Raw genomic sequence first — 56854 nt, 5'->3', positions numbered from 1 at the left:
ACAGCGGTGTCCCGAACAGCGCGACGAGCAGAGAGACGCCCGCCGCGACGAGGACCGCGATCATGCGGCGCCCCCCCGCGCCTCGCCGGACGCGCCGGCAGGGTCGGACGGGTCGGACGGGTCGGACGCGCCCGCCGCGGCGAGCTCGTCGCCGAGGCGCCACAGGCCGGACCCGTTGGAGGCCTTCACGAGCACGACGTCCCCTTCCCGCAGCTCCTCGCGCAGCAGCGCGGCGGCCGCCGCGACGTCGGGCACGAAGCGCGTCTCGTCGCCCCAGGAACCCTCCTGGGTCGCGCCGTCGTGGATGCCGCCGGCACCCTCGCCGACCACGACGAGCAGCTTGATGTTCAATCGCACCACGAGCCGGCCGATGTCGTCGTGCGCGACGCGCGAGTCGTCGCCGAGCTCGAGCATCTCGCCGAGCACCGCGACCGACCGCCGGTCCCGCCCCGCGACGACCGCGAGGGCCTTGAGCGCGGCGCGCATCGAGTCGGGGTTCGCGTTGTACGAGTCGTCGATGACCGTCACGCCGTCCGCGCGGTCGGTCACCTGCATCCGGTGCGGGCTCAGGGCGCGCGCGTCCGACAGCCGGGCCGCGACGTCCGGCAGCGCGACCCCGAGGCGCAGCGCCGCGGTGGCGGCGGCGAGCGCGTTCGTCACGTGGTGCTCGCCGACGAGGCCCAGCGTCACGGCGGCCTCCGCGGCGCCGACGTCGCCGCTCGCGCGGGTGCGCAGGGTGAAGGCGGCACGTCCGGTGCGGTCGATGCGCAGGTTCTCGGCACGCACGTCCGCCGACGGGATCGTCCCGAACGTCAGGACCTCGCCGGGCGCCACGCCCGCCATCGCGGCGACGCGCAGGTCGTCGGCGTTGAGCACCGCGGTCCCGCCCGGGGCGAGGCCCGTGACGATCTCCGACTTCGCGCGCGCGACGGCCTCGATCCCGCCGAACTCGCCGAGGTGCGCGCTGCCGACCGTGAGGACGACCGAGACGTCCGGCGGCGCGATGCGCGTGAGGTAGGTGAGGTGCCCGACGCCGCTCGCGCCCATCTCGAGGACGAGGAAGCGCGTCGACGCGTCCGCCTCGAGCACGGTCAGGGGCAGCCCGATCTCGTTGTTGAACGACCCCTGCGGGACGACGGTCGGCCCCTCCGCCCGCAGGAGCTGACCCAGCAGGTCCTTGGTCGTCGTCTTGCCGACCGAGCCCGTCACGCCGACGACCCGCAGGTCGCCGCGCTCTCGCAGCGTCGCGAGCACGTGCCGGGCGAGCTCGCCGAGCGCAGCCTGCACGTCATCGACGACGACGCAGGGCTCGTCCAGCTCGCGCGCGGCGAGGACGAGTGCCGCGCCGTCCGCGACGGCGCGCGGTGCGAAGTCGTGCCCGTCGACGTGCTCGCCGGGCAGCGCGACGAACAGCGCGCCCGGCTCGACCTTCCGGGAGTCGACGACGACGGGGCCCGCCACCCGCACGTCGGGGTCGGCGGACAGGCGTCCACCGGTCGCTGCGGCCACCTCGGCCGCAGTGAGCTCGATCATGCGTGGTGCTCCTTCGGGTCGTGCGTCGTCGCGTGAGGTTCGGTGGCCGGCCCGGAGGGGGTACCGGTCGGCGGACCGGGCAGGTGTGGGCGGGACGGGTCCGGTGGCACCGCCTCCCGCTGCGCGAGCGCCGCGCGCGCCTCGACGCGGTCGTCGAGCGGGTGGTCGACGCCGGCGATCTCCTGCCACACCTCGTGGCCACGGCCCGCGACGAGGACGGTGTCCTGCGGACCGGCGGCGGCGACCGCCTCACGGATCGCGCGCGCCCGCGGCGCGACCTCGCGCACGACGACGTCGCGCGGCTCCGGCGCGGCCCGCAGTGCGTCGCGTGCGGCCAGGGCTCCGGGGAGGACCTCGCCACGGATCGCGGCGGGGTCCTCGCCGTGCGGGTCGTCGTCGGTCACGACGACCACGTCGGCGCCGTCGACGGCGACCGTCCCCATGGTCGGCCGCTTGCCGCGGTCGCGGTCGCCCGTCGCGCCGAACACGACGACGAGGCGGCCGGGCGTCGTGGGGCGCAACGCGTCGAGCGCGAGCGCGAGCGCGTCGGGGTTGTGCGCGAAGTCGACGACCACGCGGGGCTCGTGCGGCGCCGTCGAGACGAGCTCCATGCGCCCCGGCACGGCGGGAGCCAGGCCGCCCGCGGCGGCGAGGGCCTCCTCGACATCGCGCGCGTCCGTGCCGGCCTCGAGGACCATCGCGAGCGCCAGCGCGGCGTTCGCCACGTTGAAACCGCCCGGGAGGCCGGTCGACGTCCGGACGGCCCGCCCGTCGCGGTGCCGCAGCGTGAACGACGTGCCGCCGGCTGCGACCGCGTCGACGTCGGAGACGGTCCAGTCGACCGGCGCGCCGGCCGGTCCGGCGTCGGGACCCGGACCGGCGACGCGCAGCGTCGCGACGGGCACCCGCGCGGCGTCGACCATCCGCTCGCCCCACGCGTCGTCCACGACCACGACGCCGCGCCGCGCGTGCTCCGGCGTGAAGAGCAGCGACTTGGCCTCGAAGTACTCCTGGAGGTCGCCGTGGAAGTCGAGGTGGTCCTGGCTGAGGTTCGTGAACCCGACCACGTCGAACACGAGGCCGTCGACGCGGTGCAGCGCGAGCGCGTGCGACGAGACCTCCATCGCGAGCGTGCTCACCTCGTCCTCGCGCATCGCCGCGAGGAGCGCCTGGAGGTCCGCGGCCTCGGGCGTCGTCAGGCGGCTCGGCAGGACCCGGTCGCCCGAGCGCATCTCGACCGTGCCGATGAGCCCGCCCTTCCAGCCGAGCGCGCGCAGCGCGTGGTCCAGGAGGTACGTCGTCGTCGTCTTGCCGTTGGTCCCCGTGACGCCGAACGTCGTGAGCCGCTCCGCGGGGTTGCCGTACACCCAGGCGGCGAGCGGGCCGAGCATCGATCGTGGGTCCTCGGCGACGAGGACGGGGACGCCGGTCGCGGCGTCGGCGAGGAGGAGGGCGCCCTGCTCGTCCGTGAGGACCGCGCGCGCACCACGCTCGACGGCGGCGGCGGCGAACCCGGCACCGTGGGCACGGGCACCCGGGAGCGCGACGAAGAGGTCGCCGTCGGCGACGGCCCGGTCGTCCGAGGCGACCGACCAGATCTCGACCGCCGCGGCGTCGTCGGCACCCCTCGCGCCGCCGCGGACCGCGAGCCCGAACCGGACGGCCGCGTCCCCGACGGTGCGGTGCGCGGACGCGGCGGGACGAATGCGGTCGATCGGGGATGTCACGTGTAGAACCTACCGTGCCGGGGTGCGACTCCTGGCCCTGCGGAGGCGCCCGCTCCCCGCTTCACGGGACCTTCACGGCGGGACGGACGACGTCCGTGACCTTCGCCACGACGCTCACCACGTGGTCGGCAGCGGCACGTACGGCTCGGTGCTCGGCCCGACCCCCTGGTGCTCGAGCGTGAAGCCCATGATCTGCGAGAACACCGGCGCAGCGACCACGCCACCGTAGATCGACGTGCGCGGGTTCTTGAGGAACACCGCGACCGTGTACCGGGGGTCGTCGGCCGGCGCCACACCGATGAAGGACGCCATGATCCCGGACAGCTGCCCGTCGGCGCCGGCGGCCTCGGCCGTCCCCGTCTTGCCCGCGACGCGGTAGCCGGGCACCGCGGCGGCGGACCCCGTGCCGTCCTCCACCACGGTCTCCATCATCTGCAGGACGGTGTCGGCGGTCTCCTGCGAGACCACGCGCGCGGGCGGCGCCGTCTCGGCGGGCGTGAAGGTCCCGTCCGCCGACGTCGTGCCCGCCACGACGCGGGGCGTCCCCCGCAGCCCGCCGTTCGCGACCGTGGAGAACACGCTCGTCGCCTGGACGGCGTTGACCGAGACGCTCTGCCCGAACAGCACGGCGTACGCCGTGCGCGGGTCCCACGCGTCGGCCGGGTGCAGGATGCCCGCGGACTCGCCAGGAAGGCCGAGGCCGGTGTACTGGCCGAAGCCGAACTCGTGCAGGTAGTCGTAGCGCACCTGCTGGGGGATGCGCTCCCCGACCTGGACGGTGCCGGTGTTCGACGACTCCGCGAGGACCCCGGCGAGCGTGAGTCGCTGGACCGGGTGGTCGTGCGAGTCCTTGAACGTCTGGCCGTCGGGGGTCGTGTAGCGGTCGGGCACCTCGAACTGGGTCCCCGCGTCGGCGTACCCGCCCTCGAGCGCCGCGGCCATCGTGACGACCTTGCCGGTCGAGCCGGGGTCGAAGATGTTCGACACGGCGCGGCTCGGGCGCGCCACGGCGTCGGTCGTGCGGTCGTTGGGGTTGACCGTCCCGGACTCGGCCAGCGCGAGGAGCTCGCTCGTGCGGACGTCCTGCACGACCGCGATGCCGAAGTCGGCGCCCGACTCGCGCACGGCGCGGTCCACCGCGTCCTGCGCCTTCCACTGCACGTCGTGCTCGATCGTCAGGCGCAGGTTCTCGCCCGGCACCGCCGGCTCCGTCTCGCACTGGCCGGTCGGGATGAGCTGTCCGCCGAGACCGGCCTCGCACTCCCGGGACCCCGGGGTCCCGGCGAGGAGGTCGTCGTACGCGGCCTCGACCCCGCCCTGGCCGACCTGCTCGGCGTCCACGAACCCGACGAGGTTCCCGGCGACCGTCCCCGCCGGGTAGGACCGTTCGCTCGTCGCGTCCGCGCGGATGAAGGCCGACAGTCGGAGCTCGGCGATCTCGCGCTGCACCTCCGGCGTGACCTCCTTCGCGAGGACGACGTAGCCCTCGCCGTTGAGGCGGGCCGCGAGCTCGGGCGCGGACTCGCCGAGGGCGGGGGCGAGCAGCTTCGCGATCCCGACGGCGCCGCCCTCGGTGAGTGCCGTGCCGTCCGCGAGCTTTCGGCTGCCCGGGGTGAACGACTGGATCGCGGTGCGGTCCGCGCCGATCGTGTACCGGTCGACCGACGTCGCGAGCACGACGCCGTCCGCGTCGGTGACGTCGCCGCGGTGCGCGATCATCGTCGAGCTGCGCAGCCGGTCGTCGCGCGCGGCGGCCGCGAGCGCCGGCCCCTGGATCACCTGCACGTTGACGAGCTGGCCGACGAACAGCAGCACGACGAGCGTCGCGACCCCCATGAGCCAGCGCTGGCGGTTCTCGGGGCGACCGGGCTCGCGGGGCGGACGGGTCGGGCGGACCGGACGACGAGGACCCGACCCGCTCGACCGCGGAGCGCGGGGCGCCACGGACGCCGCCCGCGCCGTCGTCGCCCGCTGCGTGGCCGACCGCGGCGTGGCCGGCGTCGCGGCGGACGGCCGACCGCTGGCCGAGCGACCGGTGGCCGGTGTCGCCGTGCCGGCCGACCGAGCCGTGGCCGAGCGCGGGGCGGTCGACCGGGCTGTCGTCGAGCGGGCAGGCGTCGAGCGGGCAGGCGTCGTGCGGGCAGCGGACGACCGCGCGCCGGACGAGCGGTCCGCGGGTGCGCCGGAGCGCACGGCGCGGTCGCGCCCTCCCGCCCGCGCCGTCACTGCCCGGCCCCCTCCTCCGTACCGCCGATGACCGTGCCGTCGGCCAGCCGGACCATGCTCGGGCTCGGCGCCTCCACCATGCCGAGCGCGAGCGCGCGCTCGGGCAGCGACGCCTTGGCGTCCCAGACGTCCGCCTGCAACCGCTGCGCGTCCTGCCGCACCTGGCCCACCTCCCGCCGCAGCTCCGACATCTCGTAGGAGTTCTGCGCCATCGTCGTGTTCACCAGGAGAGCACACAGGAGCGCCAGTCCCAGGAGCGACATGCACAGGACGAGGAACGGGACGCGCGAGCGCGCCTGCAGCGGCGCTCGCACCAGCTCGAGACGGGAACGCGCGCCGCGCTCGGTCGCCCCGCCGGGCAGCGCCCTGAGATCGGGGCGCGCGGGCCTGGCCTGCGGTCGTGCGGTGCGCGGGAGCGGGCGGGCGGCCGCGCTCGACCTCGATGCGCTCATCGGTTCCTCTCCCCTGGTCGGTCCGGTCGTCGGTCCGGTCGTCGGTCCGGTCGGTGCGTGCTGGGCCGCGGTCGGCGGTGGTCGGGCGTCGGTCGCGTGCGCTCGGCGGCGCGGAGCCGCACCGAGGCCGAGCGCGGGTTCGACTCCCGCTCGTCGGTCGGGGCCTCCTCCGCACCACGGGTCAGGAGGCGCAGGTACGGCTGGGCCTCGTCGGGGACGACGGGAAGGCCCGGTGGGACGTCGACCGTCGAGCCCGCGGCGAGCACCCGCTTGACGATGCGGTCCTCGAGCGAGTGGTACGACTCCACGACGATCCGCCCACCCACGGCGAGCGCGTCGACCGCCGCGGGGACGGCGCGCGCGAGGACCTCGAGCTCACCGTTCACCTCGATGCGCAGCGCCTGGAACGTGCGCTTGGCCGGGTTGCCGCCGGTGGTCCGCGTCGCGGCCGGGATCGACGCCCGCACCAGGTCGACGAGGTCGCCGCTGCGCGTCCACGGCTCCTGCTCACGACGACGCACGATCGCGCGCGCCACCCGCTGCGCGAACCGTTCCTCGCCGTACTCGCGCAGGATGCGCGTGAGCTCGCGCTCGTCGTACGTGTTGAGCACGTCGGCGGCCGTCCGGCCGGTGGTCGGGTCCATGCGCATGTCCAGCGGCGCGTCCTGTGCGTAGGAGAAGCCCCGCTCGCTCTCGTCGATCTGCAGCGACGAGACCCCGAGGTCCATGAGCACGCCCTGGACGGGCACGCCCACGACGTCGGCGACCACGTCATCGATCTCGTCGTACACCGCGTGCACGGCGCGGAACCGGTCGCCGAACCGTGCGAGCCGTCGCGACGCCCGGGCGATCGCCTCCGGGTCGCGGTCGATGCCGACGACGCGCGCCGCCGGGAGCTGCTCGAGGACCGCCTCCGTGTGCCCGCCCATGCCGAGCGTGCAGTCCACGAGGACCGCACCCGGCTCCTGCAGGGCCGGCGCGAGCAGGTCGACACAGCGCTGGAGGAGGACGGGGACGTGGCGCTCGGCCGCGTCGTCGGGCGTGGTGCTCATCGTGTCCTCCTTCCCTCTCGGTGTCTCGTGCGTCCGGTGCCTCGTGCGTCTGTCTCGTGCGTCGTCGTGCTGTGCTGCTGGTCGGCGGCCGCCTCGGGGCCGGGACCGTCCGGTCAGGTCTCCCTCCGCGTCCTTTCTGGCGCCGGGGAAGTGCGCCAGACCGGGCGGGAGGAGACCTCACCGGACGGGTACCCGAGCCCGTCCTAGAAGCGCAGGTCCGGGAACACCTCCTCCGCGGTGTCGGCGTACGCCGACTCCTGCTCCGCGAGGTACGTCTCCCAGGCCGCCGCGTCCCAGATCTCGACGCGGGTCCCCGCACCGATCACGGCGACGTCGCGGTCGAGCCCCGCGTACGTCCGCAGCGGCGCCGGGATCGAGATCCGGCCCTGCTTGTCGGGGATCTCGTCGCTCGCCCCCGACAGGAAGACCCGCAGGTAGTCCCGAGCCTGCTTGCTCGTCACGGGCGCCTGCCGGACCTGGTCGTACATGCGGCGGAACTCGTCCATCGGCAGCAGGAACAGGCAGCGCTCCTGACCGCGCGTCATGACGAGCCCCGACGCGAGCCGGGGCCTGAACTTCGCGGGGAGGATGAGCCTCCCCTTGTCGTCCAGACGAGGGGTGAAGGTCCCCAGGAGCAGGCTCGAGGAACCGCCGAGCACGTCGTCCACGAAGCCGGACATGCACCTGGCACCTCCCCTCCTGCTCCCAGTTCCTCCACGGTACTCCACTTCGCTCCACCGCTCTCGGGGAAACCGCGGGAATTCACCCCTCTTCGCAGGATCTCCGCAGGTCAGAGGGGCAGGGCAACGTGGAGGGGAGTTCTCCCCACGGGCGTGGCGCCACGGCCCGACGCGCCACGAGCAGGACCGGTGCGGCGCGCGACGCAACGGTCCTCGTCCTCCGCTCGGAGCAGTGGTCGTCGTCAACTAGGCTCGTCCCACCTGCGGACTCCCTCTCCGCGGCCGCGCCACCACCGACGACGGAGGTCACCGTGCTCCCCGACATCGCCCCTGTCGCGTCGCCCGACGAGCACGAGGACCCGGCGACGACGCCGGCGGGTCTCGACGAGCTGGTCGAGACGACGTCCCGCATGCGATCCGGCATCGAGTCCGTCGTCACGGGCAGACCCGACCTCGTCAACGTGACGGTCGCGGTCCTCCTGGCCCAGGGCCACCTGCTCCTCGAGGACGTGCCGGGCGTCGGCAAGACCACGCTCGCGAAGGCGCTCGCCCGCACGATCGACTGCCAGGTCGGCCGCATCCAGTTCACGCCCGACCTCCTGCCGAGCGACCTCACGGGCGTCAACATCTACCGTGCGGCAGACCACCGGTTCGAGTTCCGGCGCGGTCCGGTGTTCGCCAACATCGTCATCGGGGACGAGATCAACCGGGCGTCGCCCAAGACGCAGTCGGCCCTCCTGGAGTGCATGGAGGAAGGACAGACCACCGTCGACGGCACGACCCACGCGCTGCCGCGACCGTTCCTGGTCGTCGCCACCCAGAACCCGGTCGAGATGGAGGGCACGTACCCCCTCCCCGAGGCGCAGCGCGACCGCTTCATGGCCCGTCTCACGGTCGGCTACCCCGACCTCGACGCCGAGATCCTGATGCTCGAGCGCCAGGAGGCGGAGGACCCCTTCGCCCACCTGCGCCCCGTGACGACCGGGGACGCGATCCTGCGGTTCGCCGGCGTCGTCCGCTCGGTCTACGCCGCCCCCGCGGTGAAGCGCTACGTGCTCGACCTCGTGACGGCGACGCGCCAGCACCCCGGGCTGCGGCTCGGCGCCTCGCCGCGCGCGTCGCTGCAGCTGCTGCGGGCGGCCAAGGCCCTCGCCGCCATGTCCGGACGGGACCACGTCCTGCCCGACGACGTCCAGTACCTCGCCGTCCCGGTCCTCGCCCACCGGCTCGTCATCACCACGGAGACGCGGCTCGCCGGCCTGGACGCCCCGGCCGTCGTGTCCGCCATCCAGGCGCAGACGCCGGTCCCGGCGCGCGAGCCGTCCGAGCGGCAGCCCGAGCGGCGCTGACGTGCGCGGCCTCTCCTCCCTGCCCCGGTTGCGCAGGTTCGGCCGCACCCTCGCCCGGGCGCGCCTCACCCGACGCGGCACGGCGCTCCTCGTCGCCGGTGCCGTGCTCGTCGCCGCCGGCGTCACGCTGGGCCTGCCCGACGTCGTCGGGCTGGGTGCCGCCGCGATGCTCGCCGTCGGCGCCGCGTGGGCCTGGATGACCGCCCGTCGCATCGACCGCGGTCGGCGCGCCCTGGGCGTCGCCCGGCGCGTCCAGCCCAACCCGGCCGTCGCCGGCCAGGTCACGACGGCGCGCCTGACCGTCTCGGCGGCGCGCCGGTCGGTGACCACCGCCGGCATGCTCGCGCGGCTGCGCATCAGCGAGCAGGCCGCGCACGAGCTCTGCGACCAGGGATCCTTGCGCGCCCAGGTCGCGACGCGCGCCGACCACATCGCCGTGCGGTACCGCCTGCGACCGCTGCGCCGCGGGCGCTGGTCGCTCGGACCGCTCCTCACCACGCGGGTCGACACCTTCGGGCTCGTCAGCGCGACGCAGGAGCTCGGCGAGCCGACCTCGGTCGCGGTGTGGCCGCGCACCGTCGACCTGCCGGTCCGGGGCACGCGCGCCTTCGGCGAGCAGGAGCGCTCGACGTCCGGCGCGCGGCTCGCGTCGAGCGACGACTCCGTGCTGCGCGACTACGTCACGGGCGACGACCCCCGCCGCGTCCACTGGGCGAGCGCGGCCCGTCACGGCCAGCTCATGGTCCGCGCGGACGAGAGCGCGAGCCTGCCCCCGGTCACGGTGCTCTTCGACCGCGGTCTCCTGCCGCACCCCGACCTCGGGCGCAGCGGCGGCCACGCGCTCGCCGACGGCGAGTGGTCCGTCGAGTGCGCCGCCTCCGTGGGCGTGTCGCTGCTCCACGCGGGGCACCCGGTCCGCCTCGTCGCGACCTCGCTTGCGCCCGTCGTCGACACCTCCGGCTTCACGGCCAACCGCTCCGGCGAGGGACCGGCGGACCTGCTCGACGCGACCGTCGACCTGCACGGCCACCACGGGCTGTCCGACACCGACCGCGCGGCGGCGGCGACCGCCGAGGCGCTGCGCACGGCACGACGCCCGGGCGAGATCACCGTCGCCGTGCTCGGGCCGCTCGGTCCCGTCGCGCGCCACACGGTCGCGTCGATCGCCGGCGACGCCCTGCACTGGGCCTTCGTGGTGCGCCCGCGGACGTGGTCGTCCCAGCGCACGGAGGCCCAGGACACCGTGGACGCACTGCGCGCGACCGGCTGGCACGTCGCCCTCGTCGACGCCGGGACGCCGCTCGAGAACGCCTGGACGCTGCTCATGGACGGGGTCCGATGACCGACCGCACCTCCTCCCGACCTCGCGCGACGGCCCCTGCCGGGCTCGGCGCGCGCGTCCTCGCCACGACCCTGTGCGTCGCCGTCGCCGTCGCCGCGTCGACGTACGCCCTCGGGACCGTGATCGGACCGGGCGACTGGACGCGCACGGCCGTCCGGACGCTCGCCGTCCTCGCGCTCGTCACCGGGCTCTCCCGGTACGCCCTCGAACGGTCACGGTCGGTGCAGGGCGAGGTGTTGGCTCCCCCCGCGGCGCTCCTCCCCTCGCTCGCAGGCCTCGTCGTCGGCGTCTGGGCGCTCCTCGGTCTCTACGGCGGACCCACCGACCGCTTCTCGGTCCTCATCGGGCTGTCGAACGTCGAGCGTCTGCTCACCCGGCTCCAGACCGGGCGCGAGCTCACGCTCGCCGAGGTCGCCCCGATCGACCCGAGCCTGCCCATCGAGCTGCTCGCCGTCGGTGGCGCCGTCGTCGTGTTCCTCGTCGCCGACCTCATGGCCGGTGGGCTGCGGCTCGGAGCGGGGGTCGGGCTCCCGCTCCTGGCGCTGTGGATCCCGGGTCTGGTCATCGCCGGCGACGTGCCCCCCGTCGCGTTCGTCCTCACGGTCGCCGCCCTGGTGCTCCTGCTCGCCGTGGACAACCCGCACCGCGGGCTGCGCCGCCCCGGTCCCGGCGAGAACCATGCACGACAGCGCGCCCTCGGCGGCACGCGTGCCGCGACGGCGGTGGCCACGGCCCTCGCGGTCGCCGTCGTCGGCCTCGGCGTCGGGGCCGCGAGCGCGACCCTGCCCGAGGTCGCGTCCTCGTCGTGGACCCGCCTCTTCTCGTCGACGGGCGAGACCGTCCGGCTCTCCGACGACCTCGACATGCGCCGCGACCTGGCGGAGCGCTCGGACGAGGTCGTCCTCGAGTACCGCACGGACGGTGAGGAGGTCGGCCCCCTGCGCGTCTTCACCCTCACCGGCTTCGACGGCACGAACTGGCGCCGCGGCGCCGATCGCGACGGCACGCCGATCGAGGGACCGGACCAGCTGCTCTGGCCGCAGGACACGGGGGACGGCGAGCCCAGAGAGGTGGAGGTCACGCTCGAGTCGCTCCGGGACACCAAGCTGCCCGTCCCGACGGAGCCGCGCACCCTCGACGTGGACGGCGACTGGGCGTACGACCCCGTGCGGGACGAGGTGCTCGGGACCCGGGCGACGAGCGCAGGCTCGAGCTACGGGCTGACCGTCTACCCCCGCGCGCTCGACGCGGACACCCTCCGCTCGGCGGGCGGCGCCGACCCGGACGACCCCAACTACCTCGACGTCCCCGCGTCGTCCCACGAGCAGGACATCCGCGACCTCGCCGCCGAGGTCGTCCAGGGTGCACCGACGCGGTACGACCAGGCCCTCGCCCTCCAGACGTACTTCCGCGACGCGTCGACCTTCACGTACTCGACGCAGGTGCCGCCCGGCGACTCGGGCGACGCGGTGTGGGACTTCCTCCAGCAGCGCACGGGATACTGCGTGCAGTTCGCCACGGCGATGACGATGATGGCGCGCACGCTCGGCATCCCCGCGCGGCTCGGGGTCGGCTTCCTCCCGGGCCAGCGCACCGACGACACGACGTTCCAGGTGACGGGTCGTGACTCGCACGCCTGGCCCGAGCTCTACTTCCCGGGCCAGGGCTGGGTGCGGTTCGAACCCACGCCCGCGCAGCAGACGGGCCCCGCACCGTCGTGGGCGACGCCCGTGGGCAGCTCGGCGGTCCCCGGCGTGACGGACCCCAGCGACGCACTGACCCCCGGCGTCGCGCCCGGGCCCGAGGTCCCGGCGACCCCCGCACCCACGGTCGGCGGCGGGACGGGCGGGACCGACGGGGCGGTCGACGGCTCGGGGGCGTCGTGGGTCGTCGTCGCTGCTGCGCTTCTCGCCGTCGCCCTCGCCGCAGGGGCGCTCTGGCTCGTCGCCCGGCGGCGGACCCGCCCGGACGGCGACCTGGACGCCGAGCGTGCCTGGGTCGCGCTGACCACGCGACTCGACGGGCTCGGCGTCTCGTGGCCCGGGTCCACGACGCCGCGCAACGTCCCGACGACCGTCGCTGCCGTCGTGCGCGAACGGTCAGGCTCCGACCTCTCGGAGGCCGGTGTGGAGGCGCTCGTCGCGCTGGTCACGGCGCTCGAGACGGAGCGCTACGCCCGCGGCGGAGGAGCGACGGAGCCCGCCCGCCTGGCGGAGCTGGTGGAGACGGCCGCGACCGAGGTCGAGCGGTCGCTCAGCGACCGCCGTGCTCGCGACGGCGGTCCCAGCGCTCTTCGAGTCGGCTGAGGAAAGACTTCCGCGGGGCCGGCGCCGGGTTCGCCGGGCGGACGCGGCCGTCGGCGTCGACGGTGCCGACCGGGCCACCCTTGGCAGGGCGCGGTGCCTGGAAGACGAGGACGACGCCCGCGAACATCAGCACGAAGCCCACCACGCCCAACCAGGTCTGCGACGTCGCGGCGCCGAGGACCAGCAGCAGCAGCCCTCCGACGACGCCGACGCCGACGAGGACGTATCTCAGCGCCGAACGGCGACGGGGCGACTGCAGCGTGTTGGCCAGGCGCGGGTCGTCCGTCGTGAGGGCGCGCTCCATCTGCTCCAATACCCGCTGCTCGTACTCAGACAGAGGCATGGGCACCCCGTTTCTCCGCGGTGGTCGAGTGACACCCTCAGGATAGATCGACATCAGCGGGGGTGGTAGTCGAGCGGGGTCCCCGGGGGCCCATCGCGATGGATCTCACCCCGAAACGGCCCCGCACGGCGTCCACGGCCTCCTCCGCACGCCGTCGCGTGGTCCCGTGCTCGTCGACCGCCTCCTCCAGGGTGGGCTGGGCGACAGATCCCTGCCGGCGCTCCAGGCCCTCCGCACGGACTCCCACGAGGCGCACGGCGAGCCCGTGCAGGTCGACCCCGGCGACGAGCTCGCGGGCGACGAGGTAGATCTCCCGCGCGACGTCCGTGGGCGTCACGAGCGTGCGCGACCTGGTCACCGTCCGGAAGTCGCTCGTGCGCACCTTCACGCTGACGGTCCGGGCCACGTGCCCCTGCTGCCGCAGTCGTGCTGCACACCGGTCCGAGAGCTCGAGCACGCGGTCCTGCACGGCCCCGAGGTCGCGCAGGTCGTGCTCGAACGTCGTCTCGGCGCCGACCGAGCGCTCGGACCGCTCCGGCTGCACGGGCCGCGGGTCACGACCCCACGCGAGGTCGTGCAGGTGCGCCCCGGCGACCTTGCCGACCGCGGCCTGCAGCACCGGGACGTCGGTGTCCGCGAGCTCGGCGACGGTACGGATCCCCCACTGGGCCAGTGCGTGCTCGGTGCGCTCCCCCACGCCCCACAGCGCACCCACGGGCAGCGTGCGCAGGAAGGGGACCGTGGAGGCCGCCGGGACGAGGAGCATCCCGTCGGGCTTGGCGTGCGTCGAGGCGAGCTTTGCGACGAACTTCGTGGTCGCGATGCCGACCGAGCACGTGATGCCGTGCGCGGCCCGGACCCGGTCGCGCAGCGCGGCGCCGATCACGGTGGGCGGCCCGAGCCGCCGGCGGGCGCCGCTCACGTCCAGGAAGGCCTCGTCGACGCTCACCTGCTCGACGAGCGCCGTGACCTCGCCGAGGATCGCCATGACCGAGCGCGAGACGTCGTGGTAGCGGCCGTGGTCGGGCGGGACGACGATCGCCTGCGGGCACGCACGCCGCGCAGCGGTCATGGGCATCGCGGCGTGCACCCCGAAGGCGCGTGCCTCGTACGTCGCGGCGAGGACGACGCCGCGCTCGGCGCCGCCGACGATCACGGGACGGCCGCGCAGCTCAGGACGCCGTGCGAGCTCGACGGAGGCGAAGAACGCGTCCATGTCGACGTGCAGGATGGCGCAGCCGTCCTCGTCGTCGCCCCAGTCCCGACGCACCGTGGCGCGCGGGCCGCGGCTCACCGCCGCCCCCGGCTCATCGTGGGCCCGACGTCATGACGCGACCGTCCGTACGCCCGGAAGACGCACGAACCCCGCCTCGGGGTCGACGAGCATCGCGACCTCGTCGCGGAAGTCCTCGGCGCACGCCAGGAGCTCGTCGGCGCGGCGCGCGTCCACCACGTCGGACCTCCCGGCGTCGACGGCGGCGCGCACGCGGGCCCCGCCGGCGAAGTACACGGACCACGAGGCGAGGCCGGGCTCGGCGTCGGAGAGCTGGTCCCACACGGGACGGGCGCGACCTCGACGCACCGGCCGACCACGGAGCGCGACGACCGCGGCCGCAGCCCGCAGCGCGCCCAGGTGCGCGTGCACGAACCGCTCGGCCGGGTCCGTCGCGACCGCCGCGGAGACGAGCTCGGCGTCCGCGCGTGCGAGCATCCGCCCGACCTCGCCCGGGACGGGTGCCGGAGCGGTCCCTCTCGTGTCCTTCGTCATCGCGCACCTCCCGTACCACTATCGAACACCTGTTCGACTGCTGTCAACGCGGCCGGGGCCGCCAGGCCGACCGGCACGTCGGCCGGGGGCCGTACGGTGGGCCCATGGCACGTCGCGCACGCCGGTCCTCCCGCACCGATCCAGCGTCCCCCCAGCCACCCACACCGCGCGGCCGGCGTCGCGGGGCCGTCGCGTCGCACGGGCGTGACCTGCCGGAAGGCCCGGTCGCGACGACGACGGGGACCGCCCGGCTCGAGCGCGACCGCGACCACGACGCAGCCGTGACCCTGTACGTCAACGACGTGCCGAGCTCCCACGTCGACCTCGACGACCCCGGGTTCCTCGCGTTCGAGTACATGCAGCAGATGGCCGCGGTGATCGAGCACGCACCGCCGGGCCCCCTGCGGGTGCTGCACCTCGGGGCCGCCGGTTGCACCCTGGCGCGCTGGGTCGAGCACACCCGACCCGGCTCGACCCAGGTGGGCGTCGACCTCGACGCGCGGCTCCTCGAGCTCGTGCGCGAATGGTTCGACCTGCCCCGATCGCCGCGCCTGCGCCTGCGCGCCGACGACGCGGGCCACGCGTTGACGACCTTCGCCGACGGGGCGTTCGACGTCGTCGTCCGTGACGTGTTCGCCGGGGACGCGACGCCCGAGCACCTCGTGACCGCCGGCACGGCGCGCGAGGTGCGCCGCGTCCTGCGCCCGGGAGGCGTGTACCTGGCGAACTGCGCGGACCGCCCGCCGCTCACCACCGCGCGTCGCGAGCTCGCGACGCTCGCGACGGTCGCGGCGGCCGACGACTCGATCGGGCCGGCGGACGATGCTCCGCCCGGCGACGCGACGCGGCACCCTGCGAGCGACCGGCACGGGGACCGGCTGGCCGCGATCGCGGAGCCCGGTCAGCTCAAGGGCCGACGCTACGGGAATCTCGTGCTCGTGGCGGTGCGCCCGGGGCCGACGTCGATCGACCTCGGGTCAGCGGGCCTGTCGCGGGCGGCACGGGCCCTCCCGCTCCCCGCTCGCGTCCTCGTCGGCGCCGAGCTCGAGGCGTTCGTGGGCGCGGCCCGCCCGTTCGACGACCCGCCGCGGACCATCCCGATCCCCGACGTCGTGCTCTCCTGACGCACAGGAGCCGCGCCCCGGCGTGGGGCGCGGCTCCTGTGCGAGGACCGCTCGGTGGCCTGGGCCGCCGGCGCGGCCGTCAGAGCGGGCGGACGTTCTCCGCCTGCGGGCCCTTCGGGCCCTGGGTGATCTCGAACTCGACCCGCTGCGCCTCGTCGAGCGAGCGGTACCCCTGCGTCTCGATCGCCGAGTAGTGCACGAAGACGTCGGCACCCCCGCCGTCCTGCGCGATGAAACCGAAGCCCTTCTCGGCGTTGAACCACTTCACAGAACCCTGCGCCATGCTGTTCCTCTGACCTTCTGTCCGTCCGGGACATCAGCGAGCGGACCCTTCGTCCACCCCGTGCGCCGCAGCCCGAGCTCCACGTCCTTCGCCGACGGGCCAGCCCCGAGGGCCGGCACGACGTCCGTCCGGGCCGCCCGATCATGCGGCGACCCGTGCGGCCGGCACCGGGTCGTGCGCCAGCTCGTCACTGCAACGGGTGACAGTCTGGCACGGACGGTGTGGGATGTGCCACGCAGAAACGCGACGCCTCGTGCTGATTTGTCAGGACAAATGTCGGGACAGAGCGGTGCGCGGTCAGTCCCCCTGCTGCGCGAGGAAGCGCTCGAACTCGGCGCCGAGCTCGTCCGCGGTCGGGATCGGCGCGGTGTCCGCGAGCAGGCTCGTGCGACCCACCGCGCGGGCGAACGCGTCGTACTGCTCCTCGAGCGCACGGACGACGGCCGCGACCTCCTCGGAGTCGTGCACCTGCCGCTCGACCTCGGTCGTCGCGTCCTGGGCCGCCTCCGCGAGGTCGGCGGTCGCCAGGTCGAGGCCCGTGAGGCGCTGGACGTGCTCGAGCGCGACCACCGTCGCCGGCGGGTACGCGGACTGGGCGAGGTAGTGCGGGACGTGCACGGTGTAGCCGACCGCGTCGTGGCCCGCCTGGCCGAGGCGCAGCTCGAGCAGGGCGGCGAGGCTTGCAGGCACCTTCACCGTCCCGAACCACGACGCGTGCTCCGCGACGAGCTCCGGGCGCGTCGCGTGGGCCGTCACGGAGAGCGGGCGCGTGTGCGGGATGCCCATGGGGATCCCGTGGATGCCCACGGTGAGCGACACGCCGAGCCGGTCGACCACCGCGCGCAGCGCGGCGACCACACGCTCCCACTGGAGGTCCGGCTCCGCGCCGTGCAGCAGCAGGAACCCCGTCCCCTCGGTGTCTCGCACGTGGTCGACGACGAGGTGCGGCTCGTCGTACGCGGACCACCGGTCGGAGCTGAACGTCATCGTCGCGCGCTTCGAGCGGTAGTCCAGGAGCTGGTCGACGTCGAACGTCACCAGCCGGGTGACCTCGCCGCCCTCGAGCAGGTGCTCGACGGCGCGCTCGCCGGCGTTCCCCGCGTCCACGAAGCCGGTGATCGCGTGCACCAGCACGGGACCGGCACCCGGTTCCGGGGCGCTCGGCCACAGGCGCGCGACAGCGTCCTCGTCGAGCTCGTAGATCTCCCGGGGGTCCAGCATCCGTCCTCCTCCGTCACGTCCCACGCCGTCCGCCGTCGTGCGCGCGGAGGCCTGTGGTCGACAACGCACGGCACGGGAAGATCCTTCCCGGTGCGCGTGGTGCGCAGGCCCGGACGGCGCCGAGGCGCGCGGTCAGCGACCGGGCAGCCGCACCACGGAGACGAAGAAGTCGTCGATCTGCCGGACGACGTCGATGAAGCGGTCGAAGTCGACGGGCTTCGTCACGTACGCGTTCGCGTGGAGGGAGTAGCTGCGCACCACGTCCTCCTCTGCCTCCGACGTCGTGAGCACCACGACCGGGATCTTCCGCAGCACGTCGTCGGCCTTGAGCTCCGCGAGGACCTCGCGGCCGTCCATCCGCGGGAGGTTGAGGTCGAGCAAGATGAGGTCCGGCGTCGGGGCGTCGGCGTGCTCGCCCTCCTTGCGCAGGAACGCCAGCGCGCTCACGCCGTCGGAGACGACCGACAGCCGGTTCGTGACCTTGTGGTCCTCGAACGCCTCGCGCGTCATGAGCACGTCGCCCGGGTCGTCCTCGACGAGCAGGACGTCGATGGGCTTCGTGCCGTGGCTCATGCGGAGGTCTCCTCGTGGTCGCGGCCCGTCCCCGGGCCACCGTCGTCGGTGCGAGCGTAGCCGACCTGCGCGTGCACGTAGGCGTGGGCGAGCGTGAAGCGGACCGTCGTCCCGCCGTCGCGCGGCTCGATCCAGATGCGGCCGCCGTGGTACTCGACGATGCGCTTGCACAGCGCGAGCCCGATGCCGGTGCCCTCGTAGACGTCCTTCGCGTGCAGGCGCTGGAAGATGACGAACACCCGCTCCGCGTACTGGGGGTCGATCCCGATGCCGTTGTCGGCGACCGAGAGCTCCCAGTGGGTGTCGCGTGCGAGGACGCCCACGTGGACGACCGGGTCGCGGTCCGGCGACCGGAACTTCAGCGCGTTCCCCACGAGGTTCGCGAGGAGCTGCTGCAGCAGGGCTGGCTCCCCGACCACGACGGGCAGCGGGTCGTGCGTGACGGTGGCGCCGCTCGCCGCGATCGTCTCCGAGAGGTCGTCGAGCGCCGTCGCGAGCGACGCCTCGAGGTCGACGTCGACCCGTTCGGTCCCCGTCCTGCCGACGCGCGAGAACCCGAGCAGGTCCTGGATCAGCCGCTGCATGCGCTTGGCGCCGTCGACGGCGAAGTCGATGTACTGGTCGGCCCGGTCGTCGAGCTCTCCGCCGTACCGCTTCTTGAGCAGCTGGGTGAAGCTCGCCACCTTGCGCAGCGGTTCCTGGAGGTCGTGCGAGGCGACGTACGCGAACTGCTCGAGGTCGCGGTTCGAGCGCTCGAGCTCTCGGGTCTGCTCCTCGAGCAGCTCGTGCGCCCGCGCCGAGTCCGCGTGGGACGCCTTGATCTCGGCGACCTGGGCGACGAGCTCGACGCGCATGTGCTCGACGTCCTGGGCGAGGTCGGCGATCTCCGCGGGCCCCGACGTGACGACGGGCTCGTCGAGCTCGCCCGCGCTCACGAGCCGGACACGGTGCGCGAGCTGCGCGAGGGGGTCGGTCACCCACCTCTTGAGGCACACCCACAGGATGATCCCGACCGCGAGCGCCGCGCCCACCAGCACCAGGACGCTGCCGAACAGGACGCGGCTCCAGCGGTCCAGGGCCTCGACGGCTTCCGCGCGCTGTGCACGGAGGTCCTCGACGTACCGCCCGGTCGCTGCGCGCGCCTCGGCGAAGAGCGCGGTCCCCTCGGCGCGCTCCACCCGCGTGACCGTTCCCGGGCCCGCACGTCCCGTCGACTCGATCGCGGGCCCGACGTAGTCGATGAACCACGCTTCCACGGCCCGCAGCGCCTCGTCGTGCGTGGCGGTCAGGGAGTCCCCGGAGCCGAGCCGTGCGAGGTCGGCGGGATCGGCGATCGCAACGGTCCCGGAACCCCCCACGGCGCGCCCGTAGGCCTCCAGCGCGGTCTCGTCGCCGGTCGCGGCGTAGGAGCGCACCGCCGACTCCGTGTCGAGCAGCGCGACGAACGAGGAGTCGGCCTGGGTGACCGCGTCGAAGTAGGGCCCGGTGATCTCGTCCTGGAGCGTGAGCACGCGCGACAGGGCGAGCGCCGACGTCGTCACGACGCCGAGCAGGATCACCCCGGCGACGACCAGCGCCCACCCGAGCCGCCGGCGGAGGGTGGGCGCTCGGCGCGACGCGCTCACCGTGCCCACTCGTCGGAGTCGGCGAGCGTCGCGGTGCGCTCGGCGGGGACCGGTGCGTCGTCGCCCGCCCAGCCGATGACGAGCAGGGCGGCGTCGTCGGCGAGCGGCCCGCCGTGCAGGTCGCGCACCCGGCGGAACACGCGCTCCACGATGCCCTCGGTCCCCTGCTCGAGGGCCGTGTCGACAGCACGCCGCAGACCGTCGACGCCGATGCGCTCCGGACGCGCCGCGCGGGAGGTCGCGTCGGGGTCCTCGACCGTCGCCTCGACGAGCCCGTCCGTGTAGAGCATGAGCGCCCAGCGGCCGCCGAGCTCCACACGCTGGGCCGACCATCCGCCGGCGACCGGGATCCCGAGCGCGCGCCCGCGTGCCGTCGGCGGGACCTCGGTCGCGCTCTCCTGCAGCAGGAGCGGCGCGAGGTGACCGGCGAGGTGGATGTCGGCGAACCGCCGACCGGGGTCGACGACGACCTGGCAGAGCGTCACGAAGACCTCCGGGCGTGCGCGCTCCGGGACGAGGACGCGCTCGAGGAGCGGCAGGATCGCCGCGGGGTCCGTGTCCGACAGGACGATCGTGCGCCACGCCGTGCGCAGCGTCGCGCCGAGCGCGGCCTCGTCGGGCCCGTGCCCGGCGACGTCGCCGATGACGCACAGCACGGAGCCGTCGGGCCGCTCGACCGCGTCGTAGAAGTCGCCGCCGAGGAGCCCGTTCCCCCCCGGCACGTAGCCGACCATGACCGCGAGCCGCTCGTCCTGGACGAGGGGGGTGGGCAGCAGCGCCCGCTCGAGCCGGGCCGTCTCGGCCGCCCGGACCTCGCTGCGGTACAGCGCCCGCTGCTGCTCCTCCGACTTGCGCCGCTGCACGGCGTAGCGCACCGAGCGGCCGAGGAGGTCGGCGCCCACCTCGCCCTTGACGAGGTAGTCGTCGGCGCCTGCGGCGACGGCCTGGACGCCCAGGTCGATGCCCGAGTGCCCCGTGAGCACGACGAGGGCGGGCGGGCTCGTGCCCGCGCGCAGGCGTTCGACGCCGCCGAGACCGACCGAGTCCGGGAGGCCGAGGTCGAGCAGGACGCAGTCCACGGGACGGGCCCGGAGCATCTCGAGGGCGATGTCGAGGGTGGTCGCGCGGTGCAGCTCGACCTTGAGGCTCGCGTCGGAGAGCAGCTCCTCGACGAGGAGGGCGTCGCCGTCGTCGTCCTCCACGAGAAGGATCCGCAGCACGTCGGACGGGGCGAGCACGGACCTGGTCGGCCCACTGGTCGGCCCAGAGGTCCCCGCGACCGGGTCGTGCCGGGCCTCGCCGGTCACGACGTCCGCTCCCGACCAGTCACCATGGCCACCGATCCTAGCGGGCCCACCCGTCCGACCCCGGCACGGCGCCCCGGGCGTGCCGAAGAGGTGCGCTGGGTGCGCCATAATGGACGGCCGCGTCACGGCACGTGGCACGCGGGACGGACGAGAGGAAGACGTGGGACGTTCGGACGAGCTCCGGCTCGAGCAGGAGGTCGTGGACATCCTCTACGCACGTCTGGACGAGCTGCGCGCCGCGTCCCGCGCGCGCCTCGACGCGGTGCGCCGGTCGGGGCCGTCCGGCTCGCCCCAGAACCGCAGCGAGCGGGACGCGTTCGCGACGCTCTACGAGGACCGGGTGGCGCAGCTCGAGGCCGTCGAGGACCGCCTGGCGTTCGGCCGGCTCGACCTCGAGGACGGCACCCGTCGCTACGTCGGCCGGATCGGTCTCACCGACACCGAGCACACGAGCCTGCTGACGGACTGGCGCGCACCGGCCGCGCAGGCGTTCTACCGCGCGACCGCCGCGCACCCCGACGGCGTCGTCCGCCGACGTCACCTGGTGACCCACCGACGCGAGGTGACGGGGGTCGAGGACGAGCTGCTCGACCTCGACGCGCCCGCCGACGTCGCGGGCTCGACGCTCTCCGGGGAGGGCGCACTGCTCGCCGCGATGGCCGCCGGCCGCACCGGCCGGATGGGCGACATCGTCGCGACGATCCAGGCCGAGCAGGACGCGATCATCCGCTCCCCGCTGGGCGGCGCGCTCGTCGTCCAGGGCGGGCCCGGGACGGGCAAGACCGCGGTCGCCCTGCACCGTGCCGCGTACCTGCTCTACGCGCACCGGCGCGTGCTCGAGCGCTCGGGCGTGCTGCTCGTCGGCCCCAGCCTGTCGTTCCTGCGCTACATCGACCAGGTGCTGCCGTCCCTCGGCGAGACGGGCGTCGTCAGCACGACGATCTCCGACCTCCTGCCCGGTCTCGTCGCGGACGGCGCGGAGGACCCGCGCGTCGCGCAGGTCAAGGGCCGGGCGGTCATGGCGACGGCGGTGCGTCGCGCGGTGCGCGCACGCGAACGCGTCCCCGCGCAGGACGTCCCGGTCCGGCTCGACGGGCAGGACCTCGTCATCCGCCGCCGCGACGTGCGCGACGCGATCGCCAAGGCGCGACGCACGCACAAGCCGCACAACCTCGCGCGCGTGACGTTCGTCCGCGACATGCTCGGGCGCCTCGTCGACCAGTACGCCGCGCGGCTCGGCGAGCCGCTCGTCGGCGAGGACCGCACGATCGCGCTCGAGGACCTGCGGTCCCACCACGACGTGCGCGTCGCGCTCAACCTCGCCTGGCTGCCCATCACCCCCGAGCGGCTCGTCGAGGACCTGTACATCAAGCCGCACCGGCTCGCGGAGGCCGCCCCCGAGCTCTCGCCCGCCGAGCGCCGCCTGCTCGCACGGCCCAAGGGCTCGCCGTGGACGGCGGCGGACGTCCCCCTGCTCGACGAGGCGGCCGACCTGCTCGGCGAGGACGACCAGGCCGCGCGCGCCGAGGCTGCGGCGCGGTCCGCGGAGCACGCGCGCGACCTCGAGTACGCGCGCCAGGTGCTCGAGTCGTCCGGGGCGGGCGGCGGGATCGTCGACGCCGACGTGCTCGCGGAGCGCTTCGCGGCGAGCGGTCCGCGGCTCACCATGGCCGAGCGCGCGGCGCAGGACCGGAGCTGGACCTACGGGCACGTCGTCGTGGACGAGGCGCAGGAGCTGTCCGCGATGGCGTGGCGGATGCTGGTGCGCCGGTGCCCGACGCGGTCGTTCACGATCGTCGGCGACGTCGCGCAGACGTCCTCGCTCGCGGGCGCCCGCTCGTGGGCCGGTGCGCTCGACCCCGTGCTGCGCGACGCCTGGCGCCTGGCCGAGCTCACGGTCAACTACCGCACGCCGGCCGCGGTCGCCGACGCGGCGCGGGAGGCCGCCGTCGCCGCGGGCCTGCCCGTCTCGCCGCTGACGTCGGCGCGCGAGGTCCCGGACTCGCTGCGGTTCGTCGCGGTCGCCGACGGCGCGGTGGACGGCTCCGGCGGACCGGGCGCCACGGTCCCGGCCGACGCCGTGCTGGACGTGGTGCGCCGCGAGGTCGCGTCGACCCGCGCGGCGTTCGTCGGGAGCGAGGCGGGACGCGTCGCCGTCGTGGCGGCGGCTCCGGCCCTCCCGGCGGTGCGGGCGGCGCTGGACCTCGCCGACCGGGGCCGGCGCGCGGACCCCGACGCGCCCGTCGTCGTCCTCGACCCCGTGCAGGTGAAGGGGCTCGAGTTCGACGCGGTCGTCCTCGTCGAGCCGGCCGACCTGGCCGCGGGCGCCTCGGGCGCGTCCGACCTCTACGTCGCGATGACCAGACCCACCCAGCGCCTCGTGGTGGTGCACGCCCGTCCGCTGCCCGCAGGGCTCGGCTCCCGGTAGCCGGCACCGTTCACGTCGTCCCGAGGGCCAAGACCCGTTTGGTCCGCACCGCGGACCAGGCGCACCATGGGGGTGTGCTACGCGCCCTCCTCCTCGAAAACCTGCACCCGCTCGCGGCCTCGAACCTCGAGGCCGCGGGGATCGACGTCACCGTCCGCACCGGAGCGCTCGACGAGCCCGAGCTGATCGACGCCCTCCAGGGCGTCCACCTGCTCGGCATCCGGTCCAAGACGAACGTCACCGCGACCGTGCTCGAGAACGCGCCCGACCTGGTCGCGCTCGGGGCGTTCTGCATCGGGACCAACCAGATCGACCTGCGGTCGGCCGCTGCCCAGGGCGTGGCAGCCTTCAACGCCCCGTTCCAGAACACGCGCTCCGTGGTCGAGCTCGCGCTCGCCGAGATCATCGCGCTCACGCGTCGCCTCACCGAGCGCGACCGCGCGCTGCACGACGGCGTGTGGGACAAGTCCGCCGAGGGCGCTCACGAGGTCCGGGGGCGCACGCTCGGCATCGTGGGCTACGGCAACATCGGCACGCAGCTCTCGGTCGTCGCGGAGAACCTCGGCATGTCCGTGGTGTTCTACGACACGGCGGAGAAGCTCGCGCTGGGCAACGCCCGCCGCATGGACACGCTCGACGAGCTCCTCGAGACCGCCGACGTCGTGACGCTGCACGTCGACGGCCGCGCGGGCAACGCCGGGATGTTCGGGGCCAAGCAGATCGCGCGCATGCGCCCGGGCGCGATCTTCCTCAACCTGTCGCGCGGGTTCGTCGTCGACTACGACGCGCTGCGCGAGGCGATCCTGTCCGGCCACGTCGCGGGGGCCGCCGTCGACGTGTTCCCCGAGGAGCCGAAGCGCAAGGGCGACTCGTTCCACTCGGAGCTCCGCGGCCTGCCGAACGTCATCCTCACCCCGCACATCGGCGGGTCGACCGAGGAGGCGCAGGAGGCGATCGGGCAGTTCGTGTCGTCGAAGCTGCGGGACTACCTCACGACCGGCTCGACGACGCTCAGCGTCAACGTGCCCAACCTCGCGCTCGAGCAGACCACGGGGATCACGCGCATCACGCACCTGCACCGCAACACGCCGGGCGTCCTCGCGGCGGTCAACGCCACGCTCGCCGAGCACGGCACCAACATCGAGGGCCAGCTCCTCGCGACGCGCGGCGAGCTCGGGTACGTCGTCACCGACGTCGGCTCGCGCGTCGAGCCGGCCGTGGTGAGCGCGCTCGCGGACATGGAGCAGACGATCGCCCTGCGCGTCCTGGACTGACCGGCCGCGCGGCCGCAGAGGATCGGATCCACGGACGGCAGCGCCGAGGTCCTCGACACGGCGCGCTGCACCGGGTACGACGACGGGACCCGGCCGCAGGTGCGGCGCGGGCCCCGTCGGGACGGCTCGAGCGGTCAGCCGGACTTGCGGCGGAACGTGCGCTGCACGGGGCCGACCGTCTCCGAACCGTGCACGGAACCGGTGTTCGCCTCCCCGTCGGCCGAACGGTGCCGGGCGGCGTTCTTGCGGTCGAGCGCCTCGCGGAACTTCGCCTTGGCCTCGTCGCTGGGTGTCGTGTCGGCTGCTGGGCGCTGCTGGTCGGACGCCATCGCGTTCTCCTCGTCCTCGGGGTCAGGTGGGGTCGGCCGGGATCAGGACTCGGCCGACGTCAGATGCTCAGGGTGCCCGACGGCGCGGGCCCACCGCCAGCCTCCCCCACGCCCGGCCGTGACGCCACTCCTTTCCGGGCTCCCCGGCTCGGGTAGCGTCGTGGACGTGGCCGACACCGCTCCCGACGACGCACCCGTCACCGGTTCCCGCGACCTGCCCCGTCGACGGCTGGGCCGGGCCGGGCTGACGCTCCCCACGGTCTCGCTCGGGCTGTGGCAGAACTTCGGCGAGGCCGACGCGTTCGCGACGCAGCGGGAGATCGTCCTGCACGCCGTCGACCGCGGCGTGACGCACCTGGACCTCGCGAACAACTACGGTCCGCCGGGCGGGGCAGCGGAGTCCTCGCTCGGTCGTCTCCTCGCGCGCGAGCTGCGTCCCGTCCGCGACGAGCTCGTCGTCACGACGAAGGCGGGCTACCGCATGGGATCCGGGCCGTACGGCGAGGGCGGCTCGCGCAAGTACCTGCTGACGTCGCTCGACGCGTCGCTGCGCCGGCTCGGCCTCGACCACGTCGACGTCTTCTACAGCCACCGCTTCGACCCGACCACCCCGCTCCACGAGACCGTCGGAGCGCTCGCGACCGCGGTGCGCTCGGGACGCGCGCGGCACGTCGGGATCTCGTCGTACTCCGCCCGGCGCACCCGCGAAGCGCTGCAGGTCGCGGCCGAGCTCGGGGTCGAGCTCGTCGTGACGCAGGTCTCGTACTCGATGCTCAACCGGTGGATCGAGGTCCCCGACGAGACGGGCGAGAGCGTGCTCGACGTCGCGGCGGACGCCGGCCTGGGAGTCGTCGCGTTCTCGCCGCTCGCGCAGGGCATGCTCACGGACCGCTACCTCCACGGGACGCCGCGCGGCTCGCGCGCGGCCCGTGGCGGACCGCTGCGCGACGAGTTCCTCTCGGATGACAACCTCGAGCACGTGCGCCGCCTCGACGCGCTCGCCCGCGCGAACGGTCGGACGCTGGCCGCCACGGCGATCGCCTGGGCCCTGCGCGACGAGCGGGTCACCTCGGTGCTCCTCGGTGCCAGCTCCGCACGTCAGCTCGACGACAACCTCGCCGCCCTCGACGCGCCGGCGCTCACCGACGAGGAGCTGCGCGCGGTCGAGTCGGTCCCGTCCGACACCGGGATCAACCTCTGGGCGTCACGCTCGAGCGACCTCTGACCTCCCGGGGCCCCTCGGCAACCACCGGGTCGGGGCAACCACCGGGTCGGGGCAGCCACCGGGCCAGGTCAACCACCGGGTCAGCGCGTCGGGGATCCCGCCACGTCCGCCCCGCCGGCCTCGTCGGGGTCGCCGAGACCGCGAGCCGAGCGCTCGTCGAGCTCTTCCCTCCGGCGGGCCGCGGTCCGCTCCTCGCGCTCGACGCGCAGCGACGTGATCGCGCTCTCGAAGTCCTCCAGGGAGTCGAACGCCTGGTACACGCTCGCGAACCGCAGGTAGGCCACCTCGTCGAGCTCGCGCAGAGGGCCGAGGATCGCGAGGCCGATCTCGTACGCGTCGAGCTCGGCGCTCCCGCTCGCCCGGATCGTCTCCTCGACACGCTGGGCCAGCAGGGCGAGGTCGTCCTCGTTGACGGGCCGCCCCTGGCACGCCTTGCGGACGCCGTTGACGATCTTCTCGCGCGAGAAGGGCTCGGTGACGCCGGACCGCTTGACGACGGACAGGCTCGCCGTCTCGATCGTCGTGAAGCGACGTTGGCACTGGGGGCACTGACGCCGGCGACGGATCGACGCACCGTCGTCGGACGTCCGCGAGTCGACGACACGCGAGTCCGCGTGGCGGCAGAACGGGCAGTGCATGACGGCTCTCCTCGACTGGGTCCCCGGCACCTCGCAGGGCGAGGGCGGCGCGACGAACGTATGACGCCGCCCCACGACGGTGCAACACGCCGACGCCCGACGACACCCGACGACACCCGACGACGCAGCAGATGCGGGAGCTGAGCGGAGCCTGGAGACGCAGAACGGGGGCGACCGTTGCCGGTCGCCCCCGTCGGGACGCCCCCGTCCCCATCTCGCGCGCGACTCGCCTCGCGCGCGCCGACGTGCTCACGGGTCGCGGCTGACCGCGGACCCCGCCTCCTGCCCGGCCCCCCAGCCCGGCGAGTGAGGTGACACTAACTTAGGGCGACCTAAACCTGGAGCGCAACCCCAGGCGCACAGGCGGACGCCTCCGGGGGCGTGTCGTAGGTCACACCGGCGACACGGCTCACGCGTCGACCGGGAGCAGCAGCCGCTGTCCGGCCTGGAGGCCCGACGACGGCAGGCCGTTGAGCTCGACGATCCGGGCCACGACGTCGCGCACGTCCTCGCCGGGCGAGGCGAGGGCTGCGGCATGGTCCCACAGGGTCTCGCCCGCCGCGACCACGTGGACCCGGACCTCCTCGGGCTCCCCCGCCGAGCCCGCGACGGCGCTGCCCACGCGGGCGCCCAGCACGACCAGGAGCGCCAGGAGGGCGACCAGGACGATCCGCCCTCGCAGCGTGAGCCGCAGCGGTGCGTCGGGCGAGACCTCGTCGCGGGGCCTCGTCCCGCCGTGCCCGACCCGGGCGCGCTGGCTCTGCTGCCCGAGCCGGGCGCGCCGGCCGTACCGGCCGCGCTGGGTGCGCTGGTCGCCCAGGGCTTCGATGCCGCTACACGTCACACTCGTCATCACTACCTCCGTCCCTCGCCGGCGCCGGAGCGCCTTCCCCGGTCGCTCCGACCCGGCGAGGTTGCGTCGTCGACCCGATGCCGGATCGAACACCTGTGCGTAGAACACCTGTACGAAGGTCTACCACGATCCGCCCACGGAGTCGAGACATGCTCGAACAGATGTTTGATTCGTGGTGCGCTCTCCCCTAACCTGGGACCAGGTCGGTTCGCCGGACATGTCCACGACAGGTCTGGCCCGGAACGCCTCCCGCCTGGGACGACGCACCGGATCAGGTCGACCGGTGCCCCGGCCGCGCCGTGGGCACCACCGACGAGGAGAGCGGCGTCAGGTACGGAGTGCAGGATTTCTCCGGCCGGGGCGTCGACCGCGAGGCGACGAGGGCGGAGACCACGATGGCGGGACGAGGCAGGGACACGAGTGCGGGGCTCGCCGAGGTGCGCGAGCTTCCTGACGGCACGGCGGGCAGCGACGGCCTGACCCCACGACAGCGCCTGGTCCTCGACACGATCCGCTCGTGCGTCGAGCAGCGCGGCTACCCGCCGAGCATGCGGGAGATCGGTGAGGCCGTCGGCCTGACGAGCCCGTCCTCGGTCAAGCACCAGCTCACCACGCTCGAGCGCAAGGGGTACCTGCGTCGGGACCCGAACCGTCCGCGCGCCATCGAGGTCGTGCAGCCGGACAGCGGCCGCCGTGCCGCTCCTTTGGTCCGCGTCGCCGACGAGCAGGTGCACGACGAGGCGCACCCTGCGCCGTCGTACGTCCCCGTGGTGGGCCGGATCGCCGCGGGCGGGCCGATCCTCGCCGAGCAGGTCGTCGAGGACGTCTTCCCGCTGCCGCGCCAGCTCGTCGGCGACGGCGAGCTCTTCCTCCTGCGGGTGCAGGGCGACTCGATGATCGACGCCGCCATCTGCGACGGGGACTGGGTCGTCGTACGTCGGCAGAACGTCGCGGAGAACGGCGAGATCGTCGCCGCGATGATCGACGGCGAGGCGACCGTCAAGACGTTCAAGCGGGGCGACGGGCACGTCTGGCTCGTGCCCCACAACGCCGCGTACGAGCCGATCGCCGGCGACGACGCACAGGTTCTCGGGCGCGTGGTGTCCGTCCTGCGCAGCCTCTGATCGCGGGGCTGCCCGGATCCTCGCGGGCCGTCGCAGCCTGAACGGCCCCGCGACGACGGGCCGGTGATCCCTCGCCGGGGATCACCGGCCCGTCGTCGTGCGGTGCTCCTACAGGCCGAACTGCCGCGCGACGGCGCGCAAGGACTCCGCCGAGCTGCGGAGACCGGCCAGCTCGGCGCCGGAGAGCGGGACCTCGACACGCTCGCTCGCGCCCCGGCGGTCGATGAGCGTCGGCAGCGACAGGCACACGTCGTCGATCCCGTAGTCACCGTCCAGGAGCGTCGAGACGGGCAGGAGTCGGTGCTCGTCGCCGAGGACCGCCTCGATGATGCGGATCCCGGCGAGGCCGACGGCGTAGTTCGTCGCGCCCTTGCCCTCGATGATCCGGTAGGCGGAGTGGACCACCTCGTGCGCGATCTCCTCGCGCGCGTCCTCGGACAGCGGAGGGTGGCCCGCGATCCCGGGCCAGTCGAGCAGGGGGACGCCGCCGATCGTCGCCGAGCTCCAGAGGGGGATCTCGCTGTCGCCGTGCTCCCCGGCGATGTAGGCGTGGACGTTCTGGACCGCGACGCCGCAGTGCTGCGCGACGAGGAAGCGCAGGCGCGACGAGTCGAGCACGGTGCCGCTGCCGAACAGGCGTTGGGGCGGCAGGCCGGAGAACTTCAGCGCCGCGTAGGTGACGATGTCGACGGGGTTCGTCACCATGACGTAGACGGCGTCCGGCGCGACCTCCACGAGCCCCGGGAGGATCGTGCGCATGAGGCCGATGGTGCCCTCGGCGAGGTCGAGGCGCGTCTGGCCCTGCTTCTGCTTCGCCCCCGCCGTCACCACCACGACGTCGGCGCCCGCGCACACCGCGACGTCGTCGGATCCCTCGACCTTCGCCATCGGCATGAACTGGATGCCGTGCTGGAGGTCGAGCACCTCGGCCTCGACCTTGGCCCGGTTGACGTCCAGCATGGCGACGGTCCGGGCCGCACCCCGCATGAGCGCCGCGTACGCGAGAGTCGACCCGACGGCTCCGGCCCCGACGATGGCCAGCTTCGTGGTCCGCGCTCCTGCCCGCGAACCCTGGCCTCCACGGCTCTCGTCACGGGTGGGCAAGGTGGTGCCAGCGTCGCTCATCGCGCCTCCGTCTCGTGGTCTTCGCTCAGCCTAGGGCGGCGAGGCGCCTCAGCGCAGCGGCAGCGACCTCGCGGTCGGTCGTCTGCCAGAAGCCAGGCATCGAGCGCGTGAGGAACGTGCCGTAGCGCGCCGTGACGAGCCGGGGGTCGAGGACCGCGACCACGCCGCGGTCGGTCGTCGAGCGGACGAGGCGCCCCGCGCCTTGCGCGAGCAGGAGCGCCGCGTGCGTCGCGGACACCTGCATGAAGCCGTTCCCCCCGGCGGTCTCGACGGCGCGGGCGCGCGCCGAGCGCACGGGGTCGTCGGGCCGGGGGAACGGGATGCGGTCGATGAGCACGAGCTGGCACGACGGGCCGGGGACGTCCACGCCCTGCCACAGGGACAGCGTCCCGAAGAGGCACGTCGCGGGGTCGTCGGCGAACTCGCGCACGAGCGTGGGCAGCTGGTCGTCGCCCTGGCACAGGACGGGGACGTCGAGCCGCTCGCGCATCGCCTCGGCGGCGGCGACGGCCGCCCGCCGCGACGAGAACAGGCCGAGCGTCCTGCCACCCGCAGCCTCGACGAGGGCGGCGATCTCGTCGAGCTGGTGCTCGGTCGCAGCCTCCCGTCCGGGTGTCGGCAGGTGCTTCGCGACGTAGAGGATGCCCTGGCGCGGGTAGTCGAACGGGCTGCCGACGTCGAGGCCCCGCCAGGACGGCGCCTCCTCGCCGTCCGACGCGCCCCCGCCCAGCCCGAAGGTGCGCGCGACGGCGTCGAAGGCCCCGCCGAGGGCGAGCGTCGCGGACGTGAAGACCCCGGTGCGCTCGGTGAGGAGGTGGGTCCGGATGAGACCTGCGACGCCGAGCGGCGCCGCGTGGAGCCGGCTCGCGCCCTCCCCGAACCGGTCTGCGGTCCAGCCGCCCTCGCCCGGCCGCGAGCACCAGAGCACGTCGTGCCCCGTCGGGTCGCCGGCCATGCGCTCGGCGACCTCGAAGAGCTGGAGCATCGCCGACTGCGCCATCTTCAGCCCGGTGTCCGGCGTGGCGGGCTTCTGGACGCCCGTCTCGGGCTTGAGCCGTGAGAGCACCTCGCGGGCCGCGTCGCGGACGGCCGCGACGGCGTCGCGTGCGCCGTCGGGCAGCCCGTCGGGGAAGCGTTCCGCGGGCAGGGCGCCGACGACCGTGCCGAAGGCCGCGGAGGCGGCGTCGAGCGCGTCGGTCGTGGCGCCACCGTGCCGGCGCGCGAGGCGCGCGGCGCCCTCGATGGCGGGGACGGAGAGATCGACGGTCGCGGCCGCCGTCACGCGGTCGGCGAGCTCGTGCGCCTCGTCGACCACGAGCACGTCGTGCTCGGGCAGCACGCCCGGCGAGCCCATCGCCGCGATGCCGAGCATCGCGTGGTTCGTCACGACGACGTCCGCCTCGCGGGCCGCGGCCCGCGCCTTGTCCGGGAAGCACTCCGCGAGGAGCGGGCAGCGCTGGCCGAGGCACTCGAGCGCGGTCACCGAGACCTGGCGCCACGCCTTGTCGCTCACGCCGGGGACGAGGTCGTCCCGGTCACCGGTCGTCGTCTCCTGCGCCCACTCGCGCACGCGCACGATCTGTTCGCCGAGCGACGGCGCCGCGCGACCGTCCGCACGCGCCGGCGGGTGGTCGGTCGCGCCGGCGGTCTCGCCGGGCAGGTCGAACAGCGTCGGCTCGTCCGTCGGGTAGCCGCCGGCGACCTTGTGGACGCACACGTAGTTGTGCCAGCCCTTGAGCAGCGCGATCGAGGCCGGTCGGGGCAGCTCCGCGCCGATCGCGTCCGCGACGAGCGGGAGGTCCCGGGTGATGACCTGGCGCTGGAGCGCGAGGGTCGCGGTCGAGACGACGACGCGCTCGTCGGTCGCGACCGCGTGCCGCACGGCGGGGACGAGGTACCCGAGGGACTTCCCCGTGCCGGTGCCAGCCTGGACGACGAGGTGCTCACCGCTCCCGATCGACCCGGCGACCGCACCGGCCATCGCGTGCTGCCCGTCGCGGCGCGCGCCGCCGAGCCTCCCGACGGCGAGGTCGAGCAGCGTGTCGACGTCCGGCACGCCGGCGAGCGTCGCCGCGTCACGGGCTGCCGCGTCAGGAGAGGGCGGGGCGTCCGCCGCCGCGGTGTCCTCGGTCGGACGGTTCGTGGCGGGCGAGACGGGAGGCACCCGACGAGTCTACGGTCGGGCACCGACGAGGTCCGGCCCGGCCGGCAGCGCTGTGGACGGGCGGCTGTGGACGACCGGCCGTGGACGACGCACGACGGCGCAGCACGGCACCGGAGTGCCGTGCGGCGCCGCTGGCGGTCCGCGCGCGTCGAAGGCGCTCAGGCGTTCGCGACCGCCCCCGCGAGCTCGGCCGCGAGCGCCTCGGCGACACGGCCGCGCAGGAGCGTGCCCTCGGGCGTGTGCTCCTCGTGGTCGATCTCGCCCTCGGTGTGCACGCGGTGCACGAGGTCGCCGCGGTGGTAGGGCACGACGACGTCGATCGTCACGTCGGGTCGCGGCAGCTCGTCCGCGATGAGCTGCCGGAGCTCGTCGATCCCCGCTCCCGTGTGCGCCGACACGACGACCGTGCGGCGCTCGCGCCGCCGGATGTGGTCCACGACCTCGGGGTCGGCGACGTCGGCCTTGTTGAGCACGACGACCTCGAGGACGTCCTCGACGCCCGGGATGTCGGCGAGCACGTGCCGGACCGCGGCGATCTGGCCCTCCGGGTCGGGGTGCGACGCATCGACGACGTGCAGCAGCAGGTCGGACTGGCCGACCTCCTCGAGCGTCGACCGGAACGCCTCGACGAGCTGGTGCGGGAGCGCGCGCACGAAGCCGACGGTGTCGGCGAGCGTGTACACGCGCCCGTCCTCCGTGCGGGTGCGCCGGACCGTCGGGTCCAGGGTCGCGAAGAGCGCGTTCTCGACGAGCACCCCCGCGCCCGTGAGCGCGTTGAGGAGGCTCGACTTGCCCGCGTTCGTGTAGCCCGCGATGGCGACCGAGGGGATCTCGTGGCGCTTGCGCGACGACCGCTTGGTCTCGCGGCCCGGGGCCATGGCCTGGATCTCCCGGCGCAGCTTCGCCATGCGGTTGCGGATGCGCCGCCGGTCCAGCTCGATCTTCGTCTCACCGGGACCGCGCGAGCCCATGCCCGCGCCGGCGCCGCCGACCTGTCCACCGGCCTGTCGGGACATCGACTCGCCCCAGCCGCGCAGGCGCGGCAGGAGGTACTCGAGCTGCGCGAGCTCGACCTGGGCCTTGCCCTCCCGCGACTTGGCGTGCTGGGCGAAGATGTCGAGGATCAGCGCGGTCCGGTCGACCACCTTGACCTTGACGATGTCCTCGAGCGCGCGGCGCTGAGAGGGCGCCAGCTCGCCGTCGATCACGACGGTGTCCGCGCCGCTCGCGGCCACGACGTCGGCCAGCTCCGCGGCCTTGCCGGACCCGAGGTACGTCCCCGGGTCGGGCTTCGCGCGGCGCTGGATCACGCCGTCGAGCACCTGGGAACCGGCGGTCTCGGCGAGGGCCGCCAGCTCGCGCAGCGAGATCTCGGCGTCCTCCGCGCTCGCGGCGGCGCCCTCCTCGCGCGCGTCGTGGCTCGAGCTCCACAGCCCGACGAGCACGACCTTCTCGAGCCGCAGCTGCCGGTACTCGACCTCCGTGACGTCCTGGAGCTCGGTGGAGAGCCCGGCGAAACGGCGCAGCGACGCGCGCTCCGCCAGGTCGAGCTGCTCGCCGTCGTGCTCCGCGTGGACCGTGCCGCCCTCGGCGCGCGCCGTCCCGGCCCGAGCGAGCACCCGCGCCACGACGTCGCTCGCGATGTCCCGCGTCGCGTCGGTCGGCTCTGGTCGGGCCGACGTGGGGTTCGCTGGGGTCTGGGTCATGTGCCGCCTTCCGGTCGGATGCCTCTGGGGTGGTGCGCGGGCGCGCGGTGCGCCCGGTGGTAGAACAAGCGTGGCACGCGGATTCGTCCCGGGGCCAACGGATTCCACGCCGGACACGCAGGCGCCCCCGTAGGATCAGCCGTCGTGAGCGACGAGCCGGACCACTACTTCACCGCGAACCCCGCCTCCGCGGCCGAGCGGCGCACCCTCGCCGTGCGCCTCGCCGGGAGGGACGTCGAGGTGGAGGTGGCCTCCGGCATCTTCTCCCCCGGTCGCCTCGACCTGGGCACGCAGGTGCTGCTGCGCACGGTCCCGCCGCTGGGCGAGGCCCTCGGCGGGGGCGTGCCCGGCGGCTCCGGTCCCGACGGTGTGGGTGCGGGTACGCACGTGCTCGACCTCGGGTGCGGGTGGGGACCGGTTGCGCTGACGATGGCCCTCGACGCGCCGGGGGCGACGGTGTGGGCGGTGGACGTCAACGAGCGGGCGCTGGACCTCGTGCGGCGCAACGCGGAGCGGCTCGGCCTCCCCGGAGTCCGGGCCGTCACGCCGGACGACGTGCCCGACGACGTCGCGTTCGCCGCGCTGTGGTCCAACCCGCCGATCCGGGTGGGCAAGGAGGCGCTGCACGGCATGCTGCTGCGCTGGCTGCCGCGGCTCGCGCCGGGCGCGGTCGCGCACCTCGTCGTGCAGCGCAACCTCGGGGCGGACTCCCTGCAGCGCTGGCTGCTCGAGCACCTGGAGCCCGTGATGCCCGGCGTCGTCGTCGGGCGGGCGGCGAGCGCCAAGGGCTTCCGCGTCCTGGAGGTCGCGGCGCCCGCCGCGTGAACCCTGTCCGGAGAGTGCGCGGTCAGACGACCGCGGGCTCGTCGTCGACGTCCGTCGCCGGGGCGTCGTGCGACGCACGGCCCGCGCTCTGCCCGCCGACGGGCTGCCCGGCGACCGCTCCGGAGGTCACCGCGACGACCGTCCCGAGGAGCCGCTCGAGGTCGACCTCGCCCGAGTGGACGAGCTCGGCCGGTCCGGCCAGCTCGACGTGGTCGCCCGGGAGCGCCCGGACGCGCACGGTGCCGCCGGGGACCTCGACGAACCACGTGTCCGGCGCGTCGGGGCCGCCCCAGACGCGCACCGCGAGCGCCGCGGCGCACGCCCCCGTCCCGCACGACGGCGTCTCCCCCACGCCGCGCTCGTGCACCCGCATCCGCACGTGCCCGACGACGGTGCCGTCCTCGGCGACCGTCTCGCCGAGGGGGACGACGAGCTCGACGTTCGTGCCGCGCGGCGGCACCGGCTCGACGACGGGGGCGCCCGTGAGGTCGGCGTCCTCGAGCAGGTCCTCGCGCGCCAGGGCGAGCACGGTGTGCGGGTTCCCGAGATCGACGCTCAGCGCCGGGCGCGGGACCTCCCAGCCGCGGACGACCACCGTCGCGTCGAAGCCCGCGCGCAGCGCGTCGCGACCGCCGGGGAGGAACCACGGCCCCATGTCGACCGCGTACCAGCCGTCGTCCTCCTTGCGCACGCGCTTGACGCCCGCGCGCGTCCCGACGGGGACCTCGGTGCCCCCCGCGAAGCTCACGAGCCCGAGGCTCTCGGCGAACGCCGCGAAGACCCGCACGCCGTTGCCGCACATCTCCGCGACGGAGCCGTCCGCGTTGCGGTAGTCCATGAACCAGATCGCGTGCGGGTCCTGCGCGAGGACGGCGCGCGACTCGGGCACGAGAGCGGTGGGCACGAGCCGGATCACGCCGTCGCCGCCGATCCTGCCGCGACGGTCCGCGAGCGCGCGGACGAGCTCCGGCGTGAGGTCCAGCTCACCCTTCGTGTCCGCGAGCAGCACGAAGTCGTTGCGGGTCCCGTGGCCCTTGGTGAACCGGGTGCGCGTCATGAGCCCAGACTACGGCGCACCGGCGCGGTCGTGTCCGCTTCGTCCGCCCCCCGGCCGTCCGCCGCGACGCCACCACCGGCCGCGTCCGCCTCGGCGACGAGGGCGAGCGCGTCGTCGAGCAGACGCGGCGACCGTGCGTCGAGCCAGTGCACGCGCGGGTCGCGCCCGAACCAGCCCATCTGCTTGCGCGCGAGGCGGCGCGTGTTGGCGGTGACGGCCTCGCGGGCCGCGTCCTCCGTCGACTCCCCGTGCAGGTGCCCCAGCACCTCCGCGTACCCGACCGCGCGCCGCGCGGTGCGTCCCATGCCCCCGGCCTCGACGCGGCGCACCTCGTCGACGAGCCCGAGCTCCCACATGCGCTCGACCCGGCGTGCGACCCGCTCGTCGAGCGCCGCACGGTCGCAGTCGAGACCGATCTGCAGGGTCGGTCGCACGTACTCCTGGCGCGGGAGGTTCGCCGTGAAGGGCTTGCCCGTGAGCTCGACGACCTCGAGCGCACGCACGATCCGACGCGTGTTCGCGGGGCCGATGCTCGCCGCCGCGCCGGGGTCGAGACGGGCGAGCTCGTCGTGCAGCGCGCGCGTCCCCTCGCGCTCCGCACGCTCCTCGAGCGCGGCGCGGACCGCAGGGTCGGTACCGGGGAAGCGCATGTCGTCGAGGAGCGCGCGCACGTACAGCCCCGAGCCTCCGACGACGACCGCGCGTGCGCCCCGTCCGGCGATCTCGTCGAGCGCCGCCCGGGCCTCGTCCTGGTACCGCGCGACGGACGCGTCCTCGGTCGGGTCGATCACGTCGAGGAGGTGGTGCTGCACGCCACGACGCTCGGCCACGGGGACCTTGGCCGTGCCGACGTCCATGCCCCGGTACAGCTGGTAGGCGTCCGCGTTGACGATCTCGGCGGGCGCGCCCGGCGCACCAAGAGCCTCCGCGAGGTCGAGCCCGAGGTCCGACTTGCCCGTCGCCGTCGGGCCGACGACGGCGACGACGACCGGGCTCGACGACGTGCGCGTCACGTGCTCAGGGCTCACCCGCAGAACGGTACCCGTGCCGCGGCGCACCGACGGCGGTGCCACCGAGACCGACGGCGGGGTCGTGGTCCGCGACGGTGTCGTCGGTGGTGTCGAGGTAGCGACGGACCGCGTAGTCGCCATCGACGTCCTCGTCGCGGAGCTCCGCCGTCCGGACCGGCCAGGTGCCGTCCACGAAGGCCTCGAGCACGACGCCCGTCGACGCCGACCGCAGGTCGTCCGCGACGACGACCGACGCTCCCCGGGCGCGGAGCGCGCGGCCGAGGTCGCGCGCGCCGTCCGGCGTGACGTCCGGGCCGACCTCGACCACCTCCACCGCACCCCTCGCACCGCACGCCCCGAGCGCGAGCAGCGCGACGGATGCTCCCACCCCGGCGTCCCGGACGGGCGGTTCCTCCGTCCCGGCCGGGTCTCCGGACGGGTCGACCCATGACGAGCCGCCCGCAGCGGGCCGCACGCCGGCGGCGGCGAGGGACGCGGCCGCGCGTCCGCGCACGATGCCGCCCGTGGGGACGGCCGCGACCACGACGACCGCGGTGGCGCCCGCCGTCAGCTCGCGCAGCGCGACGAGCGCCGCGGCACGCACGTCCCGCAGGACCTCCGCACGCCCCGCGGCCCCGGGGACGAGGAGCGGCGTGGCGGGCAGGACGACGGCGCGGGTGGTCACGTCACCCACGGTAGCGACCGGTGGGCGGCGCCGTGGCGGCGGGGACCACCCGCTGCGGTACGCCGCGTGCGGGCGACGCGAGGGCACGCGAGGGCACGCGAGGGCGACGCGGCCCGTCGTCGCCGAGTACGGTGGGACGGTGAGGTTCTTCGGCGAGCGTGACGACGACCGGCGGGAGGACGGGCCCGGCGGGACCCCCGACGACGCCGGGACGGGACGGCTCGACGACGACGTGCTCCGCTCGCAGGTCGAGGACCTCCTCGCCCGGGAGCTCGGCCAGGTCGTGACCGCCGACGACCGGGCCCCGGCGCCGCTCGCGCTCGCCCGGGTGGTCGAGTGGATCACCGACAGCGGTTACAGCTACTTCGTCGACTCCGACGGTGACGTCGGCGGCCTGTGGCACGGCCGCCTCTTCTACTTCCTGCTCTTCGGCAACCACGACGAGATCCTCCAGGTCCGCGGGCAGTGGAACCGGGACCTCGCGATCGAGCGCCTCGAGGAGGTGCTCGAGTTCTGCAACGAGTGGAACGCCGACCGCATCTGGCCCAAGACGTACACACGCGTGCGCGACAACGGCATGATCCAGGTGTTCACGGAGGTCACGGTGGACCTCGAGCACGGCGCCACGGACGACCAGCTCGACCAGCTGCTGCAGTGCGGTCTGAGCACGGGGTCGATGTTCTTCGACGCGCTCGACGAGTTCTACCCGGACCCGGCGAGGCAGGCGCCATGACGCCGTCGCGCACGGGGTCGATGTTCTTCGACGCGCTCGACGAGTTCTACCCGAACCCGGCGAGGCAGGCGCCATGACGCCGTCGCGCACGGGCTGGTTCGCCCGCCTCTTCGGCAACCGCCGCCCGAAGTCCGCCGAGTCGATCCCGGCCGACGCGGAGCGCCCGCGCCCGCTGTCGATGTCGCGTGTCGGGGACCACCTCACCCGTCGCGGCTACCACTTCCGGGTCGACGACGACGGCGACATCACCGGGACGTGGGACGGTCACCGGTTCTGGTTCCTCCTGCTCGGCGACCGCTCGGAGATCCTGCAGGTCCGCGGCCGGTGGTCCACGACCCTGCCGCTCGAGGCGAGACTGGTCACGCTCCAGGCGGTGAACGACTGGAACCGGGAGCGCATCTGGCCGAAGGTCTACGTGCGCGAGGAGGCGGGACGGCTCGGCGTGTACGCGGAGGTCTCGGTCGACCTCGAGCACGGCGCGACGGACGCGCAGCTCTCCCAGACCGTCTCGTGCGGCCTCGGCACCGCCGTACAGCTCTTCCACGCGATCGGGGCGCAGCTGCCGCCTGGGGTCGTCGAGGACTGAGCCGGGGCGTCGAGCCGCGGCTGGGTCCGCGGCTGGGACGCCGACCGGTCGGGCCGCTGCGGCCCGGTGGGAGGTCAGGCGCGGACGGCCGGCAGCCCGAGCGAGACCGGCCTGGCCGTCGCGGGTGCGCCGTGGCCGTGGCCGTGGTCGTCCTCGGCACCGCCGAGGCGCGCGCGCTCCCGGGTCGCCCACGCGTCGCCCGAGCGCGTGCGCCGGACGGCGAACGCGCCGCCCGCGAGCGCCGAGTCGGCGATGAGGTGGTGCGGCGCCGAGCGCGTGACCTCCACCGTGACGACGTCGCCCGGTCGCGGCAGGCGCGCGTCGGGCTCGACCGCGAGGCGCGGGTCGACCACCTCGGGCGCGTCGCCGGGCTGGCCGACGGCAGCCGGCGGGACCGCGGCGTCGGGCATCCGGACGCCCTCCGGCAGCGCGAGGTGCACAAGGCGGTTGTCCGGCGCGCGGCCCGTGAGCCGGTGTGTCGCGCCGTCCTTGCGCCCAGGCCCCTCGGTGACGAGGACGTCGACCGTGCGCCCGACCTGACGGGCCGACTCCTCGCCGGCGATCCGCTCCTGGAGCGCCTGCAGGCGCTCGAAGCGTTCCTGGACGACCTGCTTCGGCAGCTGGTCGTCCATCGTCGCCGCGGGGGTACCGGGGCGCGGCGAGTACTGGAAGATGAACGCCGACGCGAACCGCGACGCCTCGACGACGCGCATCGTCTCCGCGAAGTCCTCCTCCGTCTCGCCCGGGAAGCCGACGATGATGTCGGTCGTGATCGCGGCGTCGGGCATGACGGCGCGCACGCGGTCGAGGATGCCGAGGAAGCGCTCGGAGCGGTAGGACCGACGCATCGCGCGCAGCACGCGGTCCGAGCCGGACTGGAGCGGCATGTGCAGCTGCGGCATGACGTTCGGGGTCTCGGCCATGGCGGCGATCACGTCGTCCGTGAACGCTGCCGGGTGCGGCGAGGTGAAGCGCACGCGCTCCAGGCCGTCGACCGTCCCGCACGCGCGCAGGAGCTTGGCGAACGCACCCCTGTCGCCGAACTCCACGCCGTAGCTGTTGACGTTCTGACCGAGCAGCGTGACCTCGATCGCGCCCGCCTCGACGAGGGCGCCGACCTCCGCGAGCACCTCGCCCGGCCGGCGGTCGCGCTCCTTGCCGCGCAGGTGGGGCACGATGCAGAACGTGCACGTGTTGTTGCACCCCACGCTGATCGACACCCAGCCGGCGTAGACCGACTCGCGCCTGGTGGGCAGAGTCGACGGGAAGACCTGGAGCGACTCCGCGATCTCGACCTGCGCCGCCTCGTTGTGGCGCGCGCGCTCGAGCAGGACCGGGAGCGCGTCGAGGTTGTGCGTGCCGAACACGACGTCGACCCAGGGCGCCTTGTCGACGATCGTCCCGCGGTCCTTCTGCGCGAGGCAGCCGCCGACGGCGATCTGCATCCCCGGGCGCTGGGCCTTGACGGACGCGAGCTGGCCGAGGTTGCCGTACAGGCGCGTCGCCGCGTTCTCGCGCACGGCGCACGTGTTGATGACGACGACGTCGGCACGGTTCGCCGCCTCGTCCGTCGCGCTGGCGCGCGTGTACCCGGCCTGCTCGAGCATCCCGGCCATGTGCTCGGAGTCGTGGACGTTCATCTGGCAGCCGAGGGTGCGCACGACGTACGTGCGCGGACCGCCGTCGGGAGCGTCGGCGGTCGGGAGCGGGGCGGGGGCGATCGTGGACATCACCGTCCAGGGTACGGCGCGGCCACCGGTGTTACGGAACTGTTGCCTGACTGTTGCGCGATTCGGTGGCGCCCGCAACAGATGCCCCCTATGTTCGAAAAATGGTCGACGACACCCCCACGTCGTCCGACGGCGTCGTGCCGTCGGTGACGGACGCGCCCCCCGGCGCCAGCGTGCCAGCAGCCGACTCCGGGCCCCAGGACGTGCCGCCGCGGCGCGACGACGTGCTCGGGGACCCCCTGGTCGAGCTCGTCGACGTCAACAAGCACTTCGGGGCGCTGCACGTCCTGCAGGACATCAACCTCACGGTCCGCCGCGGCGAGGTGCTCGTCGTCATCGGCCCGTCCGGGTCCGGCAAGTCGACGCTGTGCCGCGCGATCAACCGCCTCGAGACGATCGACTCGGGCGAGATCCGGATCGACGGGGTGCCCCTGCCCGAGGAGGGCAAGGCGCTCGCCCAGCTCCGGTCCGACGTCGGCATGGTCTTCCAGTCGTTCAACCTGTTCGCGCACAAGACGATCCTCGACAACGTCACGCTCGGCCCGGTCAAGGTCCGCGGGGAGCGCTCGAAGGACGCCAAGGAGCGCGCCCTCGCCCTGCTCGACCGCGTCGGTGTGAAGAACCAGTCGCAGAAGATGCCCGCCCAGCTCTCGGGCGGGCAGCAGCAGCGCGTCGCGATCGCGCGCGCGCTCGCCATGCGGCCCAAGGTCATGCTCTTCGACGAGCCCACGTCGGCGCTCGACCCCGAGATGATCAACGAGGTCCTCGACGTCATGGTCGCCCTCGCCAAGGAAGGGATGACGATGATCGTCGTCACGCACGAGATGGGATTCGCCCGCAAGGCCGCGAACCGCGTCGTGTTCATGTCCGACGGACAGATCGTCGAGGAGGCGCCGCCCGAGGAGTTCTTCACCGCTCCCCGGAGCGACCGCGCGAAGGACTTCCTCTCGAAGATCCTCACCCACTGACCGATCCGAGCAGCTCCATCGGTCGTCCGCCAGGCACACCTCGACGGACGACCACCACTCACGAAGGGTAGGAACGATGCGCACACGACACGCAGGTGCCGCCGTCCTCGCCGCACTCACCGCGCTCACGCTCGCCGCATGCGGCGGCGGCGAGGTCGGCGGAGAGGGCGAGGAGACCGGGACCGACACGGCCACCGACGACGGAGGCACCGGGGGTGCCGAAGGCACGATCAAGATCGGCATCAAGTTCGACCAGCCGGGCCTCGGCTACCAGGACGGCAGCGAGTACACCGGGTTCGACGTCGACGTCGCGACCTACGTGGCGGGCGAGCTCGGGTACGCCCCGGACCAGATCGAGTGGGTCGAGGCGCCGTCCGCCCAGCGCGAGACGATGCTGCAGACCAACCAGGTCGACATGATCTTCGCGACGTACTCGATCACCGACGAGCGCAAGGAGACCGTCGCGTTCGCCGGGCCGTACTTCGTCGCCGGCCAGGACCTCCTCGTCGCCGAGGACAACACGGACATCACCGGACCCGAGGCGCTCGAGGGCAAGAACCTCTGCTCGGTGACCGGATCGACGTCGGCCCAGCGGATCAAGGACGAGTACGCCGCGGGCGCCCAGCTGCTGGAGCGGCCCGGGTACGCCGAGTGCGTCACCGCGCTCACCGCCGGCCAGGTCGACGCGGTGACGACCGACGACATCATCCTCGCCGGGCTCGCCGCCCAGCCCGCGAACCAGGGCAAGGTCAAGGTCGTGGGGGCACCGTTCTCCACGGAGCGCTACGGCGTGGGCCTGCCCCAGGACAACGAGGTCTGCGAGGACGTCAACGCCGCGATCGAGAAGATGATCGAGGACGGCGCCTGGGAGGAGGCCGTCACGGCCAACACCGAGGGCACCGGGTACACGCCGAACTCGAGCGAGAACCCGCCCACCGTCGAAGCCTGCGCCTGACCATGGTCCCGGGGGGAGCGGCGCGCGGGCGCCGCTCCCCCCGGTCGTCCGTCGCGGTCGCCGACCGCAGCACACCATCCGGAGGATGACTGAACCGTGGGTGACTACCTGTCCCAGATGGCCGAGCTCTTCGCGCAGTACGACGTGGTCGGCGCGTTCTGGGTCAACATCCAGCTGACCTTCTGGGCCGCGATCCTGTCCCTCGTGCTCGGCACCACCCTCGCCCTCATGCGGATCTCGCCGATCGCGAGCCTCCGGTGGGTCGGGACCGCGTACGTCAACGTCCTGCGCAACACGCCGCTGACGATCATCATGACGTTCATGGTCCTGGGCATCTGGACCCAGCTCCAGATCAGCCTCGCCGACGACTTCGCGGCCAACTTCTTCCGGTTCGCCGTCATCGGCCTCACCGTGTACCACGCGGCGTTCGTGTGCGAGGCCATCCGTAGCGGCGTCAACACCGTCCCGCTCGGCCAGGCGGAGGCGGCGCGGGCGATCGGGCTCTCGTTCCTTCCCGCGGCTCGGCTCATCGTCCTCCCGCAGGCGTTCCGCGGCGCCGTCGCCCCGCTGGGCAACACGCTCATCGCCCTGCTGAAGAACTCCACCGTCGCCGTCGCGGCGAGCGTCTCGACCGAGACCTCGACCCTGATGCGCGAGATGATCGAGAACAACTCGAGCGAGATCTTCGCGATCTTCTTCATGTTCGCGATCGGATTCGTCATCCTCGTCATCCCGATCGGGCTCCTGACCACGTCCCTCTCGACCCGACTGGCGGTGCGCCGATGAGCTCTCAGCAGTCCGTCCTGTTCGACGCCCCGGGGCCCCGGTCCCGGCGCAACATCGCGATCGGCAATGCCGTCGGCGCCCTCGTCGTCCTCGGCCTCGCGGCGCTCGTCCTCGTGGAGCTCGGGCGCAAGGGCCAGCTCTCGTGGAGCCTGTGGGGGCCGGTGTTCTCGGCCAGCGCCTGGGAGGACTACTACCTGCCGGGGCTGCAGAACACCCTGCGCGCCGCAGGCTTCGCGATCGTCGGTGCCGTCCTGTTCGGGCTCCTCTTCGGGTCCGGGCGGTTGTCGCACGTGCGACCGCTGCGATGGTTCAGCGGGATCGTCGTCGAGTTCTTCCGCGCGGTGCCCGTGCTGCTCATGATGATCTTCTTCTGGCTGCTGTTCGGCTTCAACGACGTCCCCAACCCGTCGTTCCTCGCCGTCGTGCTCGCCCTGATCCTCTACAACGGGTCTGTCATCGCCGAGCTCGTCCGCTCGGGGGTGGGAAACCTGCCACGCGGCCAGGGCGAGGCCGGCTTCGCGATCGGGCTCACCCGTGGACAGACGCTGCGCTCGATCCAGCTTCCGCAGGCGCTCATCGCGATGCTCCCGGCGCTGGTCTCCCAGCTCGTCGTCGTGCTCAAGGACACCGCGCTCGGGCAGATCATCGTCTACCCCGAGCTGCTGCGCGCCGCGCAGATCTTCGGCAACGGCAACAGCAACAACCTGCAGTCGCTCGCCGTCGCCGCGGTCGTCTTCATCATCATCAACTTCCTGCTGACGAGCCTCGCCCAGTGGCTCTCGCGCTTCCTCCAGGGCCGCACGTCCGGCACGACGACCGCCGGCCCGGGCATCGGCAACCCCACCGTGACAGCCGGGGGCGGCCACGCCCCGGACATCGGGTCTCAGCTGACGCGGTAGCCCGGAGGGGACCACCTTCGCACGTGAGCGCGCACGCGATCGCCCCGACGGGCACGGGGAGGAAGCGCTCAGCGGGGATCGTCCGCGCTCTCGGCACTCTCCGCGGCCTCGGCGTCGAGGGCCCGCTGGACCACCTCGAACGCGAGGCCCGGCGAGTAGCCCTTGCGCGCGAGGGCCCCGACGGCGCGCCGGATCCGCACGTCGCGATCGAGACCGGCGGTCCGGCGCAGCCGGGACCGGGCGAGGTCGCGTGCCGCCTCGGCCTCGGAGTCGTCGTCGACCTGCTCGAGGGCGGTCGCCGACAGATCCTCGTCGATCCCCCGGCGGCGCAGCTCCTGGGAGATCGCGCGGCGTGACAGCCCGCGCTCGGAGTGCCGCGTCCGTACGAGCATCTCGGCGTACTGGGCGTCGTCGACCAGGCCGACCTCCTCGTACCGGTCGAGGAGCGGCAGCACGACGTGCTCCGGATATCCCTTGCGCGCGAGCGCCTGCGCGAGCTCGGCGCGGCTCTTGGGCGCCGCGGTGAGCATCCGCAGCACCGTCTCGCGCGCTCGCTCCGTCAGCTCGGCGTCGGTGATCTCACCGTTCTCGATCAGCTCGGGCAGGGACGGGCGCGAGCGCCGCGCAGGGCCCTTGTCCCCCGCGCGACGCTCGCGTGCCTGCTGGTGCTCGCCCGTCAGAACGGCTTCTTTCCCTTGGCCGCGGCGGCCGGAGCCTTGGCCGCAGCGGGTGCCGCTGACTCGGGCGACAGCGCCGGGGTGGCCGGGGCTGCCGCGCCGGCGTCGGCGTCGGCGGGTGCGTCGACACGCGGACCCACGCCGAGCTTCTCCTTGATCTTCTTCTCGAGCTCGTTGGACAGGTCCGGGTTGTCGCGCAGGAACGACCGCGCGTTCTCCTTGCCCTGGCCGAGCTGGTCCCCGCCGTAGGTGAACCACGAGCCGGACTTGCGCACGAAGCCGTGCTCGACGCCCATGTCGATGAGCCCGCCCTCACGGGAGATGCCGACGCCGTAGAGGATGTCGAACTCCGCCTGCTTGAACGGCGGCGCCATCTTGTTCTTCACGACCTTGACGCGCGTCCTGTTGCCGACCGCGTCCGTCCCCTCCTTGAGGGTCTCGATCCGACGGATGTCGAGGCGGATCGACGCGTAGAACTTCAGCGCCTTGCCACCGGTCGTCGTCTCGGGCGAACCGAAGAAGACACCGATCTTCTCGCGGAGCTGGTTGATGAAGATCGCCGTGGTGCCCGACGAGCTGAGCGCGCCGGTGAGCTTGCGCAGCGCCTGGGACATGAGGCGGGCCTGGAGACCGACGTGGCTGTCGCCCATCTCGCCCTCGATCTCGGCCTTGGGCACGAGCGCCGCGACGGAGTCGATGACGATGATGTCGAGCGCGCCGGACCGGATGAGCATGTCCGTGATCTCGAGCGCCTGCTCCCCCGTGTCCGGCTGGGACACGAGCAGCGCGTCGGTGTCGACGCCGAGCTTCTTCGCGTACTCCGGGTCGAGCGCGTGCTCGGCGTCGATGAACGCGGCGATGCCGCCGGCACGCTGCGCGCTCGCGACGGCGTGCAGCGCGACGGTCGTCTTGCCGGAGGACTCGGGGCCGTAGATCTCGACGACACGGCCGCGCGGCAGGCCGCCTATGCCGAGCGCGATGTCCAGCGCGATGGATCCGGTGGGGATCACGTCGACGGGCGCGCGTCCCTCGTCCCCGAGGCGCATCACGGAGTTCTTGCCGAAGCTCCGGTCGATCTGGGCGAGGGCTGCCTCGAGCGCCTTCTCGCGGTCTGCAGGTGCGGGCATGTCGGTCACCTTCGGTCGTGTTCCGTCGTCGTCGTGCCCGACAGTACGGGGAGCCACCGACATCCCGTGCCGGCGGTGCTCCGACCTGTGGATCACCGTGACGGTCCCGTGCGGTCCGCGCCCCGGCGGGCACCTGTGCACAACTCTAGCCGAACAGGTGTTCGACCGGCGCACGCGGTCCATCGGCGTGTCGCCGGCACGCTCGGGGCGGCTCCCACGGTCGACGTCACCGTCGCCGTCACCGTCGGCCGGGCAGCTCCCACGACTCGCCCGGCCGCAGGACCACGACCTGCGTCGAGGGCGACTCGCGGTGCACCGCCGCCGCGAACGCCGCGCCCGCGTGGTCCATCCACCCGCGCGGCAGGTCACGTCCGCCCGGCGCGTGGAGCGTCCCCCAGTGGACCGGCACGGCGACGCGGACGCCGACCTCCGCGCACACGCGCGCCGCCTGCACCGGGCCCAGGTGACCGCCCGACAGCCGGGGACCCCAGCCGGAGACCGGGACGAGCGCGACGTCGACCGGGCCGCCCGCGAGCGCCGGCAGGCGGGCCATGCCGGGGAAGCGCTCGGTGTCGCCGACGGCCCACACCCGCGTCACGCCGTCGGGCGCCCCGTCCGGCTCCCCGCCCGGCTCCGCGTCCGGCTCGGCGCGCTGCTCCTCGCGCGGCGCTCCGTCCCGCTCCGCGCCCGGCACCGCAGGGCCGACCCGCACGAGGTGGCCGTTCGCGGCGTTGGGCCGGTGCGGCATCGGGCGGTGGCCGTGGACGGCGGGCGCGAGACGCACCGCGACGTCGGCCCGGGCGTCGCCCACGGGGTGCCACGCGTCCTCCAGACCGACTCCGCGCAGCCCGCGCGCGCGGAGCCAGCGCGCGTTCGCCGGCGCCGTGAGGACCGGCGCTCCGGGCAGCAGGCGCAGCGAGCGGAGCTCGGCGTGGTCGTGGTGCAGGTGGGACAGGAGCACCGCGTCGGCGTCGCGCCACACCGGCGCGGGCCGCTCCCCGCGCCGGCGCAGCAGGCCCGCGTGGCGGTGCAGCAGCGGGTCGGTGACGAGGCGGACCCGCCCGCCGTCGGGTCCGGCGACGTCGAGCACGATCGTGGAGTGGCCGAGCCACGTCAGGCCCAGGGTCACGGGCCCGCCTCTCCCGGCGGACCCGCGCGCCGCGGCAGGACCGGCACCCCGGCGTCCTCGGCGTCCCCCGCCTCCCTGGCGTCGGCGCGTTCGTGCGTGGCTCCGGGGGTCGCCGCGGCGGCCGGACGTCGGGGACGCACGCCGAGCTCCTCGAGCCACGCGACGAGGCGTCGGTGGACCGCCTCCGCCCCGACGAGCATGCCCTCGCCGTCGACGTCCTCCAGGTCGTCGTCCGGGACGGCGAGACCCGCCGGGTGGACGAGCACCGCGAGGTTCTGCGCGCCGCCCAGGCCGCCGTGCGAGCCGACGAGCCCTTCGAACGCGTGCACCATGCCGACGTCGTCGACGCTCGAGACGAGCACGAGGTCGCCGGCGTCCTCGAGCTGCGCCACGCGCAGCAGGTCGGCGGCCGCGCGGTCGCCGTACGGCGCGAGCGGGTCCAGTCCGTCGATGTCGCCCGTGCGCAGGTCGCGCGAGCCGGCGAGGCCCCGGGCGACGAGCGTCGGCGCCCCTGCGCCGTCCGTCCCGTGCGCCACGACGACGCCGACGGCCGGGTTCGCGAGCAGGCCCGGGACGAGCGCCGGCCACCTCGCGTCGACCTCCGCGGCCGTGGGCCGGCGCGGCTCGCGGCAGAACCACACCATGCCGAGGTTCCCGGACCCGACGACCGCGACCTCGGGGAGCTCGGGCTCGTCGGGCGCTGCCTCCGCGCCGTCCGTCCGCTCCGACCGGTCCGGGCCGACCATCATGCGCCCCGGTCCGTCGTCGTGGCGCAGCGCGTTGAGCGCGGTGTTCGCCGGCCCCCACTCCTCGCTGTCCGGCGCGGTCGCGCGCCGTCGGCCGCCCGCCCGGCCCTCGTCGTCGGCCCCCTCGTCGTCGGGCCCCTCGCCCGCTGCGCCGCGCCCGGTCCCGCGCGCCATGAGGCGGCGCACCTCCGCGAGGAACGAGCGGCCGACCACCTGCTCGAACGTCGCGCCGAGCGACTGGCCGTGGTCCGACACCACGACGATCTCGTACCGCCGCGGCGCGAGCGCCGCGACCTGCTCCCAGAGCCCGAGGACGCCGTCGAGGCCTTCGAGCGCACGCATCGACTCGGGGCGCAGAGGCCCGGCGTGGTGGGCGATCTCGTCGTAGTCGACCAGGTCGACGCAGACGACGGGCGCGCCGCGGACGAGCTGCTCGGCGACGAGCGTGGTGTTGAGGTCGCGCAGCACGACGTTGGTCCCGGCTCTCAGCACCGGGTACCAGCCGAGCCGCGACACGCGCGGCTCGACGCGCCGCACGGCCTGCTGCCACCCCTGATAGAGCTCCTTGAGGAGCTCGCCCACCGCGACCACGACGGCGCGTACCAGCACGAACGGGCTCGAGAAGAACCGGACGAACAGCTGTCCCGGGCCGAGCCCGGTGGACGCACGGCTCATGACGAGCAGGCTCGTGGCGGCGTCGCCCGAGAACATCGTCGAGACCGCCACCCCTCCCCCGGCGAGCAGCCCGGCGCCGTCGCTCGTGCGCTCCTCGACCTCGGCCGCGTCGGCCGGCCGGTTCGTCACGACGAGCCGGCCGAGCTCGCGCGACCACCAGCGGAACGCCGGCACGTGCTCGGTCGAGCCGTGCAGGAGCCCGAGCGTGCTCGCGGGGGTCGTCGCCGGCACGCGCGCCCACCACGTCGAGAGGCGGTGCGTGCCCTCGCCGAGCCAGCGCGCGAGGGTCGGGGTGAGCCCGGCCTGGAGGGCGTAGTCGAGCGTCGGGCGCGCGACGCCGTCGAGCATGACGACGAGCAGACCGGCCTGGCGCTCCTCGGTGCCGGCCGGGCCGCCAGGATCGGGGTGCGCGGCCAGGGCGTGCCCGGGCAGCCCGGCGCTGCGCCGCGCGCGCCGCACGAGGTCACCCAGGACGTACTCGTTGTCGCTCGCGCCGACGAGCCAGCGGCCGACCGCCATGACGAAACCGGCCAGGAGCAGGACGGCGAGCGCGGCGGGCCAGGTCGCGATGTGGAAGCCGGGCAGGAGGGTCAGCGCCGCCCAGACGACGAGCACCTGGGCGACGACGCCCGACACGAGGGCGCCCACGACGCCGAGCCGGCGGGCGACCACGCGCAGCGGCGGCCGCAGCACGACGTCGCCGATCCCGACGACGACCGACGCCAGCAGGAGCGCCGCGACCTGGGTGACCCCGACCCCGGGCACGACGGCGATCGCGACGCCCAGGCCCGCCGCGGTCGAGACCAGGGACCAGAGCGCGCCGCGCACGTCCGCGGCCGTCACGCGCCACGACCGTGCGCGACCCCGGGCTGCGTCCGTCATGGGGTCATCATGCGCGAGCCGGTCCAGGACTGCGCGGCGGCTCGCACCCGCTCAGCGGGCCGGCGGTGCCTGCCGCTGCTCGTCGCGGCCCCAGCGCCGGGAGTCCGGGACGTCCAGCGCGTCGCACAGCGCGTGCCAGACGACGCGGGGCTCCACCCCGTCGTCGATCGCCTGGACCGCCGTGCGGTTCTCGAGGGCCGTGAGGACCTGGTCGCTCGCGAGCGTCCGCCCGTAGGCGTCGCCGAAGACCTCGTCGACCAGCTCCCAGAACTCGCGATAGCGCACGGGACCAGCCTGCCATGCGAGGAGGACGCCACCGTCCGGCCGCCGGGGTGCACGCGAGCGCGTGTGGGTGGTCGCGGCGAGAATGACGGCGTGACCCTCGACCCTCCTGGCCCGCTCGCGCGCTTCGCCGCGCCGACGCGCGCGTGGTTCGCGGGTGCGTTCGAGGCCCCGACGGCCGCCCAGGCCGGCGCCTGGGAGGCCGTGTCGGGCGACCGGCACGCCCTCGTCGTCGCACCGACGGGCTCGGGCAAGACGCTCGCCGCCTTCCTGTGGTCGCTCGACCGGATCATGACGACACCCCACCCGGAGCGCGAGCAGCGGTGCCGTGTTCTCTACGTGTCGCCGCTCAAGGCGCTCGCAGCCGACGTCGAGCGCAACCTGCGCTCCCCGCTCGCAGGCATCCGCCAGGCCGCGGTGCGCCTGGGCCAGGACGTGCCCGACGTCGTCGTCGGCACGCGCACCGGCGACACGCCCGCGACCGAGCGGCGCCGTCTCGCCACCCACCCGCCCGACATCCTCATCACGACGCCCGAGTCGCTGTTCCTCGTGCTGACGTCCCAGGCGCGTGCGGGTCTCGTCGGGGTCGAGACCGTGATCGTCGACGAGATCCACGCCGTGGCGGGCACGAAGCGCGGCGCCCACCTCGCCGTCTCGCTCGAGCGGCTCGACGCGCTCCTCGCGGCGCACGAGCGCCCGCCGGCGCAGCGCGTGGGCCTGTCGGCGACGGTCCGCCCGGTCGAGGCCGTCGCGAGCTTCCTCGGAGGGCACCGCGCCCAGGCCGACGGCGGGCGCGAGGTCGTCGTCGTCCAGCCCCCGTCGACCAAGCGGATCGACGTCGACGTGGTGGTCCCCGTCCCGGACCTCGCGGACCTGTCGGCGCCCCGGGCCCGGCCCCGCGCCGTCGAGAGCGGGCCCGGCGGTCTGCCAGGTCTGGTCCCGCTGCCGCCCGGTGAGCCCGACCTCTCCGGCCCGGCCACCTCGCGGCCCGGCGGGTCCGACGGCGCCCGGCCGCCCCGGCCGTCGGTGTGGCCGCACGTCGAGGAGCGCGTCGTCGACCTCGTGGCCGCCCATCGCTCCACGCTGGTCTTCACCAACTCGCGACGCGGCGCCGAGCGCCTCACGGCCCGCATGAACGAGCTGTGGGCCGAGCGCCAGGGCGAGGACGTGCTCGACCCCGGCACCGTGACCGCGGCGCAGGTCCAGGCGCAGTCGGGCGCGAGCTCCGGGGTGGAGCCCGTCATCGCCCGCGCGCACCACGGCTCGATGAGCCGCGCCGAGCGCACCCGCACGGAGACGGAGCTCAAGGACGGGCGGCTGCCCGCGGTCGTCGCGACGTCGAGCCTCGAGCTCGGGATCGACATGGGCGCCGTCGACCTCGTGGTCCAGGTGGGGGCGCCGCCGTCGGTCGCGTCCGGGCTGCAGCGCATCGGCCGCGCGGGCCACCAGGTGGGCGCCGTCTCGCACGGCGTCGTCTTCCCGACGCACCGCGGCGACCTCGTCCCCTCCGCCGTGGTCGCGGAGCGGATGCGCACAGGCGGCATCGAGGAGCTGCACGTCCTGTCGAACCCGCTCGACGTGCTCGCCCAGCAGGTCGTGGCGATGGTCGCAGTCGACGCGTGGACCGTGGACGAGGTCGCCGCGCTCGTGCGCCGCAGCGCACCGTACGCCCACCTCGGGGACGCGTCGCTGCACGCCGTGCTCGACATGCTCGCGGGTCGCTACCCGAGCGAGGACTTCGGCGAGCTCCGTGCACGCATCGTGTGGGACCGCGCGTCGGGCCGGCTCACGGGCCGCCCAGGCGCGCTGCGTCTCGCCGCGACGAGCGGCGGGACCATCCCCGACCGCGGGCTGTACGGCGTGTTCCTCGCGACCGGGGCCGACACGACCTCCGCCCCGGACGGGGACGGCGAGACCGCGGGGCGCGGCCGTGCACCGCGCGGGGGCAAGCGTGTCGGCGAGCTCGACGAGGAGATGGTCTACGAGTCGCGCGTCGGCGACACGTTCACCCTCGGGTCGAGCACGTGGCGCATCGAGGACATCACGCCCGACCAGGTCCTCGTGACGCCGGCGCCCGGCATCCCCGGGCGGCTGCCGTTCTGGAAGGGCGACTCCCCCGGGCGCCCGGCGGAGCTCGGGCGGGCGCTCGGCGCCTGGGTGCGCGAGATCGACGGGCTCGTCGCGACCGACGGCGACGCCGCCCGGTCACGTCTCGCCGACGCCGGTCTCGACGAGTGGGCCTCCGACAACCTCGTCGCCTACCTCGACGAGCAGCGGGCCGCGACGGGGCGCGTGCCCGACGACCGCACCGTCGTCGTCGAGCGGTTCCGCGACGAGCTCGGCGACTGGCGCGTCGTGGTGCACTCGCCCTATGGCGCGAAGGTGCACGCGCCGTGGGCGCTCGTGCTCGCGGCCCGCCTGCGCGAGCGCTACGGCGTCGACGCCGCCGCGATGCACGCCGACGACGGCATCGTCCTGCGCCTGCCCGACGCCGGCGACTCGTGGCTCGACGCGGCTCCGGGCACGGGAGGCGACGACGACCGGTCGCGCGGTGACACCCCGGTACCCGTCGAGGACCTGCTGCTCGACCCCGACGACGTGCTCGCCGCGGTGCGTTCCGAGCTCGGCGGGTCGGTCATGTTCGCGTCGCGGTTCCGCGAGGCCGCGGCCCGCGCGCTGCTCCTCCCTCGGCGCCGGCCCGACCGGCGCCAGCCGCTGTGGCAGCAGCGCCAGCGCTCGGCCCAGCTGCTCTCCGTCGCGTCGCAGTACCCCGAGTTCCCCATCGTCCTCGAGGCCGCGCGCGAGTGCCTGCAGGACGACTTCGACGTCGCCGCCCTCACCGGGCTCATGCGCGACCTCGAGCAGGGACGGGTCCGGCTCGTCGAGGTGACCACGCCGACCCCGTCGCCCTTCGCCCAGTCCCTGCTGTTCGGCTACACGGCCCAGTTCCTCTACGACGGCGACGCCCCGCTCGCCGAGCGCCGGGCGGCGGCGCTCTCGCTCGACCCGACGCTGCTCGCGGAGCTGCTCGGCGGCGACGGAGTGAGCGCGCAGCTCGCAGACCTCCTCGACCCGGCCGCGATCGAGCGGACGGAGGCCGAGCGCGGCGCGCTCACGCCCGAGCGGCAGGCGCGGCACGCCGAGGACCTGTGGGACGTGCTGCGCCGCCTCGGCCCCCTGACGCGCGACGAGCTCGCGGCGCGCACCCGCGAGGACGTGCGGGGCGCCGTCGACGACTGGCTCGGCGAGCTCGCCGCGACCCGGCGCGTGATCGCGGTCCGGCTCGCCGGCGTCGCGGACGACCGTGCCGGCCAGTGGGCCGTCGTCGAGGACGCCGGCCGGCTGCGCGACGCGCTCGGCGTCGCCCTGCCCGTCGGCATCCCCGAGGTGTTCACGGAGCCGGTCCCCGACCCGCTGGGCGACCTCGTGCGCCGTCATGCGCGCACGCGCGGACCGTTCTCCGCGCACGACCTCGCGGCGCGCCTGGGTCTCGGCGTCGCCGTCGTGCTGCACGCGCTCGAGCGGCTCGAGGCGGCGCGGCTCGTGGTGCGGGGACGGCTGCGGCCCGAGTCGCTCGGCGGCACGGGCGACGACTGGTGCGACGCCGAGGTGCTGCGCGTGCTGCGTCGTCGCTCGCTCGCGGCGCTGCGCGCCGAGGTCGAACCCGTGCCGTCCGAGACGCTGGGCGTGTTCCTGCCGCGCTGGCAGGGGCTCGGCCAGCTCCGCGGCACGGACGGCGTGCTGCGGGTCGTCGAGCAGCTCTCCGGCGCGGCCGTGCCGGCGTCGGCTCTCGAGACCCTCGTCCTGCCGGCGCGCGTGCGCGACTACACGCCGACGATGCTCGACGAGCTGACGACGGCGGGCGAGGTCGTGTGGTGCGGTCACGCGCCGCTCCCCGGCTCGGGAGGTGGGGACGGCCTCGTGAGCCTCCACCTCGCCGACTGGGCGCCGCTCACCCTGCCCGACGAGGGACCGGCGCCGGACGGCCCGCTCGCGCAGACGCTCCTCGACCTGCTCCGCGGCTCCGGGGGCTACTTCCTCCCCGTGCTCGCCGAGCGCGCAGGGGCCCAGCTGGGACCGACCCTCGACGCGCTGTGGGAGCTCGTCTGGGCCGGGCACGTCACCAACGACGGGTTCGGGGCGCTGCGCTCGCGGCTCGGGAGCGCCGGCGGCGCGCACCGGGCACCGCGGGCGCCGGCACGTGCCCGCCCGATGGCCCGGTCGCGCTTCGCCGGGCTGGGACCGCCGGCGCGCTCGCGCGTGCCCGAGACGACCCTGCGCGGCGGAGGCGGCCGCTGGTCGGCGCTCCCCGAGCGCGAGCAGGACCTGACCCGCCGCGCCCACGCCCTCGCGCGCGTGCTGCTCGACCGTCACGGCGTGCTGACCCGGGCGGTCGCGCCCGCCGAGGGCGTCGCGGGATCGTTCCGGAACGTGTACCGCGTGCTCACCGAGCTCGAGGCGACCGGTGCGGCGCGTCGCGGGTACTTCGTCGAGCACCTCGGCGGCTCGCAGTTCGCGCTCCCCGGTGCCGTGGACCAGCTGCGCACCGACGGCCTCGACCGAGAGCGGGCGCTCGAGGCGGCGCCCGGCGCCGGCGGCACCCGGCCGGGCGCGCTCCTGCTCGCCGCGACCGACCCGGCCAACCCCTACGGCGCGGCCCTCGCGTGGCCGGCGCGCCCGGGAGCGGCCGAGGACGGCGCGGTCGGGCAGGCGACCGGGCACAGACCGGGCCGCAAGGCCGGCGCCGTCGTGGTGCTGAGCGAGGGCGACCTCGCGCTCTACGTCGAGCGTGGGGGGCGCTCCGTGCTGTCCTTCGTCGAGGGCCACCGGCTCGCCGACGCGTGCGCCGCGCTCGTCGACGCCGTCCGGGCGGGTCGCCTCGGCAAGGTCGTCGTGCAGCGCATCGACGGCGTGGACGCCCTCGCGAGCGCCGGGACGTCGCGCACGCCGGCGGACGAGGCCGCGCGCGCGCTGCTCGACGCGGGCTTCCGCGCGACCCCGCGCGGCCTCCGGGCGGCGTGAGGGGCAGCGTGAGAGGAGGGGTGCGTGCCCGAGGGTGACGTCGTGCGCCTCACGGCGACACGGCTCGACGAGGCGCTCACCGGCCGCGAGGTCGTGCGCTCGGAGCTGCGTTGGCCGAGCGCTGCGGAGCACGACCTCGTCGGCCGGACGGTGACGTCCGTCGTGCCGTACGGCAAGCACCTGCTCACGCGGTTCGACGACGGCTGGTCGCTGCACACCCACCTGCGGATGGAGGGCGAGTGGCACGTCGCGCGCACCGGCACGTCGTCGGCGCGCGGTGCCGGTCCGACCGTGCGCGTCGTCCTCGCGAACGCCTGGTGGACGGCCCTCGGTGTGCGCATCGGCATGCTCCACGTGCTCCGCACGGCGGACGAGCACCGGATCGTCGGAGCGCTCGGACCCGACGTCCTCGCCGTCGACTTCCCCGAGCGCGGCGTGCACGAGGCCGTCGACCGCCTCCTGGCCGACGACGCCGTCGGCGGGCGCGGACCGCGTCACCGCCCGGAGCGGGTCGCGACCGGCGTCCCCGTGGCGGAGGCCCTGCTCGACCAGCACCTGGTCGCCGGGCTCGGCACCATCTGGACCGCGGAGCCGCTGTACGCCCTGGGGATCTGGCCGTGGACGCCCGTGCGGGACGTGCCCGACCTCGCCGAGCTCCTGCTCACCGCGCGCCGCCTGGTGCAGCACAGCGTGCAGAACGGGTTCTCGCGCGGTGCGGGCTACGTCCGGCACGTCCACGGACGTGAAGGACGGGCGTGCCACCGGTGCGGCACGCCCGTCGAGGTCGGTCGGGCGAACGAACCGCCCTACGACCGGCCGATCTTCTACTGTCCGTCGTGCCAGAGCCAGCACGACTGAGGCCGCCCACCCGATGCCGGGCAGGCGACCTGCGGTCAGCCGACCGGCTGCAGGTCTTCGCGGCGCGTCGTCCCGTCGGGGTGCTGGCGCCCGAGCACGGCCGTCGCGAAGTCGGCCGGGATCGTGTCCGGGATGAGCAGACCCTCGGCGACGGCCACGCGGTCGCTGACCTCGCGCAGCACGAGCGACAGCGGGACGTCGAGCGCCTCGCAGATCGACCCGAGCAGCTCGGACGACGCTTCCTTCTGGCCGCGCTCGACCTCGCTCAGGTACCCGAGCGAGACACGTGCGGCGGAGGACACCTCGCGCAGGGTGCGCCCCTGTCGCTGGCGAGCGTCTCGCAGCACGTCCCCGATCTCGCGTCGAAGAACAATCATCTGGCGGCCCCCTTCCGTGTCCCGTGCGCCCCCGGGAGCCGGCCGGGCTCCCACCTGGGTGCGCGAACTGTTGGTGCTCGTACGTACCCCGCGCGCGGGGGTCGTCCTACCGTACCCCGCGCGCTGCCCGCTCACGTCCCCGGTCCGGCTCCCTGGACGTCCCGGCGAGGCGGCGTCCGGACGGCCGACGGGGCGGCTGGCGGTCCTGTTCGCGATCACGTGCTGTGCAACGCGCCACCCAGGGGTGTTGTTCCCGCTCGGGCGCCTGCTTCCGGCCCACCGGGGCCGGCTTCACGGTCCCTCCACGCCGTGCGCGCACGAGCACCGTCGGCGGACAGGATTTCACCCGTACGCGCCTGCGCCCCGACCGTCGTCGCCCGTGCTGTCCGCGCCTGCGGCGCTGAGCCGCAGCGCGAGCTCGAGGACGGCGCCCGTCGCCGCGCGGCGCACCTCGCCACGGTCGCCCGTCACCTGCAGCGTGCGGACGGCCTCGTCCGTCGGCGTCCGCACGGCGACGTGGACGAGACCCGGCGGGTGGCCGTCCTGCGGGTCGGGTCCTGCGACGCCGGTCGTCGCCAGGCCGACGTCGGCGCCGAGGGCCGTCCGCACGCCCGAAGCCATCTGCGTCGCGACGTCCGGGTCGACGGCGCCGCGGCGGGCCAGGAGCGCGGCGTCGACTCCCAGGAGCGACGCCTTGACGTCGGTCACGTACGCCACGACTCCCCCGCGCAGGACACGGGACGCGCCGGGCACGTCGACGAGCGCCGCCGCGACGAGACCGCCCGTGAGCGACTCGGCCGTCGCAGCCGTCCACCCCCGCGCCTCGAGCGCGGCGAGCAGGCGTTCGGCCGGCCCGGTCACCGGACGGTCGCCGGTCCCTGCCCGGCCTCGGCACGCGCGCTCCGGATCGCGTCACGGCGCAGGCGCCAGCCCTGGTAGGCGTACTCGACGCCCGTCACGACGGTGACGACGATCGCGGCCCCGAGCACGACCCACGCGACGACGCCGATCCAGGCGGGCAGGTGGGCGAGCGGCAGGAGGAAGAGCGTGATCGCCACGGACTGGAGG

50 protein-coding genes (2 of these 50 cut by a window edge) are annotated in these 56854 nt (G+C 74.6%); 17 read left to right on the top strand and 33 right to left on the bottom strand.

What is annotated here, in order from left to right; genetic code table 11:
* From mraY to mraZ, 7 genes are all read right to left on the bottom strand, one after another.
* On the bottom strand, positions 1–64 hold the 5' end (the start) of the coding sequence (mraY, locus tag AC4H2G_RS18445) for a phospho-N-acetylmuramoyl-pentapeptide-transferase (protein ID WP_494367188.1). 1019 nt of this gene lie to the left of the window's left edge; only the first 64 of its 1083 coding nucleotides appear in the window; the start codon lies at positions 62–64; its stop codon lies beyond the left edge, outside the window.
* Entirely contained in the window at positions 61–1533 is a 1473-nt protein-coding gene (locus tag AC4H2G_RS18440) for a UDP-N-acetylmuramoyl-tripeptide--D-alanyl-D-alanine ligase (RefSeq protein WP_494367187.1), read from the bottom strand. The genes mraY and AC4H2G_RS18440 overlap by 4 nt, the downstream gene beginning before the upstream one ends.
* On the bottom strand, positions 1530–3260 hold the full coding sequence (locus AC4H2G_RS18435) for a UDP-N-acetylmuramoyl-L-alanyl-D-glutamate--2,6-diaminopimelate ligase (RefSeq protein WP_494367186.1): 1731 nt from the start codon (positions 3258–3260) through the stop codon (positions 1530–1532). Before AC4H2G_RS18435 ends, AC4H2G_RS18440 begins: the two co-directional genes overlap by 4 nt.
* Before the next feature lie 114 nt (positions 3261–3374).
* Complete coding sequence (locus tag AC4H2G_RS18430) at positions 3375–5096, bottom strand: peptidoglycan D,D-transpeptidase FtsI family protein (protein WP_494367185.1); 1722 nt, start codon at positions 5094–5096, stop codon at positions 3375–3377.
* A gap of 386 nt (positions 5097–5482) precedes the next feature.
* Complete coding sequence (ftsL, locus tag AC4H2G_RS18425; RefSeq protein WP_494367184.1) at positions 5483–5938, bottom strand: cell division protein FtsL; 456 nt, start codon at positions 5936–5938, stop codon at positions 5483–5485.
* The gene (rsmH, locus tag AC4H2G_RS18420; RefSeq protein ID WP_494367183.1) at positions 5935–6990 is read right to left on the bottom strand and encodes a 16S rRNA (cytosine(1402)-N(4))-methyltransferase RsmH; all 1056 of its coding nucleotides are present in this window, start codon (positions 6988–6990) and stop codon (positions 5935–5937) included. The genes ftsL and rsmH overlap by 4 nt, the downstream gene beginning before the upstream one ends.
* A 203-nt stretch (positions 6991–7193) precedes the next feature.
* The gene (gene mraZ / locus AC4H2G_RS18415; RefSeq protein ID WP_494367245.1) at positions 7194–7628 is read right to left on the bottom strand and encodes a division/cell wall cluster transcriptional repressor MraZ; all 435 of its coding nucleotides are present in this window, start codon (positions 7626–7628) and stop codon (positions 7194–7196) included.
* Between the two features lie 452 nt (positions 7629–8080).
* Here mraZ and AC4H2G_RS18410 point away from each other — a divergent pair, with 452 nt between their 5' ends.
* Genes AC4H2G_RS18410 through AC4H2G_RS18400 form a run of 3 tightly spaced genes read left to right on the top strand, consistent with a single transcriptional unit; the run spans position 8081 to position 12667 of the window.
* Complete coding sequence (locus AC4H2G_RS18410; protein ID WP_494367244.1) at positions 8081–9019, top strand: AAA family ATPase; 939 nt, start codon at positions 8081–8083, stop codon at positions 9017–9019.
* A gap of 1 nt (position 9020) precedes the next feature.
* Positions 9021–10361 carry a DUF58 domain-containing protein gene (locus AC4H2G_RS18405; RefSeq protein ID WP_494367182.1) on the top strand — a complete coding sequence of 447 codons (1341 nt, stop codon included), beginning with the start codon at positions 9021–9023 and terminating at the stop codon, positions 10359–10361.
* On the top strand, positions 10358–12667 hold the full coding sequence (locus AC4H2G_RS18400) for a transglutaminase TgpA family protein (protein ID WP_494367181.1): 2310 nt from the start codon (positions 10358–10360) through the stop codon (positions 12665–12667). Before AC4H2G_RS18405 ends, AC4H2G_RS18400 begins: the two co-directional genes overlap by 4 nt.
* Here AC4H2G_RS18400 and AC4H2G_RS18395 read toward each other — a convergent pair.
* Genes AC4H2G_RS18395 through AC4H2G_RS18385 form a run of 3 tightly spaced genes read right to left on the bottom strand, consistent with a single transcriptional unit; the run spans position 12615 to position 14778 of the window.
* A complete protein-coding gene (locus tag AC4H2G_RS18395) occupies positions 12615–13010 on the bottom strand; it encodes an SCO2097 family morphological protein (RefSeq protein WP_435735660.1) in 396 nt (131 codons plus the stop codon). The two genes, AC4H2G_RS18400 and AC4H2G_RS18395, sit on opposite strands and share 53 nt — an antisense overlap.
* Positions 13011–13047: 37 nt before the next feature.
* Complete coding sequence (gene dinB, locus AC4H2G_RS18390; RefSeq protein ID WP_494367180.1) at positions 13048–14304, bottom strand: DNA polymerase IV; 1257 nt, start codon at positions 14302–14304, stop codon at positions 13048–13050.
* Positions 14305–14334: 30 nt separating this feature from the next.
* A complete protein-coding gene (locus AC4H2G_RS18385) occupies positions 14335–14778 on the bottom strand; it encodes an SAV_6107 family HEPN domain-containing protein (RefSeq protein ID WP_494367179.1) in 444 nt (147 codons plus the stop codon).
* Between the two features lie 104 nt (positions 14779–14882).
* Here AC4H2G_RS18385 and AC4H2G_RS18380 point away from each other — a divergent pair, with 104 nt between their 5' ends.
* The gene (locus AC4H2G_RS18380) at positions 14883–15902 is read left to right on the top strand and encodes a spermidine synthase (protein WP_494367178.1); all 1020 of its coding nucleotides are present in this window, start codon (positions 14883–14885) and stop codon (positions 15900–15902) included.
* Positions 15903–15981: 79 nt separating this feature from the next.
* Here AC4H2G_RS18380 and AC4H2G_RS18375 read toward each other — a convergent pair whose 3' ends face one another.
* The 5 genes from AC4H2G_RS18375 to AC4H2G_RS18355 form a co-directional block, all read right to left on the bottom strand.
* Positions 15982–16185 (bottom strand): cold-shock protein, encoded by a 204-nt coding sequence (locus tag AC4H2G_RS18375; protein WP_494367177.1) that lies wholly within the window; start codon positions 16183–16185, stop codon positions 15982–15984.
* 297 nt (positions 16186–16482) lie between these two features.
* Positions 16483–17406: a proteasome assembly chaperone family protein gene (locus tag AC4H2G_RS18370; RefSeq protein ID WP_494367176.1), complete on the bottom strand. Its 924-nt coding sequence runs from the start codon at positions 17404–17406 to the stop codon at positions 16483–16485.
* A gap of 132 nt (positions 17407–17538) precedes the next feature.
* Positions 17539–17979, bottom strand: coding sequence for a response regulator (locus AC4H2G_RS18365; protein WP_494367175.1), 441 nt, complete (start codon positions 17977–17979; stop codon positions 17539–17541).
* Positions 17976–19604: an ATP-binding protein gene (locus AC4H2G_RS18360; protein WP_494367174.1), complete on the bottom strand. Its 1629-nt coding sequence runs from the start codon at positions 19602–19604 to the stop codon at positions 17976–17978. Before AC4H2G_RS18360 ends, AC4H2G_RS18365 begins: the two co-directional genes overlap by 4 nt.
* On the bottom strand, positions 19601–20842 hold the full coding sequence (locus tag AC4H2G_RS18355) for a PP2C family protein-serine/threonine phosphatase (RefSeq protein ID WP_494367173.1): 1242 nt from the start codon (positions 20840–20842) through the stop codon (positions 19601–19603). The genes AC4H2G_RS18360 and AC4H2G_RS18355 overlap by 4 nt, the downstream gene beginning before the upstream one ends.
* Positions 20843–21020: 178 nt before the next feature.
* Between AC4H2G_RS18355 and AC4H2G_RS18350 the strand changes: the two genes are divergently transcribed.
* Both AC4H2G_RS18350 and serA read left to right on the top strand, forming a co-directional pair.
* Positions 21021–23339, top strand: a complete 2319-nt coding sequence (locus tag AC4H2G_RS18350) for a HelD family protein (RefSeq protein ID WP_494367172.1) — start codon at positions 21021–21023, stop codon at positions 23337–23339.
* Positions 23340–23413: 74 nt separating this feature from the next.
* Positions 23414–24613, top strand: coding sequence for a phosphoglycerate dehydrogenase (gene serA, locus AC4H2G_RS18345; RefSeq protein ID WP_494367171.1), 1200 nt, complete (start codon positions 23414–23416; stop codon positions 24611–24613).
* Positions 24614–24747: 134 nt separating this feature from the next.
* Here the strand turns inward: serA and AC4H2G_RS18340 are convergent, their stop codons facing one another.
* Positions 24748–24942, bottom strand: a complete 195-nt coding sequence (locus AC4H2G_RS18340) for a DUF5302 domain-containing protein (RefSeq protein ID WP_494367170.1) — start codon at positions 24940–24942, stop codon at positions 24748–24750.
* A 166-nt stretch (positions 24943–25108) separates the two neighbouring features.
* On the opposite strand from AC4H2G_RS18340, the gene AC4H2G_RS18335 reads away from it, so the two are divergent.
* The gene (locus AC4H2G_RS18335; RefSeq protein ID WP_494367169.1) at positions 25109–26167 is read left to right on the top strand and encodes an aldo/keto reductase; all 1059 of its coding nucleotides are present in this window, start codon (positions 25109–25111) and stop codon (positions 26165–26167) included.
* Between the two features lie 80 nt (positions 26168–26247).
* Here the strand turns inward: AC4H2G_RS18335 and nrdR are convergent, their stop codons facing one another.
* Positions 26248–26805: a transcriptional regulator NrdR gene (gene nrdR, locus AC4H2G_RS18330; RefSeq protein ID WP_494367168.1), complete on the bottom strand. Its 558-nt coding sequence runs from the start codon at positions 26803–26805 to the stop codon at positions 26248–26250.
* A gap of 409 nt (positions 26806–27214) precedes the next feature.
* Positions 27215–27658, bottom strand: coding sequence for a LysM peptidoglycan-binding domain-containing protein (locus AC4H2G_RS18325; protein WP_494367167.1), 444 nt, complete (start codon positions 27656–27658; stop codon positions 27215–27217).
* Between the two features lie 395 nt (positions 27659–28053).
* Here AC4H2G_RS18325 and lexA point away from each other — a divergent pair, with 395 nt between their 5' ends.
* The gene (gene lexA / locus AC4H2G_RS18320; RefSeq protein ID WP_494367166.1) at positions 28054–28782 is read left to right on the top strand and encodes a transcriptional repressor LexA; all 729 of its coding nucleotides are present in this window, start codon (positions 28054–28056) and stop codon (positions 28780–28782) included.
* Between the two features lie 108 nt (positions 28783–28890).
* Here lexA and AC4H2G_RS18315 read toward each other — a convergent pair whose 3' ends face one another.
* From AC4H2G_RS18315 to hflX, 3 genes are all read right to left on the bottom strand, one after another.
* A complete protein-coding gene (locus tag AC4H2G_RS18315) occupies positions 28891–29907 on the bottom strand; it encodes an L-lactate dehydrogenase (RefSeq protein ID WP_494367165.1) in 1017 nt (338 codons plus the stop codon).
* Positions 29908–29932: 25 nt separating this feature from the next.
* On the bottom strand, positions 29933–32071 hold the full coding sequence (locus AC4H2G_RS18310) for an ATP-dependent DNA helicase (RefSeq protein WP_494367164.1): 2139 nt from the start codon (positions 32069–32071) through the stop codon (positions 29933–29935).
* 158 nt (positions 32072–32229) lie between these two features.
* Positions 32230–33777, bottom strand: a complete 1548-nt coding sequence (hflX, locus tag AC4H2G_RS18305) for a GTPase HflX (RefSeq protein WP_494367163.1) — start codon at positions 33775–33777, stop codon at positions 32230–32232.
* 144 nt (positions 33778–33921) lie between these two features.
* Here hflX and AC4H2G_RS18300 point away from each other — a divergent pair, with 144 nt between their 5' ends.
* Positions 33922–34602: a class I SAM-dependent methyltransferase gene (locus tag AC4H2G_RS18300; protein WP_494367162.1), complete on the top strand. Its 681-nt coding sequence runs from the start codon at positions 33922–33924 to the stop codon at positions 34600–34602.
* A 22-nt stretch (positions 34603–34624) separates the two neighbouring features.
* Here the strand turns inward: AC4H2G_RS18300 and dapF are convergent, their stop codons facing one another.
* The 3 genes from dapF to AC4H2G_RS18285 are packed head-to-tail and all read right to left on the bottom strand — an operon-like array spanning position 34625 to position 37354.
* Positions 34625–35659, bottom strand: coding sequence for a diaminopimelate epimerase (dapF, locus tag AC4H2G_RS18295; RefSeq protein ID WP_494367161.1), 1035 nt, complete (start codon positions 35657–35659; stop codon positions 34625–34627).
* The gene (gene miaA, locus AC4H2G_RS18290; RefSeq protein WP_494367160.1) at positions 35656–36687 is read right to left on the bottom strand and encodes a tRNA (adenosine(37)-N6)-dimethylallyltransferase MiaA; all 1032 of its coding nucleotides are present in this window, start codon (positions 36685–36687) and stop codon (positions 35656–35658) included. Before miaA ends, dapF begins: the two co-directional genes overlap by 4 nt.
* Positions 36677–37354, bottom strand: a complete 678-nt coding sequence (locus tag AC4H2G_RS18285) for a hypothetical protein (RefSeq protein WP_494367159.1) — start codon at positions 37352–37354, stop codon at positions 36677–36679. The genes miaA and AC4H2G_RS18285 overlap by 11 nt, the downstream gene beginning before the upstream one ends.
* Before the next feature lie 139 nt (positions 37355–37493).
* Between AC4H2G_RS18285 and AC4H2G_RS18280 the strand changes: the two genes are divergently transcribed.
* Positions 37494–38087, top strand: a complete 594-nt coding sequence (locus AC4H2G_RS18280; protein WP_494367158.1) for a type III secretion system chaperone family protein — start codon at positions 37494–37496, stop codon at positions 38085–38087.
* 73 nt (positions 38088–38160) lie between these two features.
* Complete coding sequence (locus AC4H2G_RS18275) at positions 38161–38673, top strand: type III secretion system chaperone family protein (protein ID WP_494367157.1); 513 nt, start codon at positions 38161–38163, stop codon at positions 38671–38673.
* A gap of 74 nt (positions 38674–38747) precedes the next feature.
* Here AC4H2G_RS18275 and miaB read toward each other — a convergent pair whose 3' ends face one another.
* Positions 38748–40403, bottom strand: coding sequence for a tRNA (N6-isopentenyl adenosine(37)-C2)-methylthiotransferase MiaB (miaB, locus tag AC4H2G_RS18270; RefSeq protein WP_494367156.1), 1656 nt, complete (start codon positions 40401–40403; stop codon positions 38748–38750).
* A 101-nt stretch (positions 40404–40504) separates the two neighbouring features.
* Here miaB and AC4H2G_RS18265 point away from each other — a divergent pair, with 101 nt between their 5' ends.
* The 4 genes from AC4H2G_RS18265 to AC4H2G_RS18250 all read left to right on the top strand — a co-directional run bounded on the left by AC4H2G_RS18265 (position 40505) and on the right by AC4H2G_RS18250 (position 44011).
* A complete protein-coding gene (locus tag AC4H2G_RS18265; RefSeq protein WP_494367155.1) occupies positions 40505–41371 on the top strand; it encodes an amino acid ABC transporter ATP-binding protein in 867 nt (288 codons plus the stop codon).
* Between the two features lie 76 nt (positions 41372–41447).
* Complete coding sequence (locus AC4H2G_RS18260) at positions 41448–42326, top strand: glutamate ABC transporter substrate-binding protein (protein ID WP_494367154.1); 879 nt, start codon at positions 41448–41450, stop codon at positions 42324–42326.
* Positions 42327–42422: 96 nt separating this feature from the next.
* On the top strand, positions 42423–43112 hold the full coding sequence (locus AC4H2G_RS18255) for an amino acid ABC transporter permease (protein WP_494367153.1): 690 nt from the start codon (positions 42423–42425) through the stop codon (positions 43110–43112).
* Positions 43109–44011 carry an amino acid ABC transporter permease gene (locus tag AC4H2G_RS18250; RefSeq protein WP_494367152.1) on the top strand — a complete coding sequence of 301 codons (903 nt, stop codon included), beginning with the start codon at positions 43109–43111 and terminating at the stop codon, positions 44009–44011. Before AC4H2G_RS18255 ends, AC4H2G_RS18250 begins: the two co-directional genes overlap by 4 nt.
* A gap of 68 nt (positions 44012–44079) precedes the next feature.
* Here the strand turns inward: AC4H2G_RS18250 and AC4H2G_RS18245 are convergent, their stop codons facing one another.
* The 5 genes from AC4H2G_RS18245 to AC4H2G_RS18225 all read right to left on the bottom strand — a co-directional run bounded on the left by AC4H2G_RS18245 (position 44080) and on the right by AC4H2G_RS18225 (position 49532).
* On the bottom strand, positions 44080–44550 hold the full coding sequence (locus tag AC4H2G_RS18245; RefSeq protein WP_494367151.1) for a regulatory protein RecX: 471 nt from the start codon (positions 44548–44550) through the stop codon (positions 44080–44082).
* Between the two features lie 137 nt (positions 44551–44687).
* Positions 44688–45815 carry a recombinase RecA gene (gene recA / locus AC4H2G_RS18240; protein ID WP_494367150.1) on the bottom strand — a complete coding sequence of 376 codons (1128 nt, stop codon included), beginning with the start codon at positions 45813–45815 and terminating at the stop codon, positions 44688–44690.
* A 238-nt stretch (positions 45816–46053) separates the two neighbouring features.
* The gene (locus AC4H2G_RS18235) at positions 46054–46944 is read right to left on the bottom strand and encodes an MBL fold metallo-hydrolase (protein ID WP_494367149.1); all 891 of its coding nucleotides are present in this window, start codon (positions 46942–46944) and stop codon (positions 46054–46056) included.
* Complete coding sequence (locus tag AC4H2G_RS18230) at positions 46941–49247, bottom strand: alkaline phosphatase family protein (protein ID WP_494367148.1); 2307 nt, start codon at positions 49245–49247, stop codon at positions 46941–46943. The genes AC4H2G_RS18235 and AC4H2G_RS18230 overlap by 4 nt, the downstream gene beginning before the upstream one ends.
* 51 nt (positions 49248–49298) lie before the next feature.
* Positions 49299–49532 carry a DUF3046 domain-containing protein gene (locus AC4H2G_RS18225; protein ID WP_494367147.1) on the bottom strand — a complete coding sequence of 78 codons (234 nt, stop codon included), beginning with the start codon at positions 49530–49532 and terminating at the stop codon, positions 49299–49301.
* 90 nt (positions 49533–49622) lie between these two features.
* Between AC4H2G_RS18225 and AC4H2G_RS18220 the strand changes: the two genes are divergently transcribed.
* Entirely contained in the window at positions 49623–54551 is a 4929-nt protein-coding gene (locus AC4H2G_RS18220) for an Lhr family ATP-dependent helicase (protein ID WP_494367146.1), read from the top strand.
* Positions 54552–54575: 24 nt separating this feature from the next.
* On the top strand, positions 54576–55409 hold the full coding sequence (locus AC4H2G_RS18215; protein WP_494367145.1) for a DNA-formamidopyrimidine glycosylase family protein: 834 nt from the start codon (positions 54576–54578) through the stop codon (positions 55407–55409).
* A 35-nt stretch (positions 55410–55444) separates the two neighbouring features.
* Here AC4H2G_RS18215 and AC4H2G_RS18210 read toward each other — a convergent pair whose 3' ends face one another.
* The 3 genes from AC4H2G_RS18210 to pgsA form a co-directional block, all read right to left on the bottom strand.
* A complete protein-coding gene (locus AC4H2G_RS18210) occupies positions 55445–55786 on the bottom strand; it encodes a helix-turn-helix domain-containing protein (protein WP_494367144.1) in 342 nt (113 codons plus the stop codon).
* A gap of 342 nt (positions 55787–56128) precedes the next feature.
* The gene (locus AC4H2G_RS18205; RefSeq protein ID WP_494367143.1) at positions 56129–56647 is read right to left on the bottom strand and encodes a CinA family protein; all 519 of its coding nucleotides are present in this window, start codon (positions 56645–56647) and stop codon (positions 56129–56131) included.
* On the bottom strand, positions 56644–56854 hold the final stretch of the coding sequence (gene pgsA / locus AC4H2G_RS18200) for a CDP-diacylglycerol--glycerol-3-phosphate 3-phosphatidyltransferase (protein ID WP_494367142.1). It continues 410 nt past the right edge of the window; only the last 211 of its 621 coding nucleotides appear in the window; its start codon lies beyond the right edge, outside the window — the gene reads right to left on this strand; it ends in the stop codon at positions 56644–56646. Before pgsA ends, AC4H2G_RS18205 begins: the two co-directional genes overlap by 4 nt.

Source organism: Cellulosimicrobium sp. BMG9.23 (assembly GCF_059159985.1).
Note: the sequence above shows the minus strand (reverse complement) of the source record. Positions and strands in the feature narration are given on the sequence as shown.

Bases quoted from the DNA above. Each gene is read 5' to 3' on its own strand.
- AC4H2G_RS18230 (WP_494367148.1), bottom strand. From the start codon at position 49,247: ATGACGGACGCAGCCCGGGGTCGCGCACGGTCGTGGCGCGTGACGGCC.
- AC4H2G_RS18325 (WP_494367167.1), bottom strand. From the start codon at position 27,658: ATGACGAGTGTGACGTGTAGCGGCATCGAAGCCCTGGGCGACCAGCGC.
- AC4H2G_RS18410 (WP_494367244.1), top strand. From the start codon at position 8,081: ATGCGATCCGGCATCGAGTCCGTCGTCACGGGCAGACCCGACCTCGTC.
- dapF (WP_494367161.1), bottom strand. From the start codon at position 35,659: ATGACGCGCACCCGGTTCACCAAGGGCCACGGGACCCGCAACGACTTC.
- AC4H2G_RS18440 (WP_494367187.1), bottom strand. From the start codon at position 1,533: ATGATCGAGCTCACTGCGGCCGAGGTGGCCGCAGCGACCGGTGGACGC.
- AC4H2G_RS18430 (WP_494367185.1), bottom strand. From the start codon at position 5,096: ATGGGGGTCGCGACGCTCGTCGTGCTGCTGTTCGTCGGCCAGCTCGTC.
- AC4H2G_RS18365 (WP_494367175.1), bottom strand. From the start codon at position 17,979: ATGAGCCACGGCACGAAGCCCATCGACGTCCTGCTCGTCGAGGACGAC.
- recA (WP_494367150.1), bottom strand. From the start codon at position 45,815: ATGCCCGCACCTGCAGACCGCGAGAAGGCGCTCGAGGCAGCCCTCGCC.
- AC4H2G_RS18395 (WP_435735660.1), bottom strand. From the start codon at position 13,010: ATGCCTCTGTCTGAGTACGAGCAGCGGGTATTGGAGCAGATGGAGCGC.
- AC4H2G_RS18340 (WP_494367170.1), bottom strand. From the start codon at position 24,942: ATGGCGTCCGACCAGCAGCGCCCAGCAGCCGACACGACACCCAGCGAC.
- AC4H2G_RS18370 (WP_494367176.1), bottom strand. From the start codon at position 17,406: ATGCTGGACCCCCGGGAGATCTACGAGCTCGACGAGGACGCTGTCGCG.
- AC4H2G_RS18260 (WP_494367154.1), top strand. From the start codon at position 41,448: ATGCGCACACGACACGCAGGTGCCGCCGTCCTCGCCGCACTCACCGCG.
- miaB (WP_494367156.1), bottom strand. From the start codon at position 40,403: ATGTCCACGATCGCCCCCGCCCCGCTCCCGACCGCCGACGCTCCCGAC.
- AC4H2G_RS18315 (WP_494367165.1), bottom strand. From the start codon at position 29,907: ATGAGCGACGCTGGCACCACCTTGCCCACCCGTGACGAGAGCCGTGGA.
- AC4H2G_RS18275 (WP_494367157.1), top strand. From the start codon at position 38,161: ATGACGCCGTCGCGCACGGGCTGGTTCGCCCGCCTCTTCGGCAACCGC.
- ftsL (WP_494367184.1), bottom strand. From the start codon at position 5,938: ATGAGCGCATCGAGGTCGAGCGCGGCCGCCCGCCCGCTCCCGCGCACC.
- AC4H2G_RS18210 (WP_494367144.1), bottom strand. From the start codon at position 55,786: ATGATTGTTCTTCGACGCGAGATCGGGGACGTGCTGCGAGACGCTCGC.
- AC4H2G_RS18400 (WP_494367181.1), top strand. From the start codon at position 10,358: ATGACCGACCGCACCTCCTCCCGACCTCGCGCGACGGCCCCTGCCGGG.
- AC4H2G_RS18250 (WP_494367152.1), top strand. From the start codon at position 43,109: ATGAGCTCTCAGCAGTCCGTCCTGTTCGACGCCCCGGGGCCCCGGTCC.
- nrdR (WP_494367168.1), bottom strand. From the start codon at position 26,805: ATGCACTGCCCGTTCTGCCGCCACGCGGACTCGCGTGTCGTCGACTCG.
- AC4H2G_RS18385 (WP_494367179.1), bottom strand. From the start codon at position 14,778: ATGACGAAGGACACGAGAGGGACCGCTCCGGCACCCGTCCCGGGCGAG.
- AC4H2G_RS18350 (WP_494367172.1), top strand. From the start codon at position 21,021: ATGGACGGCCGCGTCACGGCACGTGGCACGCGGGACGGACGAGAGGAA.
- AC4H2G_RS18265 (WP_494367155.1), top strand. From the start codon at position 40,505: ATGGTCGACGACACCCCCACGTCGTCCGACGGCGTCGTGCCGTCGGTG.
- AC4H2G_RS18375 (WP_494367177.1), bottom strand. From the start codon at position 16,185: ATGGCGCAGGGTTCTGTGAAGTGGTTCAACGCCGAGAAGGGCTTCGGT.
- hflX (WP_494367163.1), bottom strand. From the start codon at position 33,777: ATGACCCAGACCCCAGCGAACCCCACGTCGGCCCGACCAGAGCCGACC.
- lexA (WP_494367166.1), top strand. From the start codon at position 28,054: ATGGCGGGACGAGGCAGGGACACGAGTGCGGGGCTCGCCGAGGTGCGC.
- AC4H2G_RS18380 (WP_494367178.1), top strand. From the start codon at position 14,883: ATGGCACGTCGCGCACGCCGGTCCTCCCGCACCGATCCAGCGTCCCCC.
- rsmH (WP_494367183.1), bottom strand. From the start codon at position 6,990: ATGAGCACCACGCCCGACGACGCGGCCGAGCGCCACGTCCCCGTCCTC.